The following is a 55,339-nucleotide window of genomic DNA, read 5'->3' on the forward strand; positions in this document are numbered from 1 at the left end:
GAGAAAAATGCTGGTTTTTAGCTTGCACAAATAGACATAAACGAGACCTACAGAGGGCAATTATTCAATCGTCGGAAAACTAGAAATAAACGCATTAGTTGTGCTGCCGCACCGTCGACGCCGGAACACCGACATTGCGAAAAGGGTCGTCCGCCGCCCCTCCCGCCATGTCACGGCGAACGCTGGCGAGGATCGGACGGGACGCTCGGCCGCGACGCCTCGGAACACGATGGACGGCGTCTCCATGCGGAGGGAAACCCGCCCCGCCATGTCGGCGGCGGCCCCGACGAGCGGCCGAAAGCGCCCGTCAGGTTCGGTTCTCCTCTCGCCAGTAGAAGTACAGCAGCACCGCCATGGCCCCGGCCAACGGGTGCCAGAGCATGCCGTGCGGCTGGAAGAAGGCGTTCGGGTCGCACATCGGCCCGCCGGTCTGCGACAGCGCCCAGAACACGGTTGCGGCGATGATGCAGCCCACGGCCAGCCACCAGAGCAGGATGGTGTTCCACCGCCCCTGCCAGGGCTTGCCCTCCCGCACGCAGGCGTAGATCTCCAACGCCAGATAGGCGGCCACCAGGGTGATGATCAGGATCAGCGACTTGAACTCCCACTGCCAGATGGCGTGGAGGATCACGAACACCACCACGGTGATGGGATAGAACACCCAGAACACCCAGTCGGCGGGGACCAGCCGGCGCAGGGTGTAGAACACCAGGAACGCCGCGTAGACGTACATCGACAGCCCGTCGAAGTTTCCCGCCCAGCCGATGATCGAGGCGTGGAACCACATGCTGCCCAGACCCAGGAACAGCACCGCGAAGACGTACAGGTCGGCGATGAAGTTGTCCGACCGCATGACGTTCTCGCCGCGCGCTCCGTCCTTGCGATCCAGATAGATCACCAGGGCCACCAGGGCGGCGGTCAGGATCGAATAGAGGTTGAACCAGGTGTTGACCGGCTGTCGGACGCCGTTGGCGTGCGCGATCACGTCGGCCGGATTGAAGGCTTCGCAGAAGCAGGTGTTGGGCGTCGTGGCCATGCAGCTGTCGGGGCTGCCCGGCCAGCCGGCGGCGACGAAGATCAGGAATGGCAGCAGAACCAGGACGATCCCGACCCCCAGCACGATGAAACCGCGGTAAGCGCTCATGACCCCTCCTCGAGAACTCAGGTGGACGCGAACTCGGGTGGACGCGGACATCCCCGGAAAGCTTGGGGCGCACTGACGGCCGGCGACGACGCCGGGCGGGACAGGAGACGAAAGCCGCTCAGCGCGCGGAGCTCCGCCTACAGTCAAGGTTGCTCGGACTGGACGACCATATCCAAAACTGAACTCATAGGTGGAGCTTAACAGGCCTTGGCCATCCGTCCATACGGCATTTCGCCGGGCGGCCGGGGCCGTGCCCAGCGGCGCGGCGAGCCGGGCTCGAGGGCGGAGTCGATTTCGGCTGTCGGCGGACGATGCCTTCGGTGGTGTTCCCGGCCCGCGATTTCGCTAGTGTCCGACAGAGATTCCCCGTCGAAAGCGGTCGTATGACGCAGAACAACAAGACCAAGGTCGTCATTCTCGCCGGCGGCAAGGGCACGCGGATCGCCGAGGAGACTCAGGTTCGACCCAAGCCGATGGTCGAGATCGGCGGCCGCCCGATCATCTGGCACATCATGAAGTCCTACAGCGCCCATGGCCTGAACGACTTCGTGATCTGCTGCGGCTATCTGGGCGACAAGGTCCGCGAGTACTTCCTGAACTACGCCTACCAGAACGCCGACCTGACGATCCTCCCCAGCGGCCGGGTCGAGGTGCACCAGAGCCATTCGGAGCCATGGACCATCACCCTGGTCGACACCGGCGATGACACCATGACCGGGGGACGGATCAAGCGGGTCAGCCGCTACATCGCCGACGATCCCTATTTCTGCCTGACCTACGGCGACGGACTATCGGACGTCGACATCGGCGCGCTGATCCGCTTCCACGAGGCGCACGGCGCCCAGGCGACGATCACGGCCGTCACCCCCCTCGCCCGCTTCGGGGCCCTGAAGATCAAGGGCGACATGGTGGAGCGGTTCATCGAAAAACCCGCGTCGGAAAGCGGACGGATCAACGGCGGCTTCTTCGTGCTGTCGCCCAAGGTGCTGGACCTGATCGACGGCGACGAGACGGTTCTGGAACAGGCCCCGCTGGAGCACCTGGCCAAGGCCGGTGAACTGCGGGCCTACCGCCACGACGGCTTCTGGCAGCCGATGGACACGCTGCGCGAGAAGCTGCACCTCGAAGACCTGTGGGCGAAGGGCGCGCCCTGGAAGAACTGGTAGCCGGGACGCCTACGCGGCTTAGGCCGCGTCGCCCGGCCAGTAGCGCAGCTTCTCGGCGACCGAGGCCTCGCCGGGCGTGATGCGCTTTTCGCCGTCGCCCAGCCATTCGCGCAGGTCGCGCAGACGCGAGACCAGGACCTTCAGCTCGTCGGGCTCGAGCGAGGCCGACTGGTCCGAGCCGTACATCGTCCGGTCCAGGGTGATGTGGCGTTCGATCGCCACGGCCCCGAGCATGGCGGCCACCAGGCTGGGCTCCACCGAGCCCTCGTGGCCGCTGTAGCCGACCGGCGCGCCGTAGCGGCGGCGCAGGGTGTCGATGGTCATCAGGTTCAGGTCGGCGGGCGGGGTCGGATAGGTCGAAACCGTATGCATCAGCACGAAGGGACAGGCCGCCGCGCGCAGGATCTCGACGGCCGTGTCGATCTGCTCGAACGTGCACATGCCCGTGGAGGCGAACACCAGCTTGCCCTCGGCGGCGACCGCCTCGACCAGCGGACGGTGGGTCAGCATCGCCGAGGCGATCTTGTTGTAAGGCAGGTCGTACTTGGCCAGGAACGACTGGCTGGGCACGTCCCAGGCCGAGGCGAACCAGGCCAGGCCCAGCTCGCGGCAATAGGCGTCGATGGCGTCGTACTCGGCCTCGCCGAACTCCAGGCCTTCCTTCTGGGCGCGCTGGGTGTCGCCCCAGGGGCTCTGGCGAGACGCGGCCAGCACCTCGGGGGTGTAGACGATGTCGATCGTCCGCTTCTGGAACTTGACCGCGTCGCAGCCGGCCTCGCTGGCGGCTCGGATCAGCGACTTGGCGACCTCCAGGTCGCCGTTGTGATTGATGCCGATCTCGGCGATCACGAACGGCCGGTTGGCCAACGGCCAGGGGATCGAAGCCAGGCTCTCGGTGGCCATGTTCTCCACGGAAAGCGCCTTGGTGATCGGAGCGTCTACGGTCTGCATGGTCCGGGGTCCTGTTGCACGGCGAGCGACGTCTGGCACGTCACCTTCCGCTGCGCGGAGCCGCCGCGAGGGCTCTTGGCTCCAGCGCGGGCTGGTATATCTATCGCGGCCTATCCTGTTACGGCCGTGATTTGCGTTCCCTTGTCTAGAATGGAGTCGGCGATAATGCCTAGGTGCAAGTTCGCCGCATGGTTAGCGCGTCCCTCCAGTTGCGTGGCGATCGTCGGCGCCTCCGGCTGGGTCGGCATGGCGCTGGCCGACCAGGTTCTGGCGACCTGCCCCGACCTCGCGCCCGACCGACTGCGGCTGTTCGGCTCCAGCCCCCGCGACCTGAAACTTCCAAACCGCCAAGCCCACATGGAGCCGCTGGACCAGGCCGCGCGTCTGGGCGACGGCGATTGGCTGGTCCTGCACGCCGCCATCGTCGGCGACGATCGGGTGGAAGGCGGCGACCCGGCGGAGGTTCGCCGCCGCAACGACGCCCTGCTGAACCAGGTCCTGGGCCTGGCCGAGACCGGGCAGACGCGACGACTGGTCGCATTCTCGTCGGGCGCGGCCCACCGGCCCGACGCCGGATCCGCGGCCCGACGCGCCTACGCGACGATGAAACGCGACCACGAGGCGGCCGCCGCCGAATGGGGGCGGCGGACCGGGCGGGCGGTGCTGATCCCCCGGGTGTTCAACCTCGGCGGCCCGTTCATCAACCACGCCGAGGCCTATGCGCTGGGTGACTTCATCCTGGCCCTGGCGCGACGCGGCCGGATCGCGATCGGCGCGGCCGATCCGGTGTTCCGCGGCTTCGTCCACGTCTCGGAGATGGCCCGCGTCGTTCTCGACATGGCGGTGGACGAGGCGCAGTCGGCCGAACCGTTCGATATCGGCGGCGCCGAGGTCGTCGAGCTGGGAGCTCTGGCCCTGGTGGTCGGGGAAGCCCTCGGGCGAGCCGATCCGGCGATCGACCGCCCCGAACCGGGCGATGGCCCCGGCGACTGGTATGTGGGAGACGGCCGACGCTACCAGAGCGCCCTCTTCCGGCGTGGCGAGGCCCCGACGCCGCTGGCGCGGATCGTCGCCGACACGGTCGCCTATCTGGAGGCGACGGGGGCGCTGGCCGGGGCCCCGGACGGCGCGTAGCGGTCGATCTGATCCAGGGTCGTCGCGCGCGGGTCGCGGCCGGCCAGGCCGTCGCGCCACCAGGCCGTCGTCAGCGCGACGGCCTGCTCCAGGTCCAGACGCGGCCGCCAGCCCAGATCGGACCTGGCCAGGTCGGAATTGAGGGTCAGCAGGCCCGCCTCGTGCGGCGCGGTCGGATCGACCCGCTCGACCAGGCTCGCGCCTTCGCCCCAGGCGTCCGCCGCCAGCCGCGCCAATGCGCCCACCGACCGCGCCCCGTCGGCGTCGGGACCGAAGTTCCAGGCGCGCAGGCCTCCCCCCGGCAACGCGGCCAGGGCCTGGACCGCCAGAAGGTAGCCGTACAGCGGCTCCAGCACATGCTGCCAGGGCCGCACGGCGCCGGGATTGCGCAGCACTGCCGCCTCGCCGCGCGCGAAGGCCGACAGGACGTCCGGCAGCAGCCGGTCGCGCGACCAGTCGCCGCCGCCGATCACGTTGCCGGCCCGAGCCACGCCCACCGCCGCGCCCGCCGCCTCCAGATAGGAGGCGAAATAGGCTTTCACGGCCAGTTCGGCGCAGGCCTTGCTGGCGCTGTAGGGATCGCGTCCGCCCAGGCGGTCGCCCTCGCGATAGGCCTCGCCGTGCTCGAGGTTTTCGTAGACCTTGTCAGTCGTGACGATCAGCGTCGTGGCCGGACGCGGCAGCCGCCGCACGGCGTCCAGCAGATTGACCGTACCCATCAGGTTGGTGGCGAAGGTCTCGCGCGGCTCTTCATAGGACCGCCGCACCAAGGGCTGGGCGGCCATGTGGATCACCACGGAGGGCGCGAAGTCCAGCACGACGGCGTCCATCGCGGCGGGATCGCGCACGTCGGCGATCACGCTGTCCAGGCCGTCGCCGATCCGCGCCGCCTCGAACAGGTTGGGCTGGCTGTCCGGCGCCAGGGCCACCCCGCGCACCGTCGCACCCAGCCGCTCCAGCCACAGGCTCATCCAGCCGCCCTTGAAGCCGGTATGGCCGGTCAGCAGCACCCGCCGCCCCCGCCAGAAATCCTCGTCGATGCCGATGGTCATGACGCGCCCAAGGCCGATCGGGGATCTCGCAACGCCCATGCTGCGCCCCACGCGGCAGTTTGGCGCGCCGACGGCGCGCCGAATCGGCGATAATCTTGGTCTCCGCCGAGGCGGAGCAGCAAGGCCGTCCAAGGGCGGGCCATCGGAGAGCTCGTCATTTCGTTTCAGGAACCCTCGGAGGAGACCGCGGCGCTTCGCGGCAGGATTCTCGCCCTGGTCGAGGAGTACCACGCGCTGGCCCACGCGCCGAAAGCGTTCCAAGCCGGCGCGTCGCCCGTCCCTGTCTCGGGCCGGATCTACGACGCCTCCGACATGCGCAGCCTGGTCGACTCGGCCCTGGACTTCTGGCTGACCACCGGGCGCTTCAACGACGCCTTCGAGGCCAAGCTGGCCCAACGCCTGGACGTCCAGTACGCCATGACCGTCAATTCCGGCTCGTCGGCCAACCTGGTGGCCCTGTCGGCCCTGACCTCGCCCAAGCTGAAGGCTCGCCAGCTGAAGCCCGGCGACGAGGTGATCACCGCCGCCACCGGCTTTCCGACCACGGTCAATCCCCTGCTCGGCGCGGGTCTGGTCCCGGTGTTCGTCGACATGCTGCCGACCACCTACAACTTCGACCCGGAAAAGGTCGCCGCCGCGATCGGTCCAAAGACCAAGGCGATCATGGCCGCCCACACCCTGGGCAACCCGTTCGACCTGGCGGCCATCCGCAAGCTCTGCGACGACCACGGCCTGTGGCTGGTCGAGGACTGCTGCGACGCCCTGGGCTCGACCTATGACGGCCGACAGGTCGGGACGTTCGGCGACATCGCCACCCTCAGCTTCTATCCCGCTCACCATATCACCACTGGCGAAGGCGGGGCCGTCTTCACCAATGACGAGTTCCTGCGCCGCCTGGCGGAGTCGTTCCGCGACTGGGGCCGCGACTGCTTCTGCGCGCCGGGCATGGACAACACCTGCGGCAAGCGGTTCGGCTGGAAGATGGGCGACCTGCCGCGCGGCTACGACCACAAGTACATCTACGGCCACCTCGGCTATAACCTGAAGATGACCGACATGCAGGCCTCGGTGGGCCTGACGCAGATGGACCACCTCGACGGCTTCATCGGCGCGCGAAAACGCAACTTCGCCGCCCTGAAGGCGGGCCTGGCCGACCTGCGGGACTTCCTGGTCCTGCCCGAGGCGACGCCGAACAGCGACCCGGCCTGGTTCGGCTTTCCGATCACCGTCAGGCCGGACGCGCCCTTCACCCGCAACGAGCTGACCCGCCACCTGGAAGACGCCCGCATCGGCACGCGCCTTCTGTTCGGCGGCAACCTGGTGCGCCAGCCCTACATGGCCGGCCGCAATTTCCGTATCGCCGGCGAGCTGTCCGTCGCCGACGCGATCATGGAGCGGACGTTCTGGATCGGGGTCTATCCCGGCCTCGGGGCCGACCACATCGCCTACGTCCTCGACACCCTTCACACCTTCTGTCGCGCCCGCGCCGCGGCGGCCTAGTCCCCGAGCGAAAGAGCCCATGCCCAAACTCGAATGCGCCCTCGCCGAAAGCCAGATCCGGCCGTTCGCGGAGCAGCCGGCGCTCAGCATCGTCATCCCGACCTATGAACGCCCCGCCGAGTTGCAGCTCACCGTCCAGAGCATCGCCGACCAGTTGAAGGACGGGCTGGAGGACAAGGTCGAGCTGCTGATCAGCGACAACAACTCGGGTCCCGACACGAACGGCATGATCCGCGCCCTGGCCGACCGCTACCCGCGCCTCGGCTATATGGTCAACGCCCGCGACGAGGGGGGATTCTTCAACCTGTTCGCCGCGCCTTGGCGCGCCCAAGGGCGCTACACCTGGGCCTTCGGTTCGGACGACGTGCTGTTGGACGGCGGCGTGGGCAGCGTGGTCCAGATCCTGGAGCGCGAGGCGCCCAGCTTTCTCACCCTGAATAAGCGCGCGGCCAACGCCGACCTGACCCAGGTGCTCTACACCTCGTTGAACAACGTGCCGGACAAGCGCTTCAACAGCTTCATCGATCTCTTCTGCGCGTTCGGGATCAACCAGCTGGCTTTCATCAGCGCCCAGATCGAGAACACCGAGGCCGCCCGGAAGCTGGACGCGGAGCCCTATCTGCGCTCCGACACCCGTCACCCGCACGTTGTCGCCTATCTGGAAAAGCACGCTCACGCCCCGGCCTATTACAGCGCGGCCAATCACCTGGTGCACCGGGTCGAGAACTCCCAGACCATCGACTACAACGCCGGCAATTTCTTCGACTACGCCGGCGACCTGCCGCGCATGCTGATCGAGATCGCCGCCAGGGTCGGCGCTCCGGCCGATCTGTTCGAGCGGACCAACGGCCACCGACAGGTCAACTCCTACGACCGGCCGGACGTCACGCTGGTCGACACCGTCTTCGAGAACATGCTGCGGGCGCTCTATTCGGGTTACCACCTAACCCTGGGCCATCGCCGCGCCCTTGAAGCCACCCTGGCCCATTGCCGGCCGGACCGACTGGCTCAGCTCGCCGAACTCTGGACCTACAACAACACGCTCCAGCAAATGGCGAAGCGCGAGAGCGAAGCGAAGCAGACCCTGGCCCAGGCGCGCGAAGCCGCGCTGAACGCTTCGGCGATGTTCATGCAATCGACGGCGCCTTGAGCTCATGCCCCTGCAGCCGCCCTGCCCGATCTGCAACCGCGAGGCGGGCGTTCCTATCGCCGAACTGCGCTTTGGCGAAAAGCCGCACCTGCCCAGCGCCATTACGCTGCACGGCTGCGCGGACTGCGATTTCGCCTTCACCTGGCCGCGCGATCCGACCGGCTATCGCGACTACTACGCGGCGGTCGCCAACGACACGGCCCAGCGGCACGGCCAATATCGCAACCTGCCTCAGGCGGAGATCCTGGCCGGCCTGATCGCCTCGCGGCCGATCCGCTCGGTGCTGGACTTCGGCTGCGGCGGCGGCGGCCTGCTGCACGTCCTGGCCGAGCGTTTTCCGCAGGTCCGGTTCCTGGGTTTCGACGTCAACGCCAACTTCCCCTCGGACCTGCCGAACCTGCGGTTCAGCGACCAGTTCCCGGCGGCCGGCCACGACCTGGTGATCCTCAGCCACGTGGTCGAGCACATGGCCGACATCGACCAGATCAAGGACCTGTTCGGCCTGGTCGGCGACGGCGGGCTGGTCCACATCGAGACGCCGGACCCCAAGCTCTACGCGGCCCGTCCGCAACCGCATTTCGGCTATTATGTCGACCGGCTGCACATCAACCACTTCTCGCAGCGCGCGATCCTGAAGATCGCGCCGCAGGGCTTCGACGTCGTGGCCGGCGGGACCTACGCCATGCCCTACGCCTTGGGCGAGTTCTATCCGGCCCAGTATGTCGTCCTGCAAAACCGCCGAGCCGAACAGGCTGTCCCGGCCGCGATCGAGACCTATCTGCGCGCCGAGGCGCCGCGCTGGGCGGAGGTCCGCGCCCAGCTGCGCGATCGGAAGTTCTTCGTCTACGGCTTCGGCGACAACTTCCATCGCAGCCTGCTGCCGGGCGGGCCGCTGCACGGCCTGGAAGGCAACGTGATCGCGGTGATCGACCGTAACGCGGCGACCCTGGCGGCCGACGGACAGGCCCGGTTCCAGTTCGTGGACCCGACCGAGATCGTCCGGATCGACGGCGGCCTGATCGTCTGTACGGTCTCGCAGTTCTCGAAGCTGGACGACTTCTTCCGCGAGACCTATCCGCGCAGCGAAGTCCGCTACGTCTGAGCCCTGCAGAGCATGCAGAACAGCTGGCCGGTGCGTCCGTAGATCTCGGTCTCGAGGATCTCGAAATGGACGAGGGTCAGGCCCTGGCGGGCGATCAGGGCCCGCAGCGACGTCTCGGTGAAGAAGTTGACGTGCTCGTGCCAGTACTTCTTGCCGGCCGCCAGATCCTCGACCCCGGCGTTCTGGATCACATAGGCTTCGTGCGGCACTTCCAGATAGAGCAGGGTTTCCGGCGACATCGCCTCGGCGATGTCGTCCAGCAGGGCCGCCGGGGCGGGCACATGCTCCAGCACGTTGCTGCAGACCACCAGGTCGAACCGCGCCCGCGCCAGGCCCTCGCGATCGACGGCGGCGACGCCCTCGACCAGGGTCAGGCCCGAGATGTCGTGCACCGACAGGCTGGCCGCGGCGCCCCGGAACGGGGTGTTGAGACCGGTGTCGCCGCCCCAGTCCAACGCGTGCGGCGGTCCCGACAGGTGCGGGGCGATCATCGCCTCGACCTCGGGCAGATAGGCCGCGCGCTCCGCCAGGGCGGTGTTCAGCGCCGCGTAGCCCGGCTCGAAACGCTCGCGCAGCGCCGTGTACTCGGCGTCGCGATAGCCGGTGTAGAGCCGTGACATCTCCGCGTCGCTGAACCGGATGTCCAGGAACAGCGCCCCGCAGTCCCGGCACTGCAGCGAGTTGCACAGCGGATAGGCCATGCCCAGACGCAGGGTCTTCATGCCCCACGCCTCGGTGATCTCGACCGGTTCCCAGTCGAACACCCGCTTGGCGACGAAGGGCATCAGGATCGCCGGCGACTTGCGCAGCCGATCGCCGTCACAGCAAATGCAGCGGCTGGCGATGCGCTCGTTCACCAGGCTTCTCGTAGAGCCGGGCCTACCACTGGATGTCCGAGAGCGGCGTGGACGACAGCTTGCCGTCCGGCGAGATCACGGTCTTCACCGACGGCCCCCGTGACTCCGTGGCGTCGATCATCAGGTCGACGAACACCGGCGCGGCGTCGGCGTCCAGGGTCGGCAGCAGGGCGTCCAGGGCCTCCAGGCTGTCGATGCGCAGGTAGCGCAGGCCGAACGCCGGGGCGACCTTGCCGTAGTCGGGGATGAAGACGCCGGAGTCCCGGCTTGCCCCGCCCGCCGCCCCGAAGTGGCGGATCTGCGAAGCATGGATCGAGCCGTAGCCGTCGTTGTTGAGCACGAACAGCACGAAGCCCTTGGGCGCGTAGTGGGCCAGGGTCGCCAGCTCCTGCAGGTTCAGCATCAGCCCGCCGTCGGCCTCGACGCAGATCACCTGCTTGTCGGTGCCGAAGCTGGCGCCCAGGGCTTGGGGCAGGCCCAGGCCCATGGCTCCCAGCGAGGCGCCGAAGAAGATGCGGGCGTCCTCGCGCGGGGCGAAGAAGCGGAAGAAGGCCTCGATGGCCCAGCCCGAGCTGGTGGGCGCGAACACCTTGCCCGGTGACCAGGCCGACAGGCGCTGGGCCACGCCGTAGATGTTGAGGCTGTCGACGGTCAGGCGCCGGCGCTCGTCGGCGGCGTATTCGGCTCGACGCGCCTCGCACCAGGCCAGCCAGTCGGCCGCCATGGCCTTGGATTGGCCCCGGGTCGCGGCGACGGCGACCGGCAGGGCCTTCAGGTCCGCCCGAACGCCGCGCGTGCCCGGCATGCCTTCGAACTTGGCCAGTTCGCTGGGGTCGATGTCGATCATCACCCGCTCGGCCTGGGCGCCGAAATCCTGGCGCTGGAAGGCGGTGGTCCCCAGATCCAGGCGCGCGCCGAGGAACAGCACCCGGTCGGCGCGGTAGAGGATCTGGTTGGCCGACAGCGGGGCCATCCCGCCGGGCGCCCCGAAGTTCAGCGGATGCTCGGTCGGCAGCTGGTCGATCGACACCCAGGAGACCACGGCCGGCAGGCCATGCGCCTCGATGAAGCCGCGCGCCGCGGCCTCGACCTGGGCCAGCCGGCAGCCGTTGCCGATATAGACCAGCGGGCGCTCGGCCCCGAGCAGCCAGGTCAGGGCCTCGGTCAAGGCGGCCAGGTCGGCGGGGCCGACCTGGGCCGCGATCCGGGCCCGGATCGCCACGACGGCCGCCTCGATGTCGTCGGGCGCGTAGTCCAGCACCACGTTCTGAACGTCGAGCGGGATCTCGACGAACACCGGCCCAGGCCGACCGGCGAAGGACTCGGCGAAGGTCTCGACCAACTCCTCGCGGAAGCCCGCCGCCGTCAGCCGGGTGAAGCGCTTGACGCAAGGGCTGATCAGCTCGCGCGACCGCACCTCCTGGTTCCCATGGGTGCGCGTGCCGAAGGCGTCGATGTCGGCGGTCTTGACCTGGCCGGCCAGCACGATCACCGGGGCGCTGTCGCCGTAGGCCGAGCACAGGCTGGTGATGGTGTTGGTCACCCCCGGCCCGGCCGTGACCACCGCCAGGCCCGCGCCTCGGTAGTCCGTGGCCTTGGCGTAGCCCTCGGCGGCGGCGGCGCAGGCCTGTTCGTGCTGGTTGTAGACGGCCGTCAGCCCGGGGTGGGTCGAGACCGCCCGGTTCAGATACATCGCCATCCCGCCCGTCAGGGTGAAGGCCGCGCGGGCCCCCAGGGCCGCGGCCAGGTCCACGGCGTACGAGGCGATGTTGCGCTCGGCCGCGGGACGGATCGGAGGACGAGAAGGACTCATGAGCACCACGCCGAAAACACCTGAATAGGCGGCGGACGGCGGGGCGATCAAGGTCGTCGATCAAAGGGAGGCTGGGGGGACGGCAGAGGGGGAGTCCGCCATTTTTAGTACATTAATACATAAAATCAGCTACTTAACCGCCATCTGGCCGCCTTGCACCCCGGTCCCTGCCCCACGGTCTGGGCCAAGGAAAGCATGGGCCCAAGCGCGTCCACCACGGTCCATCAGCGTCATTTCAGGCGCGACGCGCCGACGGCCGCCCTGATCGTGCTCATGGCGGCTCAAAGCGTGTCAGCCCGCGGCGATCAGTTCGAAATGGCCCGCCAGGGCGGCTTCCGCGGCGTCGGGATCCTTGGCCTTGATCGTCCGAACCGTGTCGCCATGGGCGGCCAGCACGGCCCGCGCCCGCGCCGCGACGACCAAGGCGTCGATCTGATGATTGCGCCACCACCCTAGGACCGTCTCGGCCATCGCCCTCAGGCGGGACGCGCCACGCCAAGCTCGCACCAGCCCAGCGGCTTGGGCGCCTTGGGCATGTAGAAGGTCTGGGCCTGTTCGATCACGAAGCCCGCGGCAGCGATCGCCGCGCCCACGGGCCGGGTCAGGCGGCAGCCGCCGGCCAGCGGCGTCCAGAACGGCTCGATGCGCCCTTGCCAGCGCGCGACCCCGGGGTCGGGCGCCAGGCCGTGCTCGCAAAAGACAAAGCGCCCCCCCGGCTTGAGAACCCGGCGCGCCTCGGACAGCACCGCGCCGGGCGTGTGGACCGAGCAGAGGGTGAAGGTGCAGACGACGGTGTCGAAGCTGTGGTCGCCGAAGGCCAGCTGCTCGGCCTCCCCCGCCAGCACCTCGACCTTCAGGCCTTCCGGGCGCGGCGCGGCCAAGGCCCGCTCCCTCAGGCCTTGCGACGGATCTACGCCGGTGACGCTGGTCACGCGCGTCGGATCATAGAACGCCAGGTTCAAGCCGCCGCCGACGCCTAGCTCCAGAACCCGCCCCCGCGCTTGCGGCACGACCTTGGCGCGCTGCTTGGCGATCGCCCCCGCCCCGCAGGCGCAGCCTATGAGGCGCGGCAGGACGTGGCGGTCATAGAACGAGGTCATGGCTGCTGCTCTCCCCGCCGATCGACGAACCGTAGGAGTCCCTCGGCCAGGGTCAAGGCCTCCACGTCGACGATCCGATAGGCGCCGGCCTGGCCTTGCCGGTCAGCGGGGACGACGCCCGCCTCGCGCGGGCGCTCCAGATGCTGCGGCAGCGCCGATTGGGACAGCGGCGGCCGGGTCTGAAGGTCGCTGCCCCCAAGGCCCCGGCGCCGAGGGCGCGCAGGATTTCCAGGCGATGGATATTGGCCAGCGCCCGCGGGCGGCGCTCACGGTCCGACCACTCCATCATCAGACCGCGATCGGATGGCGCGCTCCTGCCCGCCTCAGTGAATCGCGTCCAGTCCCAAAGCATCGCCCGGTGCGCGAGCGAGAGTCTGCGGTTCGAAGGGTTTCTGGCCGCGGCGACCGCCGCGCAGATCACAGGCCGAAAGGATAGGTCTCGTCCTCGCCGGCGCGAACCTCGGTCGCCAATGGGGTCACGGCCCGCGTCCGGTCGAACCAGACGAAGGCGTCGTACTGTTCGGGCAGGCTGGCGTGAGCGTAGTGACTCAGGCGCTCGCTGTCGGGACGATAGACCACGCCGATATAGCGCTCCAAACGCGGTTCGCGCAGGTCGGCGCGCAAGGCCTCGTTGCGACCCGGCCGCAGATCGACCAGGAACCGTTCGACGCCCACCTCGTGGAACAGCGCTTCGTAACTGTCGGACCGCGACGGCCTGACCGTCTTCACCTCCGCCGGCGCGTCCCAGTCGGACGCCGCCATCACCGTGCCGCTATGCGTGCCCAGGCCGATCAGGGCGGCGTTGCTCCCAAAACGTTCGCGGCAGAGCTGACCGATGTTCAGTTCGCCCCGCGCGGCGCCCATTTCCGTATAACGAGCGTCGCCTATGTGGGAATTGTGCGCCCAGACCACGGCCTTCGCCCCCGGGCCGAGCATCTTGAGGACTCGATCCAGCGTCTCGAACATGTGCCGGTCGCGCAGGTTCCACGACTCGTGCGCGCCATGGTACATCGCCCGGTAGTAGCGTTCGGCGTCGACCACCAGACGCGCGTTCTGCGTGGCGTCGAACAGGCTCTCGCCATCCTGGGCGGCGTAGTCGGCGGCCTTGCGCACCAGGTCGACAAGTATGCTCACGACCTCGCGTTCGCAGATCGCGTAGCCCTCGCTCAGCGCCGCCCGTCCGTAGCCCGCCGGCGCATTGTTCCAGGGCGCCATGCACGCGTACCGGTCCCGGGCCTCGGCGGCGGTCAGCGGATCGACTCCGTCGAGATAGGCCAGCACCTCCGCCATCGAGGCGCGCATATTGTAGAGATCAAGACCATGGAAGGCGACGCGATCGCCTGCCGAAAGCTCCCCGTTATACGCGCGCAGCCAACGGGTGAAGGCGTCGACGTCGGTGTTGCGCCACATCCAGGTTGGGAACCGGGTGAAGGGCGGCGGAGTCATCTCCCTGTGCGGCTTCAGTCGCACGTGTCGATCTATGGCGGCGGCGTCAGGCCAGTCGGCCTCGACCGCGACAATCTCGAAGCCATGCTGTTCGATGAGCCGGCGCGTGATCGCCGTCCGGGCGCGGTAGAACTCGCTTGTCCCGTGGCTGGCCTCGCCCAGCAGGACGACGCGCGCCTCGCCGTAGCGGTCGAAGGCGGCGGCAAAGGCGGGATCGTCGATGTCCGGCAGGGGTTCGGCCGCCGCGGCGAGGCGCGTTTGCGCGGTCACGGCCACCGCCCGCGGCGCGGTCGCCGACCCGGGTGGCGGCGGGACGCAAAGCTTGGCTCGAAACCAGTCGCCGGCCAGATGCATGACCTGTTCGAGCGTCCCGGCTTCCTCGAACAGGTGTCCGGCGCCGGGAACGATCCTCAGCGCCTTGTCGCCAGGCAGCCTGGCAAGGGCCTGGCGATTGAGTTCGATGACCTGGTGGTCCGCGCCGCCGACGATGAGCAGGGTCGGCGCCGAGACGCGTGCGAGCGCCGCGCCGGCGAGATCCGGCCGCCCACCGCGAGAAACGACGGCCCGCACGCGCTCTCCCAACTTCGCCGCCGCCACCAGGGCGGCGGCCGCGCCGGTGCTGGCGCCGAACAGGCCGAGCGGCAGCCGGGAGAGATCGGGCTGGGCCGCGATCCAGGTCGTGGCTTGGACAAGCCGCTCGGCCAGCAGGTCGATGTCGAACACCTTCCGGCGGTCCGCGGCTTCGGTCTCGCCAAGCAGGTCGAACAGCAGCGTCGCCATGCCGCCCGCGTTGAGGGCGTCGGCCACGGCGCGGTTGCGGGGGCTGAGGCGACTGGACCCGCTGCCGTGGGCGAACACCACGATCCCCCGCGCGCCGTCGGGAACCTGCAGGTCGCCGGACAGGCCTAACGGCGCCAGACTTACCTTGCGCCGTTCGACGTCTCCCGTCCCGCGCGGCGGGCTGGCCTCCCAGGCCTGGCGCAGCAGGGCCACGGTTTCGTCATCGGTCAGTTGATGAAAGTCGCCGTAGAACGCCCCGACGCCATGGAAGGGGCGCGGCGTCGCCAGGCAGACAACCTCGTCGGCCTCGGCGCGCATCGCCTCCAAGGTTTCGGATGGCGCGAGGGGGATGGCCAGTACGATCCGAGCCGCGCCCTGACGCCGGAGCGCCCGCAGCGCCACCTTGGCCGTCGCGCCGGTCGCCAGACCGTCGTCGACCACGATCGCCGTGCGCCCGACGGGACTGATGCGGGGATGGTCGCCGAGATAAAGCGCGCGCCGTCGCTCGATCTCATCGAGTTCCCGGCGCCGGGCGTCCCGCAGGAAGGCGGCGTCGGCGCCGGTCATGCGCGCGACCTCTTCGTTGATGACGGTCTGGGCCTCCTCCCCGTCGACCACGGCGCCGACGGCCAGTTCAGCGTGTCCCGGCGCTCCCAGCTTGCGCACGAGGATCAGGTCGATCGGCGCCGCCAGGACCTTGGCGATCTCCACGGCGACCGGAACGCCGCCGCGCGGCAGGGCGTAGACCACGGGGTGCTGAAGTCCCAGCCCCGCCAGGCGCGCCGCCAATCGCCGGCCCGCATCGGCGCGGTCGACAAAGAGGGGGGCGTCGAGGGGCGAGGTCATGACCACGCCGCCCTGCCGACATGACGGATATCCGCCTCGCGTCGCGAGGAAGCCGCCGGCGCGCGGTTCGGATAACCGACGATGATGGGCGCGACGGGCTTGAAGTCGCCTGGTATCCCCAGATCGGCCTTGGCCTGGTCGGTGTTGAGCCAGGTTTCCGAAAGACCGATCCAGCAGCTCCCCAGGCCCTTGGCGGTCGCGGCCAGCATCAGATTCTGAGCGGCTAGACAACAATCCTTCAGAGCCATCTCATCGGCCGTCGTCGCACAGATGATGATCAGGGCGGGAGCATTGTAGAAGATGTTGAACGACGGCGAGGCGAGCATGGGGCGCAGTCCGGCCAGTTCGGGATGGTCCGTCGCCGCGTCCTGAAGGGCCGCCTTGGCCCGGGTCGAACAGGACGCCAGGGTCGCGGCGTCGTCGATGACGAAAAAGCACCAGGGCTGCAGGTTGATCCCGCTCGGGGCCCAGATCGCCGCGTCGATCAGCGCGGCGAGCACGGAGTCGGCCACCGGTTCTTGGCGATAGTCGCGAACGGCCCGCCGTGCGTGGATGGCTTCTAGAACGTCCATGTCGATCCTCCGCTCGCGAGGATCAAACCGACCAAGGCCGGAACATAGGCGACGCAAACGGCGATCGCGGTCGACAGGACCAACCCTGCGGTCAGCCTCAAACAGACGCGACCGAGGTGCGCCTTCAGCCCCGGGGCGCCGGTATGGTCGCGGATCGATGAGCCGATCGGTTCGAATGGACGGGCCATTCCCAATCTCCGTTCCCCCAACCATTGGATGGCAGGTTCGATCTGGATGGTCTTGATCTCGATCAAAGGCCCCCGTTGAAGCGGATCGGCCCTTTGATCGACCCGTCGCGGAGGAACTTGAGTTCCATCAATGCGGCGGCGTGCCGGAGAGTGACCGTGGTGGGACAGGATCAAGTCCGAAGCGCGCCGAGCGTTCGCACCCAGCAGGGATTTTCTCGACGGCGCCGGTTGTCCGAAAGGTAAGACCGATGGATCGGCTCAAGAACAAGGTCGCGATCATCACCGGCGGCGCGCTCGGGCTTGGCCGGGCCACGGCGCTGCGGATGTCGGAGGAAGGCGCCGCGGTCGCCATCTTCGACGTGCTCCACGACGAAGGCGCCGCGCTCGTCGCCGAAATCGCCGCCCTGGGGGGCAAGCCGCGCTACTGGCCGTGCGACGTCAGCCGCGAAGCCCAGGTGAAGCAGGCGATCGATGAAGTCGCCGAGCACTTTGGCCGCATCGACGTGCTGGTCAACAACGCGGGCGTGGCCGGGGCCAATAAGCCGACGCACGAGTTGACCGAAGCGGAGTGGGATTGGGTCCAGGCCATAAACGTCAAGGGCGTGTTCTTCTGCACCAAGCACGCCATCCGCCATTTGCGGCGCGCTGGCGGCGGCGCCATCATCAACCTGTCGTCCATCTATGGACTGGTGGGCGCGGCGGACGTCCCCGCCTACCACGCCTCGAAAGGGGCCGTCCGGTTGATGAGCAAGACCGACGCGCTCCTCTACGCCGGTGATCGCATTCGCGTGAACTCCATCCATCCGGGCTTCATCTGGACGCCAATGGTCGAGCATCACCTGAGCGCCCAGGGCGACTTGGAGGCGGGCCGCCAGGCCACCGACGCCCTTCATCCGCTCGGACACATGGGCGAGGCCGACGACATCGCCTGGGGCGCGGTCTATCTGGCGTCGGACGAAGCCAAATTCGTGACCGGCTCGGAACTGGTCATCGACGGCGGCTACACGGCCCGCTGAGGCTTTGGCCCGCAGGCGGCGCCTACTTGGCGGCCTGGACCTTGATGGCCTTGGCGATGGAAACGCCGTTCTTCGGCGCTACGATGGTCAGCACGCCATCGGCCATGGAGGCCTTGATCTTGTCAGCGTCAACGCTGCGCGGCAGGGGAACCGACCGCGAAAAGGCGCCGTAGGCGCGCTCGGAAACCCGGTGGTTCTTTTCCTTGATTTCCTTCTCCGACTTCTTCTCGCCGCTGATGGTGAGGACGTCGTCTTCGAATTCGATCTTGATGTCGTTGAGCGCGATGCCGGGCAGCTCCAGCGTCAGCTCGACGGCCGACTTGGTCTCCTGGACATCCATGCGCGGCATGATCTGCAGTTCAGCGAAGCTGTTCCAACCGGCGGCCAGATCGTCGAACAGGCGGTTGAATTCGCGCTGGATCGCCAGCGCGGTCGTCGCCGGACGCTGGAGGCTGGGCAGGAATGACTTGGCAATGGGTTGGGCGGTCATTGGAGCGCTCCTGAGCTTTGGGGGAGGTTTGAGCTCAGCTCAAACCGAAAATGCCCCCGAAGCCTTGATCCGGGTCAATATCGGGCGGCGCCGACACCGTCTTTCCGGGAGCAATTGAAGCATCGACGGTTGAACGACCCTCACGGTCAGGGCGGGTGAGGCCAGCAGCGCCGCGGCTTCGCTTTCGGCGACGGTCGCCATGGTGCGCGGCAAGCTTGAAGGGTTCACTGATGGAGTCGACGCCGACGACGGGTCAGAGGCGGCGCGCTCTCGGGACAGGTCGCCGGCGCCTCGCCGCGGATGTCCACCTGGCGGCCGTTGCGCTTGGCGCCGTGCACGGCGGACTCGGACGGACGCTGGTGGACGGCGTTGGAAAGGGGGATGGCGGAGACGGAGGGATTCGAACCCTCGATACCCTTTTGGGGTATGCCGCTTTAGCAAAGCGGTGCCTTCAGCCTCTCGGCCACGTCTCCTCCTGAGAGGGAGCGGTTCGATAGCCTGTTCGCGACGGCATGACAACGCGCTGTCTCGAAAAATCCGCGTTAACGTGAAGCTCAGACCGCGAGACTAGTGTGAACCCTGTTCTACAAAGGGCTCGGGGCTTCATGTCGTCCGCTATCGCACATCCGCCAGAACGCGAGGACGTCGTCATGCCCGACGTCCAGGCCGCCGCGCCGCGTCTCGTGATCGAGGACGAAACGGTCGAGGGCGTCGGCCGGCGCGGGCCGTTTCGGCCCGGCCGACTGGTCCCGGCCCGGGCCCGGATGCGGGTGCGCAGCCTGTCGCGGCTGTTCCGCGTGTTCGACGGCCTGGTCTTCGCCGGCGTCACCGCCGCCGCGATCGCCATCGCCCGCCCGACGCCCGACGTCTTCGCCCCCATGGTGCTGGGGGCCCTGAGCCTGCTGCCCGCCCTCTACCTGCTGGAGGCCTACACCTTCCATCGTCGCGAGACCCTGGGCCGTCAGGCCCTGCGGGTGTCGGCCGCCTTCGGCGTGGTCGGCGTGGTGGTGCTGCTGGCCGCTCTGATCTTCGGACGCAGCCAGGTCGACGCCCCGCTGCTGGCCAGCTGGGGGATCGCCCTGGCCGCCGCCACCGCCGCGCTGCACGTGGCCTGGTGGCGCGCCGTCGATCACGGCCGTCGCGACGGCCGGCTGACGCCGAACGTCGTGATCGTGGGCGCGACGGTCAACGCCGAGCGCTTCATCCGCACGGCTCTCGCCACCGGCGACGTCAACGTGCTGGGCGTGTTCGACGACCGCGCCAACCGCGCCCCGGCCCAGGTGCTGGGCGTGCCGGTGCTCGGCGACACCGGCAGCCTGCTGGTTCACCACATCATGCCCTGTGTCGACCGGGTGATCATCGCGGTGAACTCCACCGCCCAGGCTCGGGTCGGCCAACTGGTCGAACGACTGGAAGTCCTGCCCAATCCCGTCAGCCTGTTCATCGACCTGAACCGCGAGGCGCAGCGCAATGCCTCGCTGGCCCACTTCGTCGACCTGTCGGCCGCGACCACCGACGCGCGCCGCGCCTTCGCCAAGCGCGCCCAGGACCTGGTGATCGGGTCCCTGGGCCTGCTGGCCGCCGCGCCGGTGATGCTGCTGGTCGCCCTGGCCATCAAGCTGGACAGCCCCGGCCCGGTGTTCTTCCGCCAACGCCGCCACGGCTTCAACAACGAGGCGATCCTGGTCTGGAAGTTCCGCTCGATGCGCCACGAGGCCGCCGACGCCAAGGCCTCCCGCCAGGTCAGCGCCAACGACGACCGCGTCACCAAGGTCGGCAAGTTCATCCGCAAGACCAGCCTCGACGAGCTGCCCCAGCTGTTCAACGTGCTGAAGGGCGAGATGTCGATGGTCGGCCCGCGCCCCCACGCCATCGGCATGAAGAGCGGCGACGTGGAGTCCGAAAAGCTGGTCGCCCGCTACGCCCATCGTCACCGCATGAAGCCGGGCGTCACCGGCTGGGCGGCGATCAACGGCTCGCGCGGCCCGGTCGACACCGCGCGGCTGGTGCAGGAGCGCGTCGCCCTGGACGTCGAATACATCGAGCGCCAGTCGTTCTGGCTGGACCTCTACATCATCGCCATGACCATCCCCTGTCTTCTGGGGGACCGGTCGGCGGTGCGCTGAGGGCGAAACATGTTCTGGCGCGGCGTGCTTGGATATCTGCCGGTCAATATCGCTCAGGGCGTGGTGGGACTGCTCACCATCGTCCTGTTCACCCGCGTCCTGACGCCCGAACAGTACGGCGTCTACGCCCTGGCCTTCTCGGCCCTCAGCCTGACCCAGACCATCCTGCTCACCTGGACGGAAGCGGCGATGGCCCGCTTCCATGCCCGCCAGGACGCCGACGGCCGCCTGCCCGATCACTTCGCCACCCTCTACCGCCTGTGGTTCGGCCTGGCCCTGGTCGTGCCGGTCGTCGCCGCCGGCGTGCTGCGCTTCGCCCCGCTGTCGGCGCCGCTGAAGGTCGCCATCGCCGCCGCCTTCGCCGCCGTGGTGGCCAAGAGCCTGACCAAGCTGTCGCAGGAGCGCCGTCGCGCCGCCGGCGAGGTCTCCAGCGCGGCCCTGCTCGACATCGTCCAGACGGGCGGCGGCTTCGGCCTGGGCCTGGTCCTGGCCCTGGTCGGCCTGGGCGGCGCGGCGCCGCTGCTGGGCATGGGGGCGATCTCGCTGCTGTGCCTGGTGTTCGTGCTGCCGGCCGACCTGCGTCGCGCCCATGGCGGCCGCTATGACCCGGCGATGGCCAAGGCCTACGCCGCCTACGGCCTACCGGTGGCCCTGTCGCTGATCCTGGCCCTGGTGCTGTCGACCACCGACCGCTTCCTGCTGGCCGCCTTCCTCGACGAGCGGGCCGTGGGCGTCTACCACGCCGGCTATTCGCTGGGCTCGCGGACCCTGGACGTCGTCTTCATCTGGCTGGGCATGGCCGGCGGACCGGCCCTGGTCGCGGCGCTGGAGCGCGGCGGACACGCGGCCCTCAAGGACGCCGCCCACGAACAGGCCGGCTTCATGGTGCTGCTGACCCTGCCCGCCGCCGTCGGCCTGGCCCTGGTCGGCCGCCCATTGGCGCAGGTGATGGTCGGACCCGGACTGAGCGCCGGCGCCGGCCAGGTCGTGCCCTGGATCGCCGCGGCCGGCTGGCTGTCGGGCGTGACCACCTACTACCTGCTGCAGGCCTTCACCCTGGGCAAGCGCACGATGATGCTGATCGCCTGCATGGCCATCCCGGCCGGGGCGAACGTGGCCCTGAACCTGGCGCTGATCCCGCGCTTCGGCCTGGACGGCGCGCTGTGGTCGACCGCCGCCAGCTATGGCGTCGGGGCCGCGGCCGCCGCGATCCTCGGCCGCCGGGCTTGCCCCCTGCCCGTGCCGTGGGTCGGCCTGGCCAAGTCGGGCCTGGCCTGCGCCCTGATGGCCGTCGCCGTGCTGGCCGTGCCGGCCCTCGGCGGCGTGGTCGAACTGATCCTGAAAGCGTCCGTGGGCGCCGTCGTCTATGGCGCGGCGGTCCTGGCCCTCGACGCCGGCGGCCTGCGCGCCCGGGTCATGGACATTCTCCAACGCCGACTGAAACCCGCATGACCGAAGCGACCGAAACCTTCGTCGACAACGCCGCCTGGGCCGCCCTTGACGGAAAGGGGGCCACGCCGCGCCTGTCGGTGCTGATCCCGACCTATCGCGACGATCCCAGCGCCCTGCTCAAGGCCCTGGACGAGCGCGGAGTCGACGCCGAGATCGTGCTGCTCGACGACGGCGGCGGCGACGCCGACCTGACCCGGCGCATGGCCGCTCGCCTCGAGAAGCTGAAACTGCCCGCCCGGCTGATCGTGCTGTCGCCCAACGAGGGCCGGGCCAAGGGCCGCAACCGCCTGGCCAAGCACGCCCGGGGCCGGCATCTGCTGTTTCTCGACAGCGACATGCTGCCCGATCCCAAGGACTTCCTGACCCGCTGGGCGGCCGTCGCGGCCGACGACGTGGCGGTGGCATTCGGCGGCTTCACCCTGGACCAGACCCCGCGTCGTCCCGAGCACGAGCTGCACCGGTCCATGGCGCTGAAGAGCGACTGCACCCCGGCCCCGGAACGGGCCAGGGAGCCGGAAAAGCACGTCTTCACCTCCAACCTGCTGGTCCGTCGCGACGTCTTCGAAACCATCGGGTTCGACGAAGGCTTCGCCGGATGGGGCTGGGAGGACGTCGAGTGGGCCATGCGCGTGGTCCGGTTCCATCCGATCCTGCACATCGACAATTCGGCCACCCATCTGGGCCTCGACACCGCCTCGGCCCTGGCCGCCAAGTACGAGCAGTCGGCCGCCAACTTCGCCCGGGTGGTCGCCGGCCATCGCGAGGTGGTCAGCGCCTATCCCAGCTACAAGGCGGCCAAGGCCCTGAAGGTCGCGCCCTTGCGGGGGGTCTGGCGGCCGGGGCTCAAGGCCTTCGCCCTCAACGAGGCGGCCCCGACGCCGCTTCGCGCCTTCGCCCTGCGGCTCTATCGCGCCGCCCTCTATTCGGACGCCGTCTGATGCAGACCTCATTTGAAAAAGTCGACGCCTACGAGCCCGACCGCAGCCTGAAGGGCAAGGTCCGCCGCCGGCTGATCCGCCTGGCCCATCGCCGACCCGCCCGCGTGAAGCTGGAGCGGCCGATGGTGTCGTTCAGCTTCGACGACGCGCCGGCCACGGCCTGCGAAGCTGGAGCCCGCGTGCTGGAACAACGCGGCCTGCGCGGCACCTACTATTTCGCCGCCGGCCTGACCGGCCGCGAGGGTCCGATGGGCCGCTTCGCCACCGGGGCGGACGCCGCCCGCCTGCACGCCGCCGGCCACGAGATCGCCTGCCACACCTTCTCTCACCTGGACTGCGGCCAGGCTTCGCAAGCCGAGACCCTGGCCGACGTCGACCTCAACGCCCGACATCTGGCCGAGTGGGGGACCGGCCAGCCGGTCAGCTTCGCCTACCCCTATGGCGACGTCGCCTCGCCCGCCAAGACCGCGCTGGCGGGCCGCTTCAAGACCCTGCGCGCCCTGCACCACGGTCTGGTCGCCACCGGCGCCGACCTCAACCAGGCTCCGGCGGTCGGCGTCGAGGGCGCGGACGGCGAACAGGTCGCTCTGGACTGGTTGGACAAGGCCCACCGGCGCAAGGCCTGGCTGATCCTCTACACCCATGACGTGGCGCCCGAGCCGTCGCGATGGGGCTGCACGACGGGCGCGCTGGAGCGGCTGGTTGATGGGGCGCTGATGGCCGGCTTCGACGTGGTGACCGTGGCCGAAGGGGCGCGGCGGATCGGGGCGTAGCTCACGGACTTGCCCCCACCTGACCGCTTCGCGGTCTGTCCGCCCCCATAGGGGGCGGAGGATGGAAACGCGGCTCCTCTTCCCCCCGTGGGGGAAGACGGCCGCGAAGCGGCCGTAGGGGGCAAGTGCTCACCGGCACGACCTCTCGTCCTCACGCGGAAGCCCGCTGAGCAGATGGGGAGGGTGCGAAGCGCCCGGGCTCCGCCCGGAGGATTTGCAGGTGATGTACCGTTTCGACGAAGACGAGCGCTTCGCGTGGAGCCGTTGTTCGGGAGCGGTCCGGCAGGCAGGGGTCTTAGCCCTTCTCCGGACGCTTTCGCTCGCGCCCCCGACGGGCGGGCCAGGGCGNGGGGCAAGTGCTCACCGGCACGACCTCTCGTCCTCACGCGGAAGCCCGCTGAGCTGATGGGGAGGGTGCGAAGCGCCCGGGCCTCGCCCGGAGGATTTGCAGTTTGAATACCGTTTCGACGAAGACGAGCGCTTCGCGTGGAGCCGTTGTTCGGGAGCGGTCCGGCAGGCAGGGGTCTTAGCCCTTCTCCGGACGCTTTCGCTCGCGCCCCCGACGGGCGGGCCAGGGCGGCGAGCCCCGGTCCCGGACCGGTCACTCGCCGGAACTGACAGACCATCCCCGGCGGCCCTCAGGAACAGCGTCGAGGGGCTGCGAAACCCCACCGCCTTGTCCTCCGCCCAGGCCAACACCGTCTCCAGGTCGCCAAACAGCCGAACATCGACCTCCCCGCGCCGCCCGGTCGGCGTGACCACGACCTTTTCAATGAGCGCGCGGAGAGCTGTCGCCGCCTCCGTCCGGTCGGCCGGGTTGTTCAGCGCGTCAGTGAGCCTCTCGACCTTGCGGCGGTAAAGCTCGGCGACATTGGGGTGAATGTCGGGCACGTCGCGAGGCACCTCGGCTAGGGAACGCTCGATCGCTTCGACCTCGGCGTCCAGGCTTTTCAGACGGTCCATGAGCGGCCGGGTATAGCCGCCGTCCTCAATGGCCGAGACAATGCCGGCGATAGCTCTCTTGGCCTTTTCCAGGCGCGCCCGGTCGGCCGTCTCGCTGGCCCGGCGATGATGGTTGAGACGGTTGGTCTCCGCGATGAACGCCCGTATGGCCTCGGCCATGACCTCGGGCGCCATCAAGCGTTCCCTGAGGCCGACGAGAACCCGCGCCTCCAGGCTGTCGCTGCGAACCGCGCTGGCGTTCGTGCAGCCCTGGCCCTTGATGTGGGCGACGCAGGCCAAGCGGTTGTTCCCGCGCTTGGCGACCGTGCCGCCGCAAACACCACAGGTAATCAGACCTGAAAGCAGCGTCTGGGGCCGGCGGCCCGTGGCGGCGGCCTGGAAGCTCGGCGCCCCCTTGGCGACGGCGGCTTGATAGGCCCTGGCGTGGTGCTCCTGGCGGGCCTTGGCGGCGTTCCAGAGGTCATCGTCGATGATCCGCAGATGCGGCGCCTGGGCGTAGACCCATTCGCTTTGCGGGTTCACCCGGTGACGGGCTCGACCGGTGTCGGGATTGCGCACGTCTCGGCGCCGGTTCCAGACCATCTGGCCGATATAGAAGTGGTTGTTGAGGATGCCCGATTGGATCGACAGATGGCCACGGATCGTCATCTCGCCCCAGGCCCGGCCTCGGGGCGATGCGACGCCCTCGGCGTTCAGCTCGATGCAAATCTGGCGCGGGCTCTTACCAGCGACGTAGTCGCGGAAGATGCGGCGCACGATGTCGGCTTCATAGGGGATGATCTCACGCTCGCCGGTCGTCACCTTCCCCGCCGCGTCGATCTCGCGAACGACCTTGTAGCCGTAGGAATTGCCGCCCGCGACCTTGCCCGCCTCCACGCGACCCCGGTTGCCACGATGGGTCTTGGCGGCCAGATCCTTGAGGAACAGAGCGTTCATCGTGCCCTTGAGACCGACGTGAAGCTCGGAGACCTCGCCTTCAGAAAGGGTGAAGATCGGCACGCCCGCGAACCGCAGGCGCTTGAAGAGCCCTGCGATGTCTTCCTGATCGCGGCTGAGCCGGTCCATGGCCTCGGCCAGGACCACATCGAACTCGCCGGCCAGGGCGTCGCGGAGCAAGGCCTGGACGCCAGGGCGAAGGATGACCGTCGAGCCTGAGATGGCCGCGTCGGAATAGGTGTTCACCACCCGCCAATCCTGCTTGTCGGCGTGCAGGCGACAGATGCGGACCTGATCTTCGATCGAGTGGGCACTTTGCTTGTCGTCGGAATAGCGGGCGTAGATGGCCACGCGGGTCATCACGATCTCCTAGCTAGCCCTCGTCGGTCTCCGATCGCGGGCGTTGGTCGTTGGCGGGCGCAAAGCTGCGCTGGAACTCTTCGCGTGCGATCTGGCGGCCGATCAAGCGGGCCAGGGCCAGAACCGCGTCTTGCTGCGGCGAAACCGTACCTACAGCGTATGAAGCGCTGTCATCGTTGGCGGGGCGGAAGCGTTGGAGCGCGGGGCGCTGGTCGTCGGTCATGGCGGGCGATTCCTGACGAGCGAAACGCCAAGCCTCGATCCAGACCTGCAAGGCCTCAACGACGGTTAGAGCGCGGTTCACCCGCTTTCACTCCCGACCCGTGCGGATCGACCAGTCGATCCAGCCCTCAAGCACCAGGGGGCGATGACAGTCGGGACAACGCATGTTGGCCAGATCACGGGCCGCGCCAGCGATGAGGTGATGAGCCTCCTCGTGGTCTTCGGGATCGACCGCCCTGGCGGCTACGGCAATCTTGGCGGCCACGCCGGTCGGGTCGTTGGCGGCAACGGCTGGCAGATCGGCTAGAAGCTTCCATCGCTGGTCAAACAGGCTGGAGAGCATCCGGTCGATGTCGGCCATCTCCCTGCCCTTGGGATGGGCCAGTTGCTCCTCCTTTGACAGGTCGAACCAGCCGGGCAACGCGAAAGCCTCGCTTTCCAAATCGCCCCAGCGGCGCACCAAGCGGCCGACTCGGATGTCGATGGCGACGAAGCTGGCGCAACGGACGATGAGATCGTCAGCCGCCGCTGCCAAGCCATCCGTATTGGCGACGATGGGCGCGGCGGTCGCCGCCCCCATCAGAGCGCGGCGGGAGATCGCAAGACTTTTGGCCTTTGATTTCGACATGAGGGGGCTCCCGGCGCAGGCGCTCGGCCCGACCATTTGAGATCGGTAGAGTTTTGGTACTGTGTACGTAATACTTCGCACAAGGACTCAACGGAGTCAATACGTGGTGTGAAGTTATTCATACGAGGTGCGAATTGTTGACGCCGATGCAAATCCGACTGGCCCGCACAGCGCTGGGTTTGGGTGTGCGAGAACTCGGTGCGGCTGCCGGAGTCTCGCCCTCAACGGTCCAACGGTTCGAATCAGGCATCGGCGGAATGCAGACACGCACGCTGGAGCGGCTACAGACCGTCCTGGAAGACGGCGGGATCATTTTCATTCCGGCTGATGCTGGCGGCGGCCCTGGCGTGCGCCTCAAAGCCTAGATCGCGGTTAAGCCGCAGGCGCCTCGCGCCTGTTTCGGCTTAAACCGCATGCCGAGCCCTGGCCGGGCGGCAAGCTGACGGTCAAGGGTGCGCGTAGCGCATCGCCGTAGGCGACGGCGTAGCCGCCCTGTGTGCCGGGCATGTCCGGCGTCTTGGGGGTGAAAGTCCCCTGTGCAACCTGATGGAGGTGAAGCACTAGCGAAGCGCAAGGGCGTCGTTGTGAGGCGGGGTCTGAAGGAAGCGTGGAGCAAACTCGCGGCCTGACGAACAGGAACCGGATACGAGGCAGCACCGTCTGGACGAGCGGGCAGGGAACCGTGAAGTCCATATCCATCAAGAGGCGGGACTGTAAATCCGGCAGGCGTGCGGGGAAGGACGCCGGGCTTACCCCGGGAGGTCTGCACCGTGTCCCCAAGGGTCGTCCACTGCGGGCGACCCTGAGGGACTGAGGCCGCCGCGAGGCGACCTGACCGCGATGCAGAAGTCAGCAGACGGCATAGTAGGTCGATCCGCTCCCTCGGGGGCGGGGCGACCGAAGGCCTGAACGGTCCCCGCAAGGGGTTGAAGGAAAGAGCGAGTAGACCGGGCCCCTCATGAGCGCACAGCGACCGCCAATCCAGCTTGAGCTGGACTTGTTCATGCCTGTCGGGGGTGAAGCCCCACGCCGGGAAGGGCGAGAGGTTGAAGCGTTCGGGGCGGGACCCGACTCCGAAAGCTCGGCGTGGAATGCGGGTTTGATGGAGGCGATCTGCGCTCCGGACAACCTGGCGGCGGCCTTGAAGGTCGTGATGCGCAACAAGGGCTCGCCGGGCGTTGACGGGATCACCGTCTCGTCGGCGTCGGGCGTCCTTGCGGCGCGCTGGCCGAAGATCCAAGCGGATCTGCTGGCGGGGCGCTACCGGCCTGATCCGGTCTTGCGGGTGAAAATCCCCAAGCCGGACGGCGGGGAGCGCAACCTCGGCGTTCCGACCGTGATTGATCGCGTGATCCAGCAAGCGGTCCTGCAGCAGCTACAGCCGCAGTGGGACCCTACGTTCAGCGAGCACAGCTACGGCTTTAGGCCGGGCCGCTCGGCCCATCAGGCGGTGAGGCAGGCCCAGGCCTACGTCATCGAGGGGTATCGGTTTGTCGTGGACATTGACCTGGCGAAGTTCTTCGACCGGGTGAACCACGACCGGCTGATGGCCCAGGTGGCCGGGCGGGTGGCCGACAAGCGCGTGCTGCGGCTGATCAGGGCCTATCTGACGGCCGGCGTGCTCGAAGACGGGGCCGTGGAGGAAAGCCGGGAAGGAACGCCGCAAGGCGGGCCGCTCTCGCCCTTGCTCTCGAACCTGGTGCTGGACGAGCTGGACCGCGAGCTTGAGAGGCGCGGCCACCGGTTCGTGCGTTACGCGGATGACTGCAACATCTACGTGCGCAGCGAAAAGGCTGGCCGGCGGGTCATGCAAAGCTTGACCGGCTTCATCGAACGTCGCCTGAAGCTTCAGGTCAACACGGCCAAGAGCGCGGTGGATCACCCCTGGGCGCGCTCGTTTCTGGGCTTTACGGTCAAAAACGAGCCGGGCTTCCCCCTGGCCATCGCCAAGACGGCGCTCACTCGGTTCAAGAACCGGGTGCGCGAGCTGACGGGCCGGCATCGGGGGATCGCCCTGGAGTCCATGATCCGCGAGCTCGTCCCGTTCCTGCGGGGATGGGCGGGTTACTTCGGCATCAGCCAGAAACGCGAGTTGGGCAGTCTCGACGGCTGGATCCGTCGGCGCATCCGTTGCGTCGCGTGGGTCCAGTGGAAGACGATCGGGCAGCGCTATCGTGAACTGCGTCGTCTCAAGGTCCCCGAGCGGACGGCCAGCGAGGTCGTCTTCAGCACCAAGGGACCCTGGCGGCTCAGTCTCACGACGGCGATGCACCGAGGCTTCTCCAAGGCTCGCTTCAAAAGCCTGGGTCTCCTGGCCATGGAGACCCTGGTCCACGCTTAATCCGCCGAACCGCCGTGTACGGACCCGTACGCACGGTGGTGTGGGAGGAGGGGGGAGGCCGCAAGGCTTTCCCCTATCCCGATTGAGGGGCGGATTGCCGTCCGGCACCTACGCCCGATCCGCGAGGCACTGACAGCGGACGTTCCGAAGTTCTGCCAAGGGTGGGTAGCGGTCGCTGGTCTGAGTTCCTGCGCTGACCGCGCCAACCGCGAGACGCAACTAACCGGCTATACTACCCCTAATCTATCAGAGGTGGAGGCGGACTGCATGCGCGCGCGTTGTAGGCAGCTTCAAGCCTTTCGATGGCTTCCAGCCCCGCAGCTTGAGTTGAATTGCTGAGCAGAGGGTAGCGCAAAGCTCCGACTTCAAGCCCTTTCGAGTCGTTTACCACGATTGTGACTTCGCGCGGCGTTGCCACCGGCAGACCGTCATCCGCTCGACTTAGATAGTCCGCCGTGCCAGAGCCCGGGGTCGCGTCTACATTCACCAGGGCGGGCATAAACGGTGTATTGATCGTCTTCTGCCAACGAAGTTGGCCATCTGCATAAGCTTTCAATGCAAGCGGGAATACTGGCTTTTGTTTAAACTGAATATGGAAGAACATACCCGATAGAACACCCGGTAGCTTTCGATTGTTGGGATCCAAACTCACCGTCGCACGCGTCCATCCGTCGGGATCGTTCAGCGAAAGCTGCATGAACTCGGGTCGGTAATCGTGATCGACCCTCAGAGTTAAATAACCCGTACGCACGCCATCCAAAAACCCAGTAGAGCAAAAAAGATAGGTGTCCTGCGTCAGGGGCGCTTGCGCGATGAACATCGATACGAGAGCAGCGATCATCGTTCTAGACTGGCATGGGCTGTCCCCAGTCGCAAATGGCAGCGCCTGGCAGGCGTGAGGTCCGATCCTTTCTCACTGACTTGTCGGTGCCGACCACCAGGATAGCTCGTCCGCCGGTTAAGTCTGCTCAGGGTCGGGAGGGGAAATTAGCCCACCGCCGCAAAGCCGACCTTAAGCTGCGCGAGGCGGCGTGCCGCGAGCGTCCGGTTTCCGGAACGAGGTGATCTTCCGTTCCCGCCCCCAAAGGGACGATCACCAGGTCCGCTTCCCAGAGCTCGACCCGATCTAAACGTCCCGCAAAGAGGGTCCCTTTTGCGGTCTCTTTGCCTCAGCGCCCCTTGGCCGCCGCATCCGGCTGCGCTATCGGCGTTCATGGGGGACCGACATGGGCAAGACAATCATCGCGACCTTGTTGATCTGCACGCTTGGCTTCGGCGCTCAGGCGCAGACGACCGACGACGCTCGATTCGAAGCCTTCAATAGAAGGGCGATCGATAAGGGCGATTGCACCGACTATCAGGCAATGGCGGAGGCCGCCCTTGCCGGCCGACCTGGCGGGTCTCTTGTTCACCGGGTCTCCGCCGCCGCCGCGATCTGCGCGGCGCGGGATGGGCGCTTCGATCTGACGGATCGGCTTGCAGCGCGATTTCCCACAAGCGCACCTCACCTCAGAGACTATCTGGTCGCTACGCCCTACACGTTCATGATCCGCCGCCTCGTGGACATTCCGGGCGCTGGTCCTTCGGCGCTCGCCGCAGCGCAGCGGTTGCCCGATATCGACTATCTATCGTCTCCGAACATTCAGCGCACTGAACTGACGGCCATGGCCGCGTTCGCCGCCGGCCAGGACGCCGAGGGCATCGCGAGCCTCGATCAGGTTGATCGTCGAGGCGCGCTTTCGATCCAAGCGGATCGCCGCTTCGCGCCCGCCTGGCTTCCGTCGGAGCAGTTGATCACGGCGTCGACCACACCCGCCCTTCCGCCGGCCTCTGCTTTGGGCAATGACTGGACGCGCGAACTGGCGACCCTGGATCGGCGAGGCGAAAGCGAGGCAACGGTTCTGGCGACTGCCTATCGCCAAATGAATGCCGATATCGCAAACAGCCCGGTGCCCGGCGACTTCGCACCCTTGGCCATGGGCAAAACCGGCTCCCATGGCGACGGTCAACGCGCCTGGCTCGTGCAGCGACTCCTGGAAGACGGGCGGGTCGACGAGGCGCTGAAGGCGCTCGATATCAAGACAAACTACGAGAACGGTCGCTCGGGTGACGCCCTCTTCGTCCAGAATCTCGCCGACCTGACTCAGGCCTTGATCCGCGCGGACCGTACTGCGGAGGCTGACCAGTTGCTTGAGGAGTGGACGGCCGCTCAATTGGAGGACAAGGCCGAATATGTGGGTTTCTCCCGGGATGACAATCTCACCGTGCGGCCGTTGCGGGCGTTGCGGGCCTGCTTGCGAGGCGACCACACCGCCAGACTGGAACCCGTCGATTGGCGTGTCAGCATGGTTTGCGATGATCCCGAAGACCGAACCGCCGCATTGCTGATCGACGCGCTGAATGCTTCGAGTTATCGAAACCAAACGCTCCAGGCGGTCAATCTCCCGCCGATCCATCCTGCCCTGGGTAAGGCCGATGAGGACTATCGACGACGCCGCAACGCGCTCTTGGCCCGCCCCGACGTCGCGGCCGCTGTCGATCGCTACGGCCGCCGCCTGGCGCCGGGCCTAGCTTGGCGCCTGGCTCGCGCCTATCCCACCTTTTGACTCTAAGATGAAGGCACACTCATTCCTCAACGCGGATGCCGGCTGCAAAGCCAGGATGGAAATGAGTGTGTGTCCCTCCCCCCCCGCATAGGTGCCGGACGGCGGACGTCCACATTCTGGGGCAGCAACCTCCGCCTCCCACCCCTTGTGGACCTCCGCGAGGTCGCCTCTGCGCCCGCGTAGCATGCTAGTGCTCCCGCTCTGAAGAAGGAGGAGCTTCCTGATGCCCAAACCGCCTGCGGAGAGCCCTGACCCTATCGACGTGCACGTTGGCAAGATGATCCGCGCCCGGCGGCGTGCGATCGGCGCCTCCCAGCATGACCTGGCGCCGGCGATCGGCGTGACCTTTCAGCAGGTGCAAAAGTATGAGCTCGGCAGCAACCGCGTCAGCGCGTCCAAGCTCTTCGNCCTCCCAGCATGACCTGGCGCCGGCGATCGGCGTGACCTTTCAGCAGGTGCAAAAGTATGAGCTCGGCAGCAACCGCGTCAGCGCGTCCAAGCTCTTCGCCATCGCTCAGGCGCTAGGGGTACCGGTCGCCAGCTTCTTCAGCGACCTAGAGGAAAGCGGAGCTGACCCGTCGGTCCTTTCCGAATTTGGTGATTTCCTGGTGCTCAATGGTTCAACAGAACTGGTGAAGGCCTATCGGACCCTGACGGCCGATCAGCGTCGTGTCCTTGTCGATTTGGCGCAGGTGATGGCGGCCTCCTGACGTATGGCGCCATAAAAACCTTTTATACTCCAAAGGCTTAGCGCTCCATGGCGCTAAATGGCTCCATTTCGGGAGCCATGGCGCCATTCTGGTGAAGCTAGAAACGATGTGCAGACAATGACTTACGGAGACACCCCTTTTGGGTGGCGCCGTAGCTTTATCTTGCCCTCATTCGAAGTGCCCCCCGAACGATCTCTTGACCCCCTTTCGTTCTCCCCCAACGCCTTGCGCCATCGGGGAAAACGGCTTCCGCCCAGCCTCTCGCTAAGCACTAGTGCTAAGGGCGCGGCGGGGTCGGCCGGCCTCCACAGACGCGGAGATTAGCGGCCATATTCTCCGCAACTTATGCGGAGAATTGACTTGCGCTTCGCGTAGCCTGCCGCCAAACTCACGCTGAAAGGCGAGGATCATGGCGCGTTACATATACGATCGCAGCGGCTGGCCGGACCTCGAATGGCGCAAGGCAGAACTGGCTGATCAGCTCGGCCATGTCCGCCATCGCCAAGGTCGTTTGCTCGGACGGATGGACGCGCTGGGCTTCCCCCTGCGGGAGGAGGCCGCGCTCAGAACCCTGACCGAAGACGTTCTGAAGTCGAGCGAAATCGAGGGTGAAATCCTTGACAAGGCGCAAGTTCGCTCGTCGATAGCTCGTCGTCTGGGGATCGACATAGGGGCGCTCACGCCCGCCGATCGCCATGTCGAAGGTATCGTTGAGATGATGCTCGACGCCACCCAAAGGTTCGATCAACCGCTGACTGACCAGCGTCTTTTCGGCTGGCACGCCTCGCTCTTTCCGACCGGCTACAGCGGCCTCAGCAAGATCGTCATCGGCGCCTGGCGCGACGAGACGGCGGGGCCGATGCAGGTGATTTCGGGGCCGATCGGGCGTGAGAAAGTCCACTACGAAGCCCCCGCCGCTGACCGTATGGCCGGCGAGATGCGCGCCTTCTTGGACTGGTTTAACCGCGAAACTGTCGATGACCCGGTGATCAAGGCGGCGCTGGCTCACCTCTGGTTCGTCACCATCCACCCGTTTGAAGATGGCAACGGCCGGATCGCCAGAGCCATCGCCGACATGGCACTGGCACGCTCGGATGGAAGCTCTCAGCGCTTCTACAGCATGTCATCGCAGATCAGGCTGGAGCGGAAAGACTATTACGACACCCTGGAGGCAACACAGAAGGGCGGCCCGGATATCACCCGGTGGATCGCCTGGTTCCTGGGCTGTCTGGACCGCGCTTTTGACGGCGCCGAGGCTACCTTGGCGACGGTGCTGGCCGCCGCGCGCTTCTGGGAAAGCCACGCCGGGGAAGCGTTCAATGAGCGCCAACGCATGATGCTTCAGCGCCTGCTCACGGGCTTCGAAGGCAAGCTCACCTCATCGAAATGGGCGCTGATCGCCAAGTGTTCTCAGGACACCGCCGGGCGCGACATCGACGATCTCGTCAATCGTGGCGTGCTGGTCAGGGACGCCGCCGGGGGGCGGAGCACGAGTTATTCGCTGCGCCCCTGAAGGCGAAAGCTGCCTCACAGCCGGCCTTATGAACGTCCGCTCATCGGCGTGCGGTGAGGCGGCTCAGGAACCTGAATCCGGTGCGTCTGGCGATAGGCCTTGGCGATCCAAGGGCTTTATCATGCGCGCCGCGCCTAGCCGCTGACTCCCGCCAGCGACGCGAAGGTGTGTCCGACCTGATTGACCTCGGACAGGTCAAAGCCGCGAAAGCGGATAGCGACCCAGCGGTCGCCCCAAGAGGCCTTCCCCCACTCAGCAACTGTCACGTCCGCGCTGAGGTGGAATCGATCTGGCGCAGCGAACGCGACTTGAACGCCGCCGCCGACGGTGCCTGGTTCGTCCTGGCTCAACTGTTCGCGCAGCATGTCGAGGGGTTCGCGTCGCCAGGGCTTCGCCTCAGGGTTCAAGTCGCGCAGCCGCGCCGCCGCGTCGTCTTTGCCGCTTCCGAATAGCAGCAGTTCGCCATTCCCGAGCTTCAGCTGGTCCACGGTCAGCTCAATCCCGGCAGCGGCCCGCCTGACCTTCACCTGCCAAGTTTCGACAACGCCGGCCTCGTCATCACGGCCGAGCAAAATGCATTCAGTGCCGACAGCGCCGCTGTTCGCAAGATCGAACGCATACGCTTTCAGGAAGACGCCTAGGTGTCTTGCGCAGTCTCCCATGCTTGGGAGCGTTTGTTCGCCCGAAGACGTGAGTCGCGCCCAGAGCGGTAATACCGCAGCATACGCCTCCAGCGCGACAAGAGTGCTGCCGGTGTAGGCAAACCCGATAGCGCGAGACTTTAACGGGGGGTGGTCAGGGTCGCGCCCCAATAGGTGAAGGTCTGCTTCGAGGATTTTCGCGGCGCGGTCCGTCATCCGGTCAATGCCACCGGTCGGGCCGTCTTTCGACAAGCGGCTGTCGCTGACGATCCATATTCTGTCTGCCTCACCCTCCCTCCAAACCATCAGCAGTGTCATGACACGGCCTCGGGCGGTGGAAAGGTTGCGCGACGCTGGTATGCGCCGCATTCGGATGCGAACGGACAGCGCGGGTTGCCGGGTATGTCGAACCATTGGGCTGAAATGCAGCGCCCGCTGTGAAATGTGACCGGAGGCTTTCCACTCACCATGCGCATCATGAAGCGGCCCTCGACCACGGCGCATGGCACGGTGACTTCCGCATTTGAGAGGGTCGAATTGAGGAAGTGGAAAACCTGACCAAGCCAAGCGTCAACATCCACTAGCGTGGTGTCGATCCACTCAAAGATATCGTCAATTACAAGGGCGTTCGCCTGTTCCGTCAGGCCATGGTGGATGTACCGTATCAGGCGCGTTTCGCTGTCACGATGCACAGCGCCAGTGTCGAGGTGGGTGAGTTCATCCCGTAGGTGTAGCAGTCGCCTATACCAGCCGACATCCGCCAAGGTCGTGGCAATTTCGGGCGGCATCTTGGTACTGTCGGGGTCATAGTTGAGGAAGAACCGCCGCGTGGATTTCTTCCTACTCGATGCGCCAGGGTTGTAGATGGCGAACAGGGTTTTGACCGTGCAGTCGAGCGATGAGTAAATCTCAACGATGCTCGCCTCCAGTACCGTGGCAAGCTCGCTAGCGTTATCCGCGGGCGTGGAACCATGCTCCTCAAGCTGCGCCTCGTCGATATTGAGATTGGGGACAAGCCGCTCCGCCAAGTGGCGCAGCCGCCGCGCTTTGAGAAAATGTCCCGTCACCCCCCGCAGGGCACGGACGTCACGAGGATCGAAGCTGTAGGTTCCGGTATAAAAAGTGGAGAACCGCTCGACCTCGCCAAGTTGCTCTGGGTGAAAAAGCAGAACGAGTTCAGGCGGCTTTGGCATTCCGCTGCCACCTCCAGGCAAAGGTCTATCGAGAATCTGTTTCGTTACCTAAACGCTACCTTAAAACGTGGGGTGCATTCCAGCGTCGAGCCCAGCTTCAATGACCCATATCCACGGCGGCACGATAGGAACGCCTGGAGCGCTCCAGCTGTCTGAGCTGGGCTGCCGCCAATGCGCAACAACGCCTGCGGTTGAGGGGACAATTTCCGGCTGGCCCTTCGTGCCCATGCGAATTGATCAATAGGCTGTGGGCTGGGCTACTTTGAGGAGGGGTGAGGTGATCAAGACCGAGGACGGCTCGAAATACTCAGGAAAATTCGCCGTGGGCGACGACGTGCTCGACGGCGAACTGACATTCAGCGGACGGGACACCAGCCTCTATCTTCACAGTCCGGAATTCTTTCGGCCTGACGCGAACGCGGACCGCTGCATCCAGGGCACCCTGCACGATTTGACCAAGGTTTCGCTCCTAGAGTGTGTAGCTTACCCGATTCCGGGTACAGCAAACTCCCAGACGGGGAGCTACAATTTCACCGAGGTGAAGCCTCACTTTGTCCTGCACGGTAGGGAGTTGATCTCGCCCGCCAGCAATCTCATCGACGCTGTTCGTTTCATTGCCAGCGATGCTCTCTCGATTTTTCATGATCACGACGCCTTCGCGCACGCCATCGCTCCGACGCCCGCTCAAATTCGATCCCTAGTGACCGCCTACGAGAAAGTTGCCCAGCGCAAAGTAAAGATAGGAGACCGGCCAGAGATCGCGTTTTTCACCGGGAAACGGGAAATATTCGAGGCGCAGACCGCCTTTGGTACCATCAGCGCCACCAATAACCCCAGAAGCAACATATTCAGCGGCGCCAGCGGAGTTTTCATCCGAAATTTTGTGACGACTGATGTTCGCTTTGACGAACCTGTCACGTTCCAAACGGCACTGGAGGCCGCGATGGTCATACTTCAGTTTTTGGAACTGATCGCCGGGCGGCGGCAGAATGTTGATGAACTCTTCGTCGAGATGAAGGGGGGCAACGACCACCCAGAGCGATTGGACGTCTATTGGTGCAATCCGCTCGCCAGGAAGGGCCATTCCAACGAGAGAGCGCCGCAGTTCTCTGACATTCCAGTCGACGCGGTTCGCGAGCCCGAAGCTTTTGCCCAGATCCTCACGCGATGGCTTGAGCGACATGAGACGTGGAAGGTCGCCCGTTCGCGCTTCTCCGCATCGTTCTCGGAAGAGAACTGCTACGACACCGACCGCCTGATCTGCGCCGCGAATATGTACGATCTGCTACCGGGAAGCGCGGTGCCCACAGATGTCGAGCTACCGGCTGACTTGATCCTAGCTCGCGATCAATGCCGGACGATCTTCAGGGCGCTTCCTGATAGCTCCGAGCGAAGTAGCGTCCTCGGCACCCTTGGCCGTGTCGGAAAAAGCAGCTTGAAGCGCAAGGCGCGACATCGCGCAGTCCCCATTGTCGAAGCGCTGGGGCAGCGCTTACCTCACCTCAATGAGGTGATCGATTGCGCCATTGATTGCCGCAACTTCTTTGTTCACGGCGGCGATGCGCGGGTCGACTACGTCGGGCGGTTCTTCGATACGGTTCCCTTTCTCACGGACACGTTGGAGTTCGTGTTCGGGGCCTCCGACTTGATGGAGGCGGGATGGGACATCGTGGCCTGGGCCAAGAAGGGCACGACGATGTCTCATCCGTTCGGGGCCTATCGCGCCAGTTACAGTGGTCATCTGAGCGCGCTCAATGACGCCCTGCCCACAGACCGGAAGTTATTCTAGCGCCCCGGCGACGGCGACATGCGCCTACGCGTCCGCCATATGCTCGCGCATGGTCTTTGCGGGGTGGAAGGTCGCGCGGGGCTGAGTGGTGAGCCCGGCGTCCGCTGCCGGCGCGCTAACGGATCGGTGATTCAGATCGCTCTGAATGAATTGGAGACGTCGGCCCAGCACCTCGACTTTTTGCGCCTCAGCGTCGAGCGCCATCACCGGGACCTCGGCCATTTTTCTCAGTCCAGACCTGGAGTTTGCCCCCTCGATAGGCACCCGCCCATATGTGGGCAATCGGCCCTCTCGGCGCGGAGGCGGACGACGAAGCCTCGCTGGCCGCGCCGCAACTCTAAAGCCCGAGACCCTATTGCCCCAAAGACTCGTCAAGCGCTGAAAAGAGAGTAGGGTTTTCCAATGGCCGACGTTTCAGTCATTGGCGTAGTCGCTACAATCCTCATCGCCCTAGCGGGTGCGGTGGGGAAGAGTTGGGCCGACACCCTTTTTAAAAAAGCCCAATTCTGCCCATTGACCTAGTGCCGACTCGCACATAAAAGCCCCCCTCCGCTGGTTCAGGCGCTCTATCGCGCATTTAGTGCGTTTCGACGACCTAACCACTAGACCCTGCGGCAAGCGCAAACTCCGCCCACACCCGCCTTTTTCAATAGGGATGAACCGAGCGCGCGCGTTGACGGTGGCGTCGTAGGGGGCGATCCGAACGGTTAGATCGCCACAGAGAGCTTGTGTCCGTTCAGGGAAGCGCCCGACCGGCGATGGCGCCCGACCGCGATGTATCCGCGTTGCGCGCTCGTCGGCACTGGCAAGCTCGGCCATGTGGTAGGAGGCTTGAATTGCCAAGCTAGGCGGATACCGTTCCCCGGATCGTGAATTGCACTTGCTGCATTGCACGTCGCTGAAAAGTAGAACGCCCGCAGTTCGACGCGGCAGGGGAAACGATGAGCGTATATTTGCGAGGTTTGGGCCTGAAGAACTATCGCGGCATCGGGCCTGAGTGGCAGCTCATGTCAGGTTTCGCGGATTTCAACTTCTTCATCGGCGCAAACAACACCGGCAAGTCCACGGTCCTCAACTTCATTAACAAATGGCTCCCCCTACGCCAGCAATCCGCACGGGGAGAGCGACTTAGCCTCGGGCCCGCTGAGGCGCATCTGCACGGGATGAAGGGGCCAACCGAGGCAGCTTTCGGCGCACCGGTGAATGAGGTGTGCGCCGCCGTACTGGGGCAGTTATCTTCGGATCACGCTCGGAAGCAACTGGAACCAAACATCAGAATATTAGGGGAAGCGCTGTCACACGACGGCTTCATTTGGTCAGCGAGCGCCATACCTAATACGGGAAAACAGAGTCTGCACTATGTTGATGGTGAGCCGAACTTCAAGGCCGTGCTTTCTCATCCCGAGTGGTCGCGCCTTTGGTCAAGTCTGACTGGTAAGGGGCAAGGCGATATCAGCCAGCATTGGATTCCCCAAACCCTACAAATATTCGAAGCTGCTGTTTCCCCCACGGTCCCCGAAACCATCTTATTGCCGGCGATCCGCCAGATTGGGCCTAGAGGGGAGACGTTCGAAGCATTTGGCGGCCAAGGCCTGATCGATCGCCTAGCCGAAATGCAGAGTCCTGACGTCGATAAGCGTCAGGAGCGTCAAGTCTTTGACCAAATCAACGCCTTCCTTAAAGACGTCACGGGGTACGACGAAGCTCGTATCGAAATCCCGCACAACCGCGCTCATATCTTGGTTCACATTGATGGCAAGGTTTTGCCCCTCTGGGCGTTGGGTACGGGAATTCACGAGGTGATCCTGATCGCCTCCTATTGCACTATCAATAGTAATGTTATTGCGTGCATCGAGGAACCAGAGCTGCATCTACACCCTCTACTTCAGCGAAAGTTGCTAAATTACTTGCGCGGGAACACGCAAAACCAGTATTTTATCGCTACTCACTCAGCGGCTTTCATCGACACCCCCGGTGCAGCGATCTTCCACGTGCGAGCCGACGCTCAAGAGGCCAGGTTCACGAGGACACTATTACGGGGCCAGCGCTTCGAGATCTGCCAAGACCTTGGATACAAGGCGTCAGACATCGTTCAATGTAACGCGGTAATATGGTGTGAAGGGCCTAGCGATCGCGTCTATCTGAACCATTGGATCGCAGCTCTAGCTCCCGATTTTCTGGAGGGAACGCATTATTCGATCATGTTTTACGGTGGTCGAAATCTCAGCCATTTAACAGCGGATGACGAAGCAGTGGGGGAGTTTATCTCTCTGCGAGCGCTGAACCAGAATTGCGCCATTTTGATCGACAGCGACCGAGGTGATGCGGAGGATCCGATCAATTCGACCAAAGCCCGTATTTGCGAGGAGTTCAACAAGGGCTCTAGTCTAGCCTGGGTGACGGGAGGCCGTGAGATCGAGAATTATATCGACTTCGCTGCGCTACAGGCGGCGATAGCTCGGGCTCATCCGCGAAGCTATTCGAAGGCAGCCAATTCTGGCGGGGCCTTCGACCACGCTCTGGCCTTCCGACAGCTCGCTGAAGGTGAGGCAAGGCCAAAGGTCACGACGGCCGACAAGGTCAAAGTGGCCAAGATCATCGCCGAAGGTGCCGCCAATCTAGATGTCTTGGATTTGCGTGAGCAGATGACCGCGTTGGTGGCAATGATCAGCAAAGCCAATGTGTAGGTAGCGAAGCCTCTTGGCCTCAGATTGTCACGGCCAGGAGGTGTCGGTTCAGGCGAGCGCTGGATCCCCAATCGTGCCGCTCAAGGCACGCGGAACTCTCGTTGATAATCACTCCTCCGCCCCTCAAAGGTGCGGAGGAGCCATGCTCAATCGGCAATGCGGGTCAGGGTCGCTGAGAATGAAACCCCGGGTGCTTGGGGCGAGGAACCCTGCATCGTTGCCTTGTCGCCTTCGCTAGTGCCTTTCAGATTGATCGAGGCCTTCGATACGCCGAAGACGGAGGCCATACTTGGCACGCTCGAATGGGCGTCCGTTTGAACCGATGCAGTGAACTGGCCGCCATCTTCTGCATAGGTGCCGACATAAAAGATCATTGAATCGCCGCCGTGCATCTTGCCGCCAGCGAGGTAGGCGACCCCAGCACCATCTCCGAGCGGGGTCTTAAACTGGACCTTATACAAGCCGTCGCGCATCGATTATCTCCCGGCCATCGGCGGAACGCTTTAGCGCGAACTTCGCGATAGCTACACCTGAGCTAGTAGAGGCGCCGATTGGCGCGGAACGGAAGGCCTCGCGTCTGTTGGCCTGCCCGCTAGCACCTAAATCGCCACAGACAGCGTGTGTCGGTTCAGAAAGGCACCCGACCGCATGCGTAACCCCCGCATGCCTGCTGGCCCGATCCGCCTACCCTGGGCGCCGGAGCTTCGTCGCGGCTAAGGCGAACCTGCTCCGAACCGACCCAAGGCGTCTTCCGAAGAAGACACGGCGAACAAGCCTTCCCGCTCGTCCACCCCTGAAGGCCGCATCGGTCGCCGTACGTGCGCCCTCCCCATGCCTTCAGGTGGGATTAGTATGGAACGGGTTTGAACGCGCCAGCGGTGGTGACGCTGATTATTTTCAAGACTTTGAAATTGTTTATGTTTATTCTGGCGCTCACGGGGACGGACCTTCGCCGATCCCCAGCGCCAAGAACTCGCCGCCGTCTCCACGCGGCGACTTCATGGGATCGTCACGGGCCGCCGGATAGTCTTCACTGGGTCCCGACTCAGCCGATCCAGGGAAACAGATGAAGCCGCCGATCAAACGCCTGGCCGATCTCAAGCCGTCGCCCGCCCAGACCGGGGCCTACGCGCGACCCACGCCGATGGTCGCCAGGCGCAAGACCGCCAAGGTCCTGACGGACGCGGAACGCGCGGCCTTCCTGGCGTCCCGACCGGACCTCGCCTCGAAATCCTGAGCTAGCGCGACGACGTCGTCACGGACAGGGCCGCGAGATCGGCCTGCACCTTGGCCAGGTCCTTGTCCGAGATCGCGCCCCCGAACTTCGGCGCCAGCGCGCTGAGGTTCTCGCTCTTGAACTTGTCGTACATGGGATGCTCGGTCAGCCCCGGAATATCCGCGTCGAGAACGGCCCGCGCCTTGGGTATGGCGACCAGGACCTCGATCGGTGTTTCGATCGTCAGCGCCGGCTTGGCCTGGGGCTCGGCGACCGGCGCCGGCGCCGGCGCCGGCGCGGACTGCGCCAACGCCGCGCCTCCGCCGACAAGAACCGCGATCGCAACGGCGGCGAGATGGCGAATGGAACGCATGACTTCCTCTCTCAAGACGAGCCGCGTCGCGATCCGACGTCCATGACGTCGTTCGACGCGCGACCGCTCGATGAATCCCCATGCGCTCGAATTCGCCAAGCCGCGGGCGTTCAGCAAACGCCCGTCTCTCCGGAACTTGTTCGATTTCCGGGCGCCGCGCGATGAGGACGTCGGCATCATGAGCGACGACCCAACGATCACCCGACGGCCGGCGGCGTGGGGTTCTTTCCAAGCCAACGCGGTCGCGGCTCCGCTCATGCCCGGTTCATCCGGAGTGGTCTCAAACAAGCGTGACTACGGAAACACCCTTGGAAAGCCGACCCATGACCTATCCGCCGATCGCCCTCGCCGCCGTCCTTTTGCTGAGCGCGAACGCCGCCCACGCCGCCCCTCGAGCCTGGGTGCGGGACGTCAGCACTGGCTGGAGCTGGGGCAAGCCGCTGACCGAAGACTTCTCGGCGACGCTGCGAGAGTCGGTCGATGAGCGTCTCGCCGTTTGCGCGGCGGGCAAGGATCTGCGGCTCGACATCAAGGTCGAGCGCCTCAACATCCGTCAGCCCCGCGACATGCGGCCGAACGCCGTCAACTTCCTCGATGCCCAGGTCAAGGTTCGGCTCGCGAGCGACAAGAGCGTCGTCGATCTGCGGCGCCTGCACGTGGAAGCCGAGGACGATGGATTGCTGGCCGTCGTGCGCGATCCGGAAATCGTGCTGTCCGACGCGCTGGGCGATGCGATCTGCCGCGATCTGTTCCCAGGCGACGCCTAAGCCCTGACCTCGCGGTCCGGAAACGCCAGCTTGGCGGCGAAGGCGACGAACAGCACCCAGCGAAAGTCGTTGTAGATCAGGGCGATGCTCTCGGTCAGGGCGACCAGGCTGTAGACGACCAGGAACGGGAAGGCGAGCAGCGCGCCCCGGTCGCGGAAGACCGCGATCACCGCCAGGGCCATGGCCTGCAGGTAGAACAGCCCCCAGGCGATCAGGCCCAGCAGGCCCAGGCCCAGCCACTGTTCCAGCCAGCTGTTGTGGGCGTGCTGGGCCTGGAAGCCGGCGTTCTTGCTGATCCAGGCGAACGGCCCCCAGCCGGACTTGTCGCCCCACACCGCCTGGTAGCCGTAGCCCAGCCACGGCCGGTCCTCGATCTCGCGCATCACCGCCGCCCAGATCTTGGTGCGGCCGGTCAGGGTGGCGTCCTTGCCCAGGATCGCGAAGAACACATCCGAGGCGAACAGGATGAAGGCCCCCAGCAGCACGACGCCGGTGATCCCCGTCCAGGTGGCGGCCGCGCCGAGGACCGGGCCGCGCCGGGCGATCCAGACGAAGCCGATCGCCGCCACGCCCAGCATCAGCGACACCAGCGAGGTCTTGGAGGTCGACATCAGCACCAGCACCAGGGCCAGGCCCGCGAACGTCCACCACAGCCGGGCGCGCTGGGGGTTCAGCAGGGCCGCCGCCGACAGGATGCAGAAGCCGAACGCCATGTTGCCGCCCAGGCCGTTCTTCTCGCGCCACAGGCCGCGCCAGGCGCCGGGGAAGAGCTCGGTCATCACGCCGATGCTCGGCACGGCCAGGCACGCCACGAAGCTGGCGATGATCAGCACCGCGAACGCCGCGCCGACCACTTCGGCCAGCTGGGGCCAACGAAAGCGAGCCGCCAGGGCGATCCCGCCCAGGGTGGTGCAGACCAGGGCGAAGCCGCGCCGGGCGGTCTGGTCCGGATTGACCGACCAGAATATCGAGGCGGCGACCACCACCAGCAGGGCGATCAGGAAGGGCTGGCGGATCAGCACCCGAAAGGTCGAGCCGGGCCGCAAGGCGATCAGGGCGAAGCCGGCGGCGTAGGCCGGCAAGTAGCCGACCCGCAGCAGGGCCGAGCCGGCCTCGCTGGCGTTCTCGCCGACCAGCGGCAGCTCCCAGCCGCCGCTGTAGATCAGCAGGGCCACGACCGGCAGCGCCCACAGCGCCATCTGGACAAAGGTCAGCCGGGTCGGCGCGACGCCGGCCGCGCCGTAGGCCGGGGTCACGGCCCCTTCCTCGACAGGAATGGCCTCAAGGGAGGATGGCTTTCAGGAACTTCGGCGGCTGGACCGAGGCCTGATTGAAGAACACGCCCGCCGTGCGCCCGCCGGCCGAGGCCAGGGCGTCGCGCAACAGGCCCGGCGGCCGCACGTCGGGCTGCTGGGCGCTGACCACCAGCACCGTCTGGTCCATGTGCTGGGCCAGGGTCAGGGCGGCCTGGGAGCGGTCGGCCGAGGGGCTGTCGACGATGATGATCTCGGCATGGCGGCGCAGGGCGGACCAGTATTCGACCCCAGGCAGGATGTGCACCTTCTGGCGCCCGCGCAGGGCCTCGCGGTTGAAGCGGGTCACCCAGAAGCGCGGGCCGCCGACGCTGTGGGCCGTCAGGTACTTGGCGTCGGGCCACACCCCGCCGCCGGGCTTGGGGGCCGGCGGCTGGACGGTGAAGAAGGCCGAGCCGTCGGGCGAAGCCGGCGCCCCGCGGCCCAACTGGCCGTAGCGTTCCGGATCGGTGGCGATGGCCTGGTATTGCGGCGAGTCGACCAGATCCAGGTCGACCAGCCAGGTCTTGCGGCCGGCCCGCTTGGCGGCGAAGCGGGCGAATTCGCGGGCGGCCGTCGAGGTTCCTTCCCCCCGGCGCGCGGCGACGAACTGGATGACGTGCGCGCGGCCGGGCGCGGGGGTTCCCAAGGATCCCCACAGCTCCGCCATCTCGACGTTCAAATCCACCATTCGCCGAATCGCCGTGCGTTCTTGACCGTTTACCCTAATGCCCAAACGCCTTCGCGCGAAAGGCGACGAAAGCGCCCACACCGCGGCTCGGGAAGGGCGGGAGGGTCAGCGCTTGTAGTGGGCGGTGGCCAGGACCGGCAGGCCCAGGGTGCGCGAGGCCGAGGCCGGGGTCTGCAGGCCGGGGCGCAGCAGCATGCGCACCAGGCCCGCGCAGGCGGCGGTGAAGGCCGCGAACAGGAAGGCCAGCACGATGATCGGCTTCCTCAGGCTCTTGCCGGTCGAGGGGGCCACGGCGCGCTGGACGATGCGGATGTTGTCGCTGCCCTGGGCCGACATCTGCCGCTGGGCCTGGTCCTGCTGTTCCTTGACCGTGAAGTCGCGGACGTTGGTCGACAGCACGTCGCGGTCGCGCGACAGCTGGTTGAAGGTCGGCTCCAGCTCGGACAGGCGCAGCAGGCGCTGGTTCACGTCCTGGACCTGCTGAGTGTAGGCGGCCAGGGATTGCCGAAGCGCGGCGACCTCGGCGGCGAGGTCGTTTCGGGTGGACTGCAGGGTCTGCCAGATCGGGTTGGGACCGCTGCGGCGCGCCCCATCGCCGTTGGTGCGGCCCGACGCCACGCCCTGCTCCAGCTGAGCGATCTGGGCCTCTATGTCGCGGACGGGCTGGGCGTCGGGGCGATAGCGGGCCAGCAGCCCTTCGCGATCCAGCTTCAACTGGGCCAGCTTGGCGGGGGCGGACATGTCGCTGTCGCGGTAAAGCACGGTGTCGGCCGGCGTCCTGGCCAGCTCGCCCTCGACCGAGGCCAGGCGGCCCATGCGGTCCTGCAGCTGCGCCTCGGTGGCGTATTTCTGCGACTCGGCCTGGGCCTGCAGTTGGGTCAGAGCCGCCTTCTGGGCGGCGAAGTCTCCGATGTCGTTGCCCGACAGGAAGGCCTGATAGGCGGCGTCGTTCTGGGCCAGCTTCTGGGCGAACAGATCGCGCTGGCGCTCCAGCCCATTGTCGCTGGAGCCGATCAGCAGGCTGCGGCGATAGATCAGGTACTCCTCGAGCAAGGTGTTGAGCACCTTCTCGGCGATCTCGGGATCTTCGTTGGAATAGGCCAGGCGGATGATCGAATTGTCCGGGGCGGTCTCGATCTTCAGGCTGCGGGCCACCGCGTCGCGGCCCTCGGCCATCAGCTTGCGCTTGCCCTCCGGCGAGGCGACGGCGTATTTCGCCGCGCTGCCCGGAAAGACCTTGCCGAAGCCGACCTTGCGGATCACCCGGTCGCGCAGTTCGCCGCTGCCCAGGATCTCGGATTCCGACTGGATCACCTGATCGACATCGGGAACGGCGCCGCGGGCGGCGTCGCCGGCGCGGGGCTCGTAGACATATTCCTGGCCCAGGCGGACGAACAGGCTGGATTGGGCGGTGTAGGTCTTCTTCATCGTGGTGGCGAAGGCCAGGCCCAGCAGGAACAGGACCAGGAACACCCCCAGCATCAGCCAGCGCTCGCGCCACAGCAGGGTGACGAAGTCGGTCGGCGCATAGCGGGCGCGCGCCGCCCAGTCGCTACGCGACGGCGGGTCGTGCGGCACGCTGCTCCAGGCGCTGGTGGTTGACATAAGAATCCGACTGACAGTCCCCAGCCGCACCCTGACCGTGGGCGGCTTAAGGCTTCGTTACCTATATCTGTTAAGACTTGCCGCATGCACAGGCGCACCATCCTTTCGGCGGCTCTTGCCCTGCCCTTCGCGGCCCTCGGCCTGACCGCCTGCGGTCACGTGGATCGCGAACCGATCACGCCCGCGGCCCGTCCGACGGCCACTTTTTCCGATATCGGCTATGCAGACTGGTCGGATCAGGAGCCGGACTACCGGTTTTATCCGGGCGACGAAGTCGAAATCACCGTGCCCTCGGCGAGCGAATTGAACAAGTCCGTGGTGGTCCAACCGGACGGCCGCGTCGCTTTGCCGCTGATCGCGCCGGTGATGGCCGCCGACCGCACGATCGCCGAACTGGAAAGCGCGATCACCCAGGCCTACTCGGCCCAGCTGCTGCGACCGCAGGCGCAGGTGTCCATCAAGGCGACGGCGCCGTTGAAGGTGTTCGTGGGCGGGGAGGTCGGCAATCCGGGCGTCTACGACATGGCCGGCGACGGCGACGCCCTGCGGGCCGTCATCCAGGCCGGCGGGTTCAAGACCTCGGCCAAGCGCACCTCGGTGGTGATCATTCGTCGCGGCCCGGGCGGTCGGGCCATGCTGCGCACCGCGGACCTGCTGACGGGGATGACCAACGGCCGGACGGACCTGGTGCCGCTTCGTCGGTTCGACGTGGTCTATGTGCCGCGCAGCGGGGTGTCCGAGGCGGGCCTGTTCATGCAGCAGTACTTCCGCGACCTGCTGCCGATCAGCTTCAGCTACGCGGTCAACGGCTTCAGCGGAAACTGAAGCCTTTCACGCGGTCTAGAAAGGCGTGGGCTGAACCCGTCAGGATTCAGCCGTGGGCCAGCCATTCGCGCGCCTGGCGCTGGGCTTCGGCGACATCCTCGCTGGCCATCTCCTGCGAGATTTCCTTGCGATAGACCTTGGCCTCGACCGAACCGCGCAGGGCGGCCAGGTTGAACAGCATGTGGGCCGACACGTAGTCCAGCGGCGCGCCGCCCTGGCCGGTCGAGTACAGCAGGCCCATGCGGAACAGCTCGTCGCCCGAGGTGTCGGTGGTCGGCAGCGGGATCCCGTGGATGGCGGCCGGCGGTTCGATACTCATCATCATGGCTTCAGTTCCCCTTCCCAACCCGCGTCGCCGTTCTGGCTCCGCTTGGCTGCGAGAACAGAAAAGTCCATCGCCACTGAACATATAGTTAAAGGCGCTGACATCATGAATCTTACCCATGAATACATAAACCATTCACGGGTGTTACTGAGTGTAAACCACCGTATACAGCGTATTAACGGGCGCGCTGACCGAACAGGACCTTTCGGGCCTCTTCCTGAGCTTTCCCAGGCGCTTGCAGCCCCTGGCGGCGCAGTTCCGCTCCCAGCTTGAAGCCCCGCTCGACGGCCTCGCGCGCCGCCATGCGCTCGAACCAGGCCTGCAGATGCGGGAATTCTTCCAGGATGATGCCCTGATTTTTCCACGGAACGACCCATCCCCAGCACGCGAAATCGGCGATGGACAATTGGCCGCAGATGAAATCCTTGCCGTTCAGCTGCTTGTTCAGCACGCCGTACAGCCGGTGGGTCTCGTTGGTGTAGCGGATGGCGCCATAGGCGATCTGTCGCTGATCGCTGACGATCGCCGCGGCGTACTGGCGGAAATGGTGGGTCTGGCCGGCCATGGGGCCGAGGCCGCCCATCTGCCACATCAGCCACTGGTCGATGTCGACCCGCTCTCGCTCGTTGGCCCCATAGAACTTGCCGGTCTTGCGCCCCAGGTACTGCAGGATGGCGCCGGACTCGAAGACCGAGATCGGCTGGCCGTCCGGACCGTCCGGATCGACGATGGCCGGCATGCGGTTGTTGGGGCTGATGGCCAGGAAGTCCGGTTTGAACTGTTCGCCCGCCCCGATGTTCACCGGGATCATCGTGTAGGGCAGCCCCATCTCCTCCAGGGCGACGGAGATCTTCCAGCCGTTCGGCGTTGGCCAGTAGTACAGCTCGATCGGACGGCTCATCGGCGGGCTCCCTTGGGCGGTTGTGCGGCGTTACGTCTTAGGGACGTTTCGTTTGACCACCAACATGGTCCCGACCCGGGCCGCCGCCAAGGCCGTCGCGCCCAAGCCTGACGGCGCCGTTCAGATCAGGTTCAGCCATGGCGACGGAAACTGGCTTCACGGTCGAGGGATAAGGCGGTTGTCGGACCGCCGACCGAAGAAGGAGACGTCGGAATGAAGCGCTTGTTGCTCACCATCGCGGCCATGGCCGCCGTGGCCGGCCCGATGGCCATGGCCGGCGACGCTTCGGCCCAGGATCGCGGCCGTGGCGGCGACCGTCACGGCGGGCGCGACCATGGCGGCCGCGACGGGGGTCGTCATGATGGAGGCCGCTACGATGGGGGTCGCCACGACGGCGGTCGCGACTACGGCCGCCACGACTACGGCCGCCACAACGGCTGGGGCGATCACGACAGCCGCTGGGATAACGGCCGCCACAACGGCTACTATTACAACAACCGCTGGAGCTATGGCGCGCCGCCGGCCTATTACTACGGCCGCCCGGGCTATCGTCCCGGCTACACCGCCTGGCGTCGCGGCGGCTACCTGCCGCCCTACTATCGCGGCGGCGCCTATGTCATCCAGGACTACGGATACTATAACCTGCGTCCGCCGCCCCGCGGCTACTACTGGTATCGCGCCGGCAACGACTACGTTCTGGCGGCGATCGCGACCGGACTGATCTTCGACATCATCGACAACTAAAGCATTTTCGAGCGAAGTGGATTCCGGTTCGCGTGAAGAAAATGCGTTGAAACAAATCTAGAGCCCAGCCTGATGCAATCAGGTCGGGGCTCTAGGCGAAGTCGACCTGACGGGCTTGGCGATGCTTTCCGAGACACTCGGGAAGCGTCGCCATTCGCCGCATCGTCGCCGCGCATGCGGCGAGACCGCCCGATTGGCGAGCCATTCCCACCGCATTCGCGGATCAGCGTCTCGGCCGTGTCACTTTCCGACGCGACAGTAACGAGACGCTTCCATGACCAAGCTCCGCATCCCGACCGTCGTCGCCGCCCTGACCCTCGCCGGCTTCGCCGGGTCGGCCCTGGCCCAGCAGGCGCCGGCCACCGATCCGACGGCCCAGACCACCCAAAGCGCGCCCTCCTCGTCCACGACCTCGCCGTCGGATCCGGCGGCCACGCCCGCGCCGTCCTCGAGCGCCGACAGCGCCGCCGCCAGCGGCACGCCCAGCTCGGCCACCGCCTCCGACAGCTCGACCGACGCCGCCGCTCCGGCCGCCGACGCCAAGCCCGACAAGAAGACCAAGAAGCACAGCAAGCCGGCCGGCGCGGAAACCACCGACCCCAGCGCCGAGACGCCGAAGCCGTAGGGCGCGGTCCTAGGCGAAACCGGGCCCGTCGCGTTCGCGCGGCGGGCCTTTTCGTGCACGTTGAGCGCGCAATACGTCGTCACGACACTTTTTGTTGCACTCCGCTCAGGCTTCGCGTCATGCTGGCGAAGCGCCGAGTAGGGACGGGTCGGACGGACCTGTCGCCCGGCGCGGGGTTCGGGGCATGGGGCAGTCCGCGCGACACGGCTGGGTGATCGACGACGCTTCCGCCGAGGCCGAGGGCGCGCGCTCCGACGCGGCCTTTCACGCCACGCTCGATCTGCTCGCCCTGATGCATGACCGTCCGAGCCAGGCCCGGCGACTGCCGGCCACCGCCCGCCTTCCCTATGAGAACCCCGCGACCCGCGCCTGGCGCGAGGAGCAACAGCGCTTCCAGCGCGTCTGCGGCTGCGCGACCAGCGCCGTCAGCGCCTTGATCGCCATGGGTCTGGCCGCGACCTGGAGCCTGACCCAAGGCCACGACGCGCCGCTCCTGGGCCTGGCGCTCCGCACCCTGGCCCTGACCCTGGCGGCCGGGATCGTCGCCGGCGTGGCGGGCAAGCTGGCCGGCCTGGCGCTGGGCGCCGCCCGCTTCCGCCGCGCCACGGTCCGCGCCATCGCCGAACTCGGCCGCGCCGCGGTCGGCCCCCTCTAGTCCGCGTCCCCAAAAGCCACTCTCCGGGAGACCCAGATGTCGAAATGCACCCAGGTCGTCGATGGTCTCGTGATGGACTGTCACGAGGTTCTGGACGAGGCCAAGTCCGGCTGCGTGTCGTGGGCCGACGAAGGCTCGTCCAAGTGTTCGACCTGGGCCGACGAGGGCTCCAACGAGTGCGGAAACTGGGCCGACGAGGGCTCGAACGAGTGCGGAAACTGGGCCGACGAAGGCTCCAGCCACTGCTGCACCTGGTGGCCGTGCAGTTGGGCGTGCAAGGCCTACTACTGGGTCGCCAAATGGGTCTGCAAGGCCTGGTACTGGGTGGCCAAGTGGGTCTGCAAGGCCTGGTACTGGGTCGCCAAATGGGTCTGCAAGGCCTGGTACTGGGTCGCCAAGTGGGTCTGCAAGATCTTCCTGTGGATCTTCAAGGCCGTGTGCACGATCGTCGGCTGGATCTTCCGAACGGTGTGCACGGCCTGGAACGGCCTTGTCTGCACCTTCAAGGCCGGCGGCAAGTCGTCCATGCCGCGCAAGGTCGAGAAGGTCTTCGTGCTGATGCTGGAGAACCGCTCGTACGACCACCTGCTGGGCTTCGCCGCCCTGACCGGGACCGACCCCGCTGGCCAACCCACGCGGGCCGACGACTTCGCCGGCCAGGACCTGACCCAGCCGCCCTTCACCAACCTGACGCGCGGCGGCGTCGCCGTCAGCCCCACGCCGGACGCCGTCTTCAAGATCGTCGACGCGGACAAGGACCCGCCGCACGAGTTCATCAACATCCTGCTGCAGATGACCGGGGACACGGCGTGGGACAACAACACCGTCCATCCCTATCCGGTCCCGCAGAACAACGGCTTCGTCTTCAATTACGAGGATGCGGGCTCGGCGCATCCGGCCAACGTCATGAACTGCTTCGACCCGGCCAACGTGCCGATCATCACCACCCTGGCCCGGGAGTTCGCCGTCTGCGACGCCTGGTTCGGCTCCCTGCCCGGCCCAACCTGGCCCAACCGCTTCTTCGTCCACGCCGCCAGCTCCGGCGGCCTGGACGACAGCCCCAGCGGCCTGGATAGCGCGGCGGCCGAGCTGATCGACGGCTACAGCTTCGAGAACGGCACGGTGTTCGACGCCCTGGACAGCAACTGCGTCGACTGGCGGGTCTTCGAGGGCGACGAGCTGCCGCAATGCTTCGCCATCAAGGGCATGACCCTGGCGGCGCTGGGCGGCTGCTTCACCGACATGGACGAGTTCGCCGAGGAGGTGAACAAGCCCGACTTCGAGCCGTCCTACATCTTCATCGAACCCAGCTACGGTAACATCCTGCCGACCACGCCGGGGGACTATACCTGCGGCACGTCCCAGCACCCCTTGGACGACGTCACCCGGGGCGAGCGGCTGATCAAGGCGGTCTACGAGACCATCCGCAACTCGCCGCACTGGGACCGCAGCGCCCTGATCATCACCTATGACGAGCACGGCGGCTTCTTCGACCACGTCAAGCCGCCGACGGCCGTCGCGCCCGGCGACCAGCTGGCCGCCGCCTCCAACAACCATCACAACTTCGACTTCAAGCGGCTGGGCGTGCGGGTGCCGACTGTGATCGTCTCGCCCTGGATCAATCGCGGGGTCATCGACCACACCGTCTACGACCACAGCTCGCTGGTCCGCTCCCTGGGCCTGTTGTTCAAGTTCGCGCCCCTGACCCGCCGCGACGGCGCGGCCAAGGACTTCCTGCACCTGTTCAATCGCAGCGCGCCGCGCACCGACGCGCCCACGGTCCTGCCAGAGGTTCCGGACTCCGGCTTCGAGTGCACCCGGGCGGCGCTCACCTGGGCGGTCGACAACGGCCTGCCCGAGGCGGACGAGTCGGACATCGGGGAAAGCAGCTCGCCCCTGACCGGCGCGCCCGGCGCCCCGCCGTCGACCCATCGCGGCGACGCGCCCATCACCCACGGCGACACCCGGCCGCCACGCGGCGAGCCGCCGGTGATCGGCGAAGGCCGGCCCGTGCCGGCCTCGTTCTGGGGCTTCATGCACGTGGCCTACCGCAAGGCCACCTCGTATGGGCCGGGCCGGCTGAAGGCCAAGCGCGAGCTGACGCCGCAGTACCGCGCGGTCCGCACCGAAGCCGACGCCCGACGCTTCATCCACGAGGCCCGGCTGCGGGTGCGCAAGCTGACCCGTCCGGGCCGGCCCTTCGAGCCCCTGACGCTGCACGGCGCGCCGCCGCCCCAGACGCCCCCGGCGCCCCCGCCAAAGCCGCGGAAGCCGCCGACCCGGCGCCCTCCCAAGAACCAGGCCTAGGCTCCAGTCCACGAAGAAGGGCCCGCCGCTCGCGCGACGGGCCCTTGTCGTGGCGTCGGTGGAGCGGGTCTAGAGCCCCAGCTTGCTCCGCAGCAGTTCGTTGACGGTGGCCGGATTGGCCTTGCCGCCGGTCTCCTTCATCACCTGGCCGACGAACCAGCCGATGGCCTGGGGCTTTTCCTTTACGGCCTCGGCCTTGTCGGGATTGGCCGCGATCAGCGTGTCGATCGCCGCCTCGATGGCGCCGGTGTCGTTGATCTGCACCAGGCCGCGCGCCTCGACGATCTTCGCCGGACGGCCCTCGCCGGCCCACATGTGCTCGAAGACCTCCTTGGCGATCTTCGACGAGATCGTGCCGTTCTCGATCAGTTCGACCAGTTCGGCGATGTCCGAGGCCGGCAGCGGCGAGGCGGCGATCTCGTGACCATGGGCCGACAACTTGGACAGCAGTTCGTTGGTCACCCAGTTGGACACCAGCTTGGCGTCGCGGCCCTTGGCGGCGGCTTCGAAATAGTCGGCGCGGTCGGCTTCGATGATCAGCACGCCGGCGTCGTAGGCCGACAGGCCGTACTGGCTCTGCAGGCGCGCCTTCTTGGCGTCCGGCAGTTCCGGCAAGGTCTCTTCGATCTCCTTCACCCAGGCCGGGTCCAGCACCAGCGGCAGCAGGTCCGGATCGGGGAAGTAGCGATAGTCGTGCGCCTCTTCCTTGCTGCGCATCGAGCGGGTCTCCAGCTTGTTCGGGTCGAACAGCCGGGTCTCCTGGTCGATCTTGCCGCCGTCCTCCAGGATCTCGATCTGGCGACGGGCTTCGTATTCGATGGCCTGCTGGATGTAGCGGTAGGAGTTGACGTTCTTGATCTCGCAGCGCGTGCCCAGGTGCTCGAAGCTGCCGGTCGCGCGGTACTTTTCGTAGGCGCCGGGGCGGCAGACCGAGACGTTGACGTCGGCGCGCAGGTTGCCCTTCTCCATGTCGCCGTCGCAGGTGCCCAGATAGACCAGGATCGTGCGCAGCTTCTTGACGTAGGCGGCGGCCTCCTCGGAGGTGCGCATGTCGGGCCTGGAGACGATCTCCATCAACGCCGTGCCCGCGCGGTTCAGGTCGACATAGGTGGCGTTCGGGTCCTGGTCGTGCAGCGACTTGCCGGCGTCCTGCTCCAGGTGCAGGCGTTCGATGCGCACGTCGAAGGTCGTGCCGTCGTCACGCTCGACGGTCACCACGCCCTCGCCGACGATCGGCTGGTCGAACTGGCTGATCTGATAGCCCTGCGGCAGGTCGGGATAGAAGTAGTTCTTCCGGTCGAAACGGCTCTTCAGATTGATCTGCGCCTTCAGGCCCAGGCCCGTCTTCACCGCCTGCTCGACGCAGAACCGGTTCAGGACGGGCAGCATGCCGGGCATGGCCGCGTCCACCAGGCTGACCTGCTGGTTCGGACCCGCGCCGAAGCCGACGGCGGCGCCGGAGAACAGCTTGGACACGCTGGCGACCTGGGCGTGGACCTCGAGGCCGAGAACGATTTCCCAGGGGCCGGTGCGGCCTTGGATCACTTTGGAAGAAGCGGTTTCGGTCATGTCTCAATTCCTGGCCACGTAGACGGCCATTAACTTAGGTCCCTTCCCTCCCCCTTGTGGGGAGGGTGGCCCCGAAGGGGTCGGGTGGGGCTCGCTGCGCTCAAGGCCTGACAAATCACGCCCACGACCGCGTCGATATCCTCATGCACCGCACGGGTCGGGAAGCGCAAGGTTTGGAAGCCCGAACGCCGCAAAACTTGGTCGCGATATTCGTCATGGGCGACCTGTTCCAACTCGGCATGGTGAGGCCCATCGACTTCCACGACGAGCCGCCGGTTCAGGCAGATGAAGTCTGGGAAGTAGCCCAACAACGGAGCCTGCCTTCGGAAATGAAATCCCTCGGCTCTGAGCCCTCGAAGCCTCAGCCACAGGCGGACCTCTTGGATGCTCATCGTCTTCCTCAAAGCTCTCGCGCGTTTGACGCTCATGGCTTGATCCCCCACCCGACCCCTTCGGGGCCACCCTCCCCGCAAGGGGGAGGGAAAGATCACTTGAGCGTCGCTGAGATGATGATTTCGCCCAACCTGAAAAACGGCCAATTCTTGTCAACACCGGGACCATTTCGCGCCGAGCGGAACCGCCACCGGAGCCTCCCGTTGACTCTCCCGAAGCGAATAACTCGCAGGAGGAAATCATGGCTGTTCTGAACCTCGACGCCAGCGAACCCTACACCACGCCGGTCAGCGGGGCCGATTCCTCGGCTCTGTTTCCGAGCGCGCCCATCTATGCTCGCAAGCCGACGAAGAAGTCTTCGTCGAACCTGCCGCTGATCGTCGGCCTGCCGGTGCTGGCCGTCGCCGCCGGCGCCCTAGCCTGGGGCATGATGAGCCATCCGGCCCAGACTCCGACCACCGACCAGGCCCCGCCGGCCCGCGTGGCCGAGGCCACGCCGCTGCCGGCCGCCCAACCGCCGGCCCCGATGCCGACGCCGGCTCCGCTGGCCGACAAGCCCGCCGCGCCGGCCCCGACCCAGGTCGCCCGCGCCGAGACCACCGCGCCGCCGCGCGCCGCCGCTCCGGCCAAGCGCGCCGCTCCGGCCCGCCGCGCGGCCCCGGCGAGCGCGTCCGACGCCGGGTCGGCCTCGTCCAACGTCAGCGCGACGGTTCCCGCGCCGGTCGCGGCGCCCGCCCCGACCCCGGTGATCGCGGCCCCGGCCGCGCCGACCCCGGCTCCGGCTCCGACGCCCGCTCCGCTCACGCCGGTCACGCCGGACACCCCGATGTAATTCAGTGGGTGGCCTAGCGTAAAAAAGAAGGGCG

53 protein-coding genes and 1 tRNA gene are annotated in these 55,339 nt (G+C 66.5%); 26 read left to right on the top strand and 28 right to left on the bottom strand.

Annotation, left to right across the window (positions count from 1 at the left end; all coding sequences use genetic code 11):
* Positions 1-307: 307 nt before the first annotated feature.
* Positions 308-1,144 carry a ceramidase domain-containing protein gene (locus ASD21_RS12420; protein ID WP_056441333.1) on the bottom strand — a complete coding sequence of 279 codons (837 nt, stop codon included), beginning with the start codon at positions 1,142-1,144 and terminating at the stop codon, positions 308-310.
* Between the two features lie 383 nt (positions 1,145-1,527).
* Here ASD21_RS12420 and rfbF point away from each other — a divergent pair, with 383 nt between their 5' ends.
* Entirely contained in the window at positions 1,528-2,310 is a 783-nt protein-coding gene (gene rfbF, locus ASD21_RS12425; RefSeq protein WP_056441336.1) for a glucose-1-phosphate cytidylyltransferase, read from the top strand.
* A gap of 18 nt (positions 2,311-2,328) precedes the next feature.
* Here the strand turns inward: rfbF and ASD21_RS12430 are convergent, their stop codons facing one another.
* Entirely contained in the window at positions 2,329-3,261 is a 933-nt protein-coding gene (locus ASD21_RS12430) for an N-acetylneuraminate synthase family protein (RefSeq protein WP_082554742.1), read from the bottom strand.
* A 165-nt stretch (positions 3,262-3,426) separates the two neighbouring features.
* On the opposite strand from ASD21_RS12430, the gene ASD21_RS12435 reads away from it, so the two are divergent.
* Positions 3,427-4,395 (top strand): NAD-dependent epimerase/dehydratase family protein, encoded by a 969-nt coding sequence (locus ASD21_RS12435; RefSeq protein WP_235524881.1) that lies wholly within the window; start codon positions 3,427-3,429, stop codon positions 4,393-4,395.
* On the opposite strand, the gene rfbG is transcribed toward ASD21_RS12435, so the two are convergent.
* Positions 4,347-5,447 (bottom strand): CDP-glucose 4,6-dehydratase, encoded by a 1,101-nt coding sequence (rfbG, locus tag ASD21_RS12440; RefSeq protein WP_056441343.1) that lies wholly within the window; start codon positions 5,445-5,447, stop codon positions 4,347-4,349. The genes ASD21_RS12435 and rfbG overlap by 49 nt on opposite strands.
* A 234-nt stretch (positions 5,448-5,681) precedes the next feature.
* Between rfbG and rfbH the strand changes: the two genes are divergently transcribed.
* From rfbH to ASD21_RS12455, 3 genes are read left to right on the top strand one after another with little or no spacing between them, the layout of a single operon-like run.
* A complete protein-coding gene (rfbH, locus tag ASD21_RS12445) occupies positions 5,682-6,947 on the top strand; it encodes a lipopolysaccharide biosynthesis protein RfbH (protein ID WP_442856977.1) in 1,266 nt (421 codons plus the stop codon).
* Between the two features lie 19 nt (positions 6,948-6,966).
* Positions 6,967-8,097, top strand: a complete 1,131-nt coding sequence (locus tag ASD21_RS12450; RefSeq protein WP_056441348.1) for a glycosyltransferase family 2 protein — start codon at positions 6,967-6,969, stop codon at positions 8,095-8,097.
* A 4-nt stretch (positions 8,098-8,101) separates the two neighbouring features.
* Entirely contained in the window at positions 8,102-9,199 is a 1,098-nt protein-coding gene (locus ASD21_RS12455) for a class I SAM-dependent methyltransferase (RefSeq protein ID WP_056441351.1), read from the top strand.
* Here the strand turns inward: ASD21_RS12455 and ASD21_RS12460 are convergent.
* The 7 genes from ASD21_RS12460 to ASD21_RS12490 all read right to left on the bottom strand — a co-directional run bounded on the left by ASD21_RS12460 (position 9,190) and on the right by ASD21_RS12490 (position 16,867).
* Positions 9,190-10,056, bottom strand: coding sequence for a class I SAM-dependent methyltransferase (locus ASD21_RS12460; RefSeq protein ID WP_200941431.1), 867 nt, complete (start codon positions 10,054-10,056; stop codon positions 9,190-9,192). The two genes, ASD21_RS12455 and ASD21_RS12460, sit on opposite strands and share 10 nt — an antisense overlap.
* A gap of 22 nt (positions 10,057-10,078) precedes the next feature.
* Positions 10,079-11,869 (bottom strand): thiamine pyrophosphate-binding protein, encoded by a 1,791-nt coding sequence (locus tag ASD21_RS12465; protein WP_082554775.1) that lies wholly within the window; start codon positions 11,867-11,869, stop codon positions 10,079-10,081.
* A 291-nt stretch (positions 11,870-12,160) separates the two neighbouring features.
* On the bottom strand, positions 12,161-12,340 hold the full coding sequence (locus ASD21_RS12470; RefSeq protein ID WP_056441357.1) for a hypothetical protein: 180 nt from the start codon (positions 12,338-12,340) through the stop codon (positions 12,161-12,163).
* A 5-nt stretch (positions 12,341-12,345) separates the two neighbouring features.
* On the bottom strand, positions 12,346-12,969 hold the full coding sequence (locus tag ASD21_RS12475; protein ID WP_056441360.1) for a class I SAM-dependent methyltransferase: 624 nt from the start codon (positions 12,967-12,969) through the stop codon (positions 12,346-12,348).
* Positions 12,970-13,386: 417 nt separating this feature from the next.
* Positions 13,387-16,041, bottom strand: a complete 2,655-nt coding sequence (locus tag ASD21_RS12480) for an erythromycin esterase family protein (RefSeq protein WP_056441363.1) — start codon at positions 16,039-16,041, stop codon at positions 13,387-13,389.
* On the bottom strand, positions 16,038-16,613 hold the full coding sequence (locus ASD21_RS12485) for a nitroreductase family protein (protein ID WP_082554743.1): 576 nt from the start codon (positions 16,611-16,613) through the stop codon (positions 16,038-16,040). The genes ASD21_RS12480 and ASD21_RS12485 overlap by 4 nt, the downstream gene beginning before the upstream one ends.
* Positions 16,601-16,867, bottom strand: coding sequence for a hypothetical protein (locus ASD21_RS12490; RefSeq protein WP_056441368.1), 267 nt, complete (start codon positions 16,865-16,867; stop codon positions 16,601-16,603). Before ASD21_RS12490 ends, ASD21_RS12485 begins: the two co-directional genes overlap by 13 nt.
* Positions 16,868-17,049: 182 nt before the next feature.
* Here ASD21_RS12490 and ASD21_RS12495 point away from each other — a divergent pair, with 182 nt between their 5' ends.
* Positions 17,050-17,817, top strand: a complete 768-nt coding sequence (locus ASD21_RS12495; RefSeq protein ID WP_056441371.1) for an SDR family NAD(P)-dependent oxidoreductase — start codon at positions 17,050-17,052, stop codon at positions 17,815-17,817.
* 22 nt (positions 17,818-17,839) lie between these two features.
* Here ASD21_RS12495 and ASD21_RS12500 read toward each other — a convergent pair whose 3' ends face one another.
* Both ASD21_RS12500 and ASD21_RS12505 read right to left on the bottom strand, forming a co-directional pair.
* Entirely contained in the window at positions 17,840-18,307 is a 468-nt protein-coding gene (locus tag ASD21_RS12500; protein WP_056441374.1) for an Hsp20/alpha crystallin family protein, read from the bottom strand.
* 382 nt (positions 18,308-18,689) lie between these two features.
* Positions 18,690-18,780 (bottom strand) — tRNA-Ser (locus ASD21_RS12505).
* A gap of 177 nt (positions 18,781-18,957) precedes the next feature.
* On the opposite strand from ASD21_RS12505, the gene hfsE reads away from it, so the two are divergent.
* Genes hfsE through hfsH form a run of 4 tightly spaced genes read left to right on the top strand, consistent with a single transcriptional unit; the run spans position 18,958 to position 23,596 of the window.
* Entirely contained in the window at positions 18,958-20,433 is a 1,476-nt protein-coding gene (gene hfsE / locus ASD21_RS12510) for a polysaccharide biosynthesis protein HfsE (protein WP_235524882.1), read from the top strand.
* 9 nt (positions 20,434-20,442) lie between these two features.
* Complete coding sequence (hfsF, locus tag ASD21_RS12515) at positions 20,443-21,885, top strand: polysaccharide biosynthesis protein HfsF (protein ID WP_056441381.1); 1,443 nt, start codon at positions 20,443-20,445, stop codon at positions 21,883-21,885.
* The gene (hfsG, locus tag ASD21_RS12520; RefSeq protein ID WP_056441384.1) at positions 21,882-22,823 is read left to right on the top strand and encodes a polysaccharide biosynthesis protein HfsG; all 942 of its coding nucleotides are present in this window, start codon (positions 21,882-21,884) and stop codon (positions 22,821-22,823) included. The genes hfsF and hfsG overlap by 4 nt, the downstream gene beginning before the upstream one ends.
* Positions 22,823-23,596: an oligosaccharide deacetylase HfsH gene (gene hfsH, locus ASD21_RS12525; protein ID WP_056441388.1), complete on the top strand. Its 774-nt coding sequence runs from the start codon at positions 22,823-22,825 to the stop codon at positions 23,594-23,596. The genes hfsG and hfsH overlap by 1 nt, the downstream gene beginning before the upstream one ends.
* 360 nt (positions 23,597-23,956) lie before the next feature.
* On the opposite strand, the gene ASD21_RS12530 is transcribed toward hfsH, so the two are convergent.
* The 3 genes from ASD21_RS12530 to ASD21_RS12540 form a co-directional block, all read right to left on the bottom strand.
* Positions 23,957-25,855, bottom strand: coding sequence for a recombinase family protein (locus tag ASD21_RS12530; RefSeq protein WP_082554744.1), 1,899 nt, complete (start codon positions 25,853-25,855; stop codon positions 23,957-23,959).
* A gap of 13 nt (positions 25,856-25,868) precedes the next feature.
* Entirely contained in the window at positions 25,869-26,078 is a 210-nt protein-coding gene (locus tag ASD21_RS12535; protein ID WP_156398369.1) for a hypothetical protein, read from the bottom strand.
* Positions 26,079-26,165: 87 nt separating this feature from the next.
* On the bottom strand, positions 26,166-26,705 hold the full coding sequence (locus ASD21_RS12540) for a hypothetical protein (protein ID WP_156398370.1): 540 nt from the start codon (positions 26,703-26,705) through the stop codon (positions 26,166-26,168).
* 146 nt (positions 26,706-26,851) lie between these two features.
* Between ASD21_RS12540 and ASD21_RS23365 the strand changes: the two genes are divergently transcribed.
* The gene (locus ASD21_RS23365) at positions 26,852-27,070 is read left to right on the top strand and encodes a helix-turn-helix domain-containing protein (protein ID WP_200941438.1); all 219 of its coding nucleotides are present in this window, start codon (positions 26,852-26,854) and stop codon (positions 27,068-27,070) included.
* Positions 27,071-27,807: 737 nt separating this feature from the next.
* Positions 27,808-29,046 carry a group II intron reverse transcriptase/maturase gene (ltrA, locus tag ASD21_RS12545; protein ID WP_056441397.1) on the top strand — a complete coding sequence of 413 codons (1,239 nt, stop codon included), beginning with the start codon at positions 27,808-27,810 and terminating at the stop codon, positions 29,044-29,046.
* Positions 29,047-29,284: 238 nt separating this feature from the next.
* Here the strand turns inward: ltrA and ASD21_RS23935 are convergent, their stop codons facing one another.
* Entirely contained in the window at positions 29,285-29,887 is a 603-nt protein-coding gene (locus ASD21_RS23935) for a hypothetical protein (RefSeq protein WP_156398371.1), read from the bottom strand.
* A gap of 385 nt (positions 29,888-30,272) precedes the next feature.
* Between ASD21_RS23935 and ASD21_RS12550 the strand changes: the two genes are divergently transcribed.
* The 4 genes from ASD21_RS12550 to ASD21_RS12565 all read left to right on the top strand — a co-directional run bounded on the left by ASD21_RS12550 (position 30,273) and on the right by ASD21_RS12565 (position 33,875).
* Positions 30,273-31,652, top strand: coding sequence for a hypothetical protein (locus tag ASD21_RS12550; RefSeq protein WP_056441400.1), 1,380 nt, complete (start codon positions 30,273-30,275; stop codon positions 31,650-31,652).
* A 223-nt stretch (positions 31,653-31,875) separates the two neighbouring features.
* The coding region (locus tag ASD21_RS24745; RefSeq protein ID WP_156398384.1) for a helix-turn-helix domain-containing protein at positions 31,876-32,059 on the top strand (184 nt) is incomplete at its 3' end.
* 48 nt (positions 32,060-32,107) lie between these two features.
* The gene (locus ASD21_RS24750; RefSeq protein WP_235524889.1) at positions 32,108-32,362 is read left to right on the top strand and encodes a helix-turn-helix domain-containing protein; all 255 of its coding nucleotides are present in this window, start codon (positions 32,108-32,110) and stop codon (positions 32,360-32,362) included.
* A gap of 409 nt (positions 32,363-32,771) precedes the next feature.
* The gene (locus ASD21_RS12565; protein WP_056441409.1) at positions 32,772-33,875 is read left to right on the top strand and encodes a Fic family protein; all 1,104 of its coding nucleotides are present in this window, start codon (positions 32,772-32,774) and stop codon (positions 33,873-33,875) included.
* Positions 33,876-34,009: 134 nt separating this feature from the next.
* Here the strand turns inward: ASD21_RS12565 and ASD21_RS12570 are convergent, their stop codons facing one another.
* The gene (locus ASD21_RS12570; protein WP_056441412.1) at positions 34,010-34,834 is read right to left on the bottom strand and encodes a hypothetical protein; all 825 of its coding nucleotides are present in this window, start codon (positions 34,832-34,834) and stop codon (positions 34,010-34,012) included.
* A complete protein-coding gene (locus ASD21_RS12575) occupies positions 34,831-35,709 on the bottom strand; it encodes a hypothetical protein (RefSeq protein ID WP_056441415.1) in 879 nt (292 codons plus the stop codon). Before ASD21_RS12575 ends, ASD21_RS12570 begins: the two co-directional genes overlap by 4 nt.
* Before the next feature lie 277 nt (positions 35,710-35,986).
* Between ASD21_RS12575 and ASD21_RS12580 the strand changes: the two genes are divergently transcribed.
* Positions 35,987-37,498: a hypothetical protein gene (locus ASD21_RS12580; RefSeq protein ID WP_056441416.1), complete on the top strand. Its 1,512-nt coding sequence runs from the start codon at positions 35,987-35,989 to the stop codon at positions 37,496-37,498.
* Positions 37,499-37,522: 24 nt separating this feature from the next.
* Here the strand turns inward: ASD21_RS12580 and ASD21_RS12585 are convergent, their stop codons facing one another.
* Positions 37,523-37,720 carry a hypothetical protein gene (locus tag ASD21_RS12585; protein ID WP_056441420.1) on the bottom strand — a complete coding sequence of 66 codons (198 nt, stop codon included), beginning with the start codon at positions 37,718-37,720 and terminating at the stop codon, positions 37,523-37,525.
* Between the two features lie 719 nt (positions 37,721-38,439).
* On the opposite strand from ASD21_RS12585, the gene ASD21_RS23370 reads away from it, so the two are divergent.
* Positions 38,440-40,185 carry an ATP-dependent nuclease gene (locus ASD21_RS23370; RefSeq protein ID WP_082554747.1) on the top strand — a complete coding sequence of 582 codons (1,746 nt, stop codon included), beginning with the start codon at positions 38,440-38,442 and terminating at the stop codon, positions 40,183-40,185.
* A gap of 146 nt (positions 40,186-40,331) precedes the next feature.
* Here the strand turns inward: ASD21_RS23370 and ASD21_RS12595 are convergent, their stop codons facing one another.
* A complete protein-coding gene (locus ASD21_RS12595) occupies positions 40,332-40,658 on the bottom strand; it encodes a GrlR family regulatory protein (RefSeq protein WP_056441427.1) in 327 nt (108 codons plus the stop codon).
* A 593-nt stretch (positions 40,659-41,251) separates the two neighbouring features.
* On the opposite strand from ASD21_RS12595, the gene ASD21_RS24455 reads away from it, so the two are divergent.
* Positions 41,252-41,422, top strand: coding sequence for a hypothetical protein (locus ASD21_RS24455; protein WP_200941432.1), 171 nt, complete (start codon positions 41,252-41,254; stop codon positions 41,420-41,422).
* 1 nt (position 41,423) lies between these two features.
* Here ASD21_RS24455 and ASD21_RS24460 read toward each other — a convergent pair whose 3' ends face one another.
* Positions 41,424-42,032 carry a hypothetical protein gene (locus ASD21_RS24460; RefSeq protein ID WP_200941433.1) on the bottom strand — a complete coding sequence of 203 codons (609 nt, stop codon included), beginning with the start codon at positions 42,030-42,032 and terminating at the stop codon, positions 41,424-41,426.
* Positions 42,033-42,097: 65 nt separating this feature from the next.
* Between ASD21_RS24460 and ASD21_RS12605 the strand changes: the two genes are divergently transcribed.
* The gene (locus ASD21_RS12605) at positions 42,098-42,541 is read left to right on the top strand and encodes a hypothetical protein (RefSeq protein ID WP_056441434.1); all 444 of its coding nucleotides are present in this window, start codon (positions 42,098-42,100) and stop codon (positions 42,539-42,541) included.
* Here the strand turns inward: ASD21_RS12605 and ASD21_RS12610 are convergent.
* The 3 genes from ASD21_RS12610 to ASD21_RS12620 all read right to left on the bottom strand — a co-directional run bounded on the left by ASD21_RS12610 (position 42,538) and on the right by ASD21_RS12620 (position 46,129).
* Positions 42,538-43,740: an O-antigen ligase family protein gene (locus ASD21_RS12610; protein WP_056442404.1), complete on the bottom strand. Its 1,203-nt coding sequence runs from the start codon at positions 43,738-43,740 to the stop codon at positions 42,538-42,540. The two genes, ASD21_RS12605 and ASD21_RS12610, sit on opposite strands and share 4 nt — an antisense overlap.
* A gap of 82 nt (positions 43,741-43,822) precedes the next feature.
* Positions 43,823-44,524, bottom strand: a complete 702-nt coding sequence (locus ASD21_RS12615) for a hypothetical protein (RefSeq protein ID WP_056441438.1) — start codon at positions 44,522-44,524, stop codon at positions 43,823-43,825.
* A gap of 105 nt (positions 44,525-44,629) precedes the next feature.
* Complete coding sequence (locus ASD21_RS12620) at positions 44,630-46,129, bottom strand: GumC family protein (RefSeq protein ID WP_056441440.1); 1,500 nt, start codon at positions 46,127-46,129, stop codon at positions 44,630-44,632.
* Positions 46,130-46,213: 84 nt separating this feature from the next.
* Between ASD21_RS12620 and ASD21_RS12625 the strand changes: the two genes are divergently transcribed.
* On the top strand, positions 46,214-46,954 hold the full coding sequence (locus tag ASD21_RS12625; RefSeq protein ID WP_056441442.1) for a polysaccharide biosynthesis/export family protein: 741 nt from the start codon (positions 46,214-46,216) through the stop codon (positions 46,952-46,954).
* A 46-nt stretch (positions 46,955-47,000) separates the two neighbouring features.
* Here ASD21_RS12625 and ASD21_RS12630 read toward each other — a convergent pair whose 3' ends face one another.
* Together ASD21_RS12630 and ASD21_RS12635 are read right to left on the bottom strand one after the other, a co-directional pair.
* Positions 47,001-47,279, bottom strand: a complete 279-nt coding sequence (locus ASD21_RS12630; RefSeq protein ID WP_056441444.1) for a sel1 repeat family protein — start codon at positions 47,277-47,279, stop codon at positions 47,001-47,003.
* A 175-nt stretch (positions 47,280-47,454) separates the two neighbouring features.
* Complete coding sequence (locus ASD21_RS12635; RefSeq protein ID WP_056441447.1) at positions 47,455-48,180, bottom strand: glutathione S-transferase N-terminal domain-containing protein; 726 nt, start codon at positions 48,178-48,180, stop codon at positions 47,455-47,457.
* Between the two features lie 213 nt (positions 48,181-48,393).
* On the opposite strand from ASD21_RS12635, the gene ASD21_RS12640 reads away from it, so the two are divergent.
* The 4 genes from ASD21_RS12640 (at position 48,394) to ASD21_RS12655 (ending at position 52,511) form a co-directional block, all read left to right on the top strand.
* On the top strand, positions 48,394-48,924 hold the full coding sequence (locus tag ASD21_RS12640; protein ID WP_082554748.1) for an RcnB family protein: 531 nt from the start codon (positions 48,394-48,396) through the stop codon (positions 48,922-48,924).
* A gap of 274 nt (positions 48,925-49,198) precedes the next feature.
* Positions 49,199-49,549 carry a hypothetical protein gene (locus ASD21_RS12645; protein WP_056441454.1) on the top strand — a complete coding sequence of 117 codons (351 nt, stop codon included), beginning with the start codon at positions 49,199-49,201 and terminating at the stop codon, positions 49,547-49,549.
* A gap of 184 nt (positions 49,550-49,733) precedes the next feature.
* On the top strand, positions 49,734-50,204 hold the full coding sequence (locus tag ASD21_RS12650; RefSeq protein ID WP_056441457.1) for a hypothetical protein: 471 nt from the start codon (positions 49,734-49,736) through the stop codon (positions 50,202-50,204).
* Between the two features lie 36 nt (positions 50,205-50,240).
* Positions 50,241-52,511, top strand: coding sequence for an alkaline phosphatase family protein (locus tag ASD21_RS12655; protein WP_056441459.1), 2,271 nt, complete (start codon positions 50,241-50,243; stop codon positions 52,509-52,511).
* Positions 52,512-52,580: 69 nt separating this feature from the next.
* On the opposite strand, the gene gatB is transcribed toward ASD21_RS12655, so the two are convergent.
* Entirely contained in the window at positions 52,581-54,080 is a 1,500-nt protein-coding gene (gene gatB, locus ASD21_RS12660) for an Asp-tRNA(Asn)/Glu-tRNA(Gln) amidotransferase subunit GatB (RefSeq protein WP_056441463.1), read from the bottom strand.
* Between the two features lie 29 nt (positions 54,081-54,109).
* Positions 54,110-54,508: an endonuclease domain-containing protein gene (locus ASD21_RS12665; RefSeq protein ID WP_056441466.1), complete on the bottom strand. Its 399-nt coding sequence runs from the start codon at positions 54,506-54,508 to the stop codon at positions 54,110-54,112.
* A gap of 206 nt (positions 54,509-54,714) precedes the next feature.
* Between ASD21_RS12665 and ASD21_RS12670 the strand changes: the two genes are divergently transcribed.
* Positions 54,715-55,305 carry a hypothetical protein gene (locus ASD21_RS12670; protein WP_056441470.1) on the top strand — a complete coding sequence of 197 codons (591 nt, stop codon included), beginning with the start codon at positions 54,715-54,717 and terminating at the stop codon, positions 55,303-55,305.
* Positions 55,306-55,339 lie beyond the last annotated feature (34 nt).

This window comes from Caulobacter sp. Root1455 (assembly GCF_001426905.1).
GTDB lineage: Bacteria > Pseudomonadota > Alphaproteobacteria > Caulobacterales > Caulobacteraceae > Caulobacter.

Coding starts and splice junctions, on each gene's coding strand:
- ASD21_RS12540 (WP_156398370.1), bottom strand. CDS start 26,705: ATGTCGAAATCAAAGGCCAAAAGTCTTGCGATCTCCCGCCGCGCTCTG.
- ASD21_RS23370 (WP_082554747.1), top strand. CDS start 38,440: ATGAGCGTATATTTGCGAGGTTTGGGCCTGAAGAACTATCGCGGCATC.
- ASD21_RS12470 (WP_056441357.1), bottom strand. CDS start 12,340: ATGGCCGAGACGGTCCTAGGGTGGTGGCGCAATCATCAGATCGACGCC.
- rfbG (WP_056441343.1), bottom strand. CDS start 5,447: ATGACCATCGGCATCGACGAGGATTTCTGGCGGGGGCGGCGGGTGCTG.
- ASD21_RS12485 (WP_082554743.1), bottom strand. CDS start 16,613: ATGGACGTTCTAGAAGCCATCCACGCACGGCGGGCCGTTCGCGACTAT.
- ASD21_RS12475 (WP_056441360.1), bottom strand. CDS start 12,969: ATGACCTCGTTCTATGACCGCCACGTCCTGCCGCGCCTCATAGGCTGC.
- ASD21_RS12430 (WP_082554742.1), bottom strand. CDS start 3,261: ATGCAGACCGTAGACGCTCCGATCACCAAGGCGCTTTCCGTGGAGAAC.
- ASD21_RS12610 (WP_056442404.1), bottom strand. CDS start 43,740: ATGGCGCTGTGGGCGCTGCCGGTCGTGGCCCTGCTGATCTACAGCGGC.
- ASD21_RS24455 (WP_200941432.1), top strand. CDS start 41,252: ATGAAGCCGCCGATCAAACGCCTGGCCGATCTCAAGCCGTCGCCCGCC.
- ASD21_RS23935 (WP_156398371.1), bottom strand. CDS start 29,887: ATGATCGCTGCTCTCGTATCGATGTTCATCGCGCAAGCGCCCCTGACG.
- gatB (WP_056441463.1), bottom strand. CDS start 54,080: ATGACCGAAACCGCTTCTTCCAAAGTGATCCAAGGCCGCACCGGCCCC.
- ASD21_RS12455 (WP_056441351.1), top strand. CDS start 8,102: ATGCCCCTGCAGCCGCCCTGCCCGATCTGCAACCGCGAGGCGGGCGTT.
- ASD21_RS12450 (WP_056441348.1), top strand. CDS start 6,967: ATGCCCAAACTCGAATGCGCCCTCGCCGAAAGCCAGATCCGGCCGTTC.
- ASD21_RS12630 (WP_056441444.1), bottom strand. CDS start 47,279: ATGATGATGAGTATCGAACCGCCGGCCGCCATCCACGGGATCCCGCTG.
- hfsH (WP_056441388.1), top strand. CDS start 22,823: ATGCAGACCTCATTTGAAAAAGTCGACGCCTACGAGCCCGACCGCAGC.
- ASD21_RS12530 (WP_082554744.1), bottom strand. CDS start 25,855: ATGACCCGCGTGGCCATCTACGCCCGCTATTCCGACGACAAGCAAAGT.
- rfbF (WP_056441336.1), top strand. CDS start 1,528: ATGACGCAGAACAACAAGACCAAGGTCGTCATTCTCGCCGGCGGCAAG.
- ASD21_RS12665 (WP_056441466.1), bottom strand. CDS start 54,508: ATGAGCGTCAAACGCGCGAGAGCTTTGAGGAAGACGATGAGCATCCAA.
- hfsF (WP_056441381.1), top strand. CDS start 20,443: ATGTTCTGGCGCGGCGTGCTTGGATATCTGCCGGTCAATATCGCTCAG.
- hfsG (WP_056441384.1), top strand. CDS start 21,882: ATGACCGAAGCGACCGAAACCTTCGTCGACAACGCCGCCTGGGCCGCC.
- ASD21_RS12465 (WP_082554775.1), bottom strand. CDS start 11,869: ATGAGTCCTTCTCGTCCTCCGATCCGTCCCGCGGCCGAGCGCAACATC.
- ASD21_RS24460 (WP_200941433.1), bottom strand. CDS start 42,032: ATGAGCGGAGCCGCGACCGCGTTGGCTTGGAAAGAACCCCACGCCGCC.
- ASD21_RS12535 (WP_156398369.1), bottom strand. CDS start 26,078: ATGACCGACGACCAGCGCCCCGCGCTCCAACGCTTCCGCCCCGCCAAC.
- ASD21_RS12435 (WP_235524881.1), top strand. CDS start 3,427: ATGCCTAGGTGCAAGTTCGCCGCATGGTTAGCGCGTCCCTCCAGTTGC.
- ltrA (WP_056441397.1), top strand. CDS start 27,808: ATGGAGGCGATCTGCGCTCCGGACAACCTGGCGGCGGCCTTGAAGGTC.
- ASD21_RS12550 (WP_056441400.1), top strand. CDS start 30,273: ATGGGCAAGACAATCATCGCGACCTTGTTGATCTGCACGCTTGGCTTC.
- ASD21_RS12480 (WP_056441363.1), bottom strand. CDS start 16,041: ATGACCTCGCCCCTCGACGCCCCCCTCTTTGTCGACCGCGCCGATGCG.
- ASD21_RS12500 (WP_056441374.1), bottom strand. CDS start 18,307: ATGACCGCCCAACCCATTGCCAAGTCATTCCTGCCCAGCCTCCAGCGT.
- ASD21_RS12420 (WP_056441333.1), bottom strand. CDS start 1,144: ATGAGCGCTTACCGCGGTTTCATCGTGCTGGGGGTCGGGATCGTCCTG.
- ASD21_RS23365 (WP_200941438.1), top strand. CDS start 26,852: ATGCAAATCCGACTGGCCCGCACAGCGCTGGGTTTGGGTGTGCGAGAA.
- ASD21_RS12650 (WP_056441457.1), top strand. CDS start 49,734: ATGGGGCAGTCCGCGCGACACGGCTGGGTGATCGACGACGCTTCCGCC.
- ASD21_RS12645 (WP_056441454.1), top strand. CDS start 49,199: ATGACCAAGCTCCGCATCCCGACCGTCGTCGCCGCCCTGACCCTCGCC.
- ASD21_RS12625 (WP_056441442.1), top strand. CDS start 46,214: ATGCACAGGCGCACCATCCTTTCGGCGGCTCTTGCCCTGCCCTTCGCG.
- ASD21_RS12635 (WP_056441447.1), bottom strand. CDS start 48,180: ATGAGCCGTCCGATCGAGCTGTACTACTGGCCAACGCCGAACGGCTGG.
- ASD21_RS12565 (WP_056441409.1), top strand. CDS start 32,772: ATGGCGCGTTACATATACGATCGCAGCGGCTGGCCGGACCTCGAATGG.
- ASD21_RS12605 (WP_056441434.1), top strand. CDS start 42,098: ATGACCTATCCGCCGATCGCCCTCGCCGCCGTCCTTTTGCTGAGCGCG.
- hfsE (WP_235524882.1), top strand. CDS start 18,958: ATGCCCGACGTCCAGGCCGCCGCGCCGCGTCTCGTGATCGAGGACGAA.
- ASD21_RS12575 (WP_056441415.1), bottom strand. CDS start 35,709: ATGCCAAAGCCGCCTGAACTCGTTCTGCTTTTTCACCCAGAGCAACTT.
- ASD21_RS12570 (WP_056441412.1), bottom strand. CDS start 34,834: ATGACACTGCTGATGGTTTGGAGGGAGGGTGAGGCAGACAGAATATGG.
- ASD21_RS12620 (WP_056441440.1), bottom strand. CDS start 46,129: ATGTCAACCACCAGCGCCTGGAGCAGCGTGCCGCACGACCCGCCGTCG.
- ASD21_RS12595 (WP_056441427.1), bottom strand. CDS start 40,658: ATGCGCGACGGCTTGTATAAGGTCCAGTTTAAGACCCCGCTCGGAGAT.
- ASD21_RS12655 (WP_056441459.1), top strand. CDS start 50,241: ATGTCGAAATGCACCCAGGTCGTCGATGGTCTCGTGATGGACTGTCAC.
- ASD21_RS12495 (WP_056441371.1), top strand. CDS start 17,050: ATGGATCGGCTCAAGAACAAGGTCGCGATCATCACCGGCGGCGCGCTC.
- ASD21_RS12640 (WP_082554748.1), top strand. CDS start 48,394: ATGAAGCGCTTGTTGCTCACCATCGCGGCCATGGCCGCCGTGGCCGGC.
- ASD21_RS12615 (WP_056441438.1), bottom strand. CDS start 44,524: ATGGTGGATTTGAACGTCGAGATGGCGGAGCTGTGGGGATCCTTGGGA.
- ASD21_RS12670 (WP_056441470.1), top strand. CDS start 54,715: ATGGCTGTTCTGAACCTCGACGCCAGCGAACCCTACACCACGCCGGTC.
- ASD21_RS12585 (WP_056441420.1), bottom strand. CDS start 37,720: ATGGCCGAGGTCCCGGTGATGGCGCTCGACGCTGAGGCGCAAAAAGTC.